This is a genomic window from Arthrobacter sp. SE2 (assembly GCF_058244265.1).
Genome location: NZ_JBZAYA010000019.1, coordinates 1 through 54276, shown reverse-complemented (window position 1 = coordinate 54276; position 54276 = coordinate 1). Strand labels below are relative to the sequence as shown.

Here is a 54276-nt window from a genome sequence, read left to right as displayed (position 1 = left end):
TCGGAGCCGGATCTCGCCGTCGTCGGCTGGCTCAAGTAGCGCCATCAGGCGCAACATCGTGGACTTGCCGGAACCCGAAGGACCCAGCACTGCTTTGACTTGTCCCTGACGGATATCGAATTCGACGCCGCGCAGGACGTGCTGGTCCTGGTAGCTCTTGTGGAGATTCCGCACGCTGAGTACGGGGTCGTTGGTGGACCAGGTTTCCGGCATGAGTTCCGGGCCGCTGTGGGTCATGACTGCACTCCTTGGCCGACTGGTTCCAGGATGGAAGGCTTCTTGGTTTTGGACCGTGACGTCCAGACGAACTTCTTTTCCACATAGCTTTGGAGAAGCGTCAGAAGGCTGACGATGATGAGGTAATACACGATTGCCGCCGCGTAGTACTCGGCGTAGCGGAAGGTGATGTTCACGCCCACCTGGGCCGTGGTGAGGAGTTCCTGCAGGGAAATAACGGAGGCAAGCGAGGAGAACTTCACGAGGCCGATGAACTCATTGCCGGTGGGAGGCAGTGCTGTACGGATGGCCTGTGGCAGGACGACCTTGAGCATGACCTTGACCGGCGACATTCCAAGCGCCCTGCCGGCAAGAGCCTGGCCCTCGTCGATACTGAGCAACGCAGAACGGATGATTTCCGCCATGAATGCCGCTTCCACGATGCCCAGGCCGATGAACGCGGCAATGAACGGGGAGAACCAATCCTGGCGGAGGACAGGGAAGAGCTGTGGCAAGGCGTTCCAGATGATGAGCAGCACCAGCAACGCCGGGATGGCCCGGAAGAACCAGGTGTAGATTCCGGCGACGCCCTGGGCGATCCGGCTGCGGGAGGTACGTCCCAGGGCAACGGCGAAGCCGATGGCCGTGGCCAGGATGAGTGAAAGCACCGCGACGGCGACGGACAGGAAAGCCCCGGACACGTAGCTCGGATTCACGAGTTGTTGGACGAAGATGTCGACGTCGAATTCCATCACCAACTCCTTTCGCGTTAGGTGGCGGAGGCCGCAGCACTGTTGCGGCCTCCGCGCGGAGGATGGCTAGGGGACGTCGACGATCGTGGAGTCGAGCTTGTTGTCCTTGGCGATCTTGCCCAGGGTGCCGCCCTGGTGGAGCTCCTTCAGCGCTTGCGCGATGGCGGGAGACAATGGATCGTTCTTGCGGGTGAATACGCCGAAGGTGGTATCGGCCGGGAAAACTCCCGGGGCCACGGTGAGCTTGCCCTCGTTCTGGGCTGCCATGTAGGCGGCCGCCACGTTGGTCTCGATCAAAGCGTCGGACTTGCCATTGAGGACAGCAAGCACGGTTTCGGCGGTCTTCGGGTATTCGGTGAGCTTGGGCTCGTCCTTGCCGGCCTTCTTACACTCATCTTTGAGTGCCGTGATGCGCGCGGCGTTGGCGGAGGCACTCTGCGCTGCGACGGAATGGCCGCACAGATCCAGCGAGGTCTTGTAATTCCCGGCGCTGCTTGGGGCGGCGAGGATCGCGGGACCGGCGTTCATCACGGCCGAAGCGTCTGCGACGTCCAGGCGGGCCTTGCTCATGTACAGGCCGCCGAAGATGGCGTCGCAGCGGCGGGTTTGGAGCCCCGGCATGAGACCGTCGAATGTGGTTACTTCGAACTTGGCATCGACGCCCCAGTGCTTGGCGAGCGCCCGGGCGGCATCGGCGTCGAACCCTGCGATGTCCCCGCTGGAACCGTTTGCGTAGTACTCCAGCGGCGCGTATTCGGGGTCGATACACAGGGTGAGCTTGCCGCTCGTGGTGAGTCCCTTAGGCGCGGTAGCCGAAGCCTGCCCCGTGGAACTGGGGGAAGCTGCGGCGGAGCAGCCGCTCAACAGCAGGGCCAACGCAGCGGCCGTCAAGGCGGGCTTCGTGAACTTGAGCATGTGCAGATCTCCAATTGAACTGTTGGGGTCGCGTGGAAACGCGAGTCGGAGTACGCCGATGTGGCGCTGATCACGATGCTAGCGAAAAAACCAGTCAAATCAAGCGAATCGGTTGTTTAATACTGATGTGACACAGTTTTTGTACGACGATCTTGTTTTTTGACTCCAAATCACTTGCCTGTCGCTTGACTCGTGAAAGTATTGAGTACGACGGCGGCGTTCGGCTCGGCGGGGCGCCGCACCTCGCTGAGCACCCGCTGCCGCGACCCCGAAGACAAGGCGGTTATTGTGAAGACCATGCATGATCTGGACGACAGGCTGATCCGCCTGCTGCAGGCCGATGGCCGCGCCTCGTTCAGCGAGCTATCGAAGCAACTGGGCGTAACGCGCTCCGCTGTGACGGCCAAGGTCAATGAGCTCACGTCCTCCGGAGAACTGCGGATTGTCGCGGCAGTCCATCCGCGCCTGCTGGGCCTGACCGCCGTCGCGCACATCTCCATCCATCTGAACGGTTCCGCACGCGCGGCCTTGGAGAAGCTGAGCCAATTGGACGGCGCCGTCTTCGCCTCCCTGACCACGGGCAAATACGGCATCATCGCCGAACTCCGCCTGCCCACGGTGGAAAGGCTCTATGAAGACGTCGAGGCCATCCGCCTTTGCGAAGGCGTGGCTGGCGTCGATGTCCTCATGTACAAAGAGGTGGTCCGCAGCCTCTTCCTCGGCAAGGAGCCACCGGACCCCCGTCTCGAACTTGACCAGGCGGATCTGCTCCTCATGAGCGAACTGCAGGTGGACGGTCGGCTCGGCTTCGAGGCCCTCGGCGAACGGATCGGGCTTTCGGCCAGCGCCGCCAGGATCCGGGTCCTTCGCCTGCTGGAAGCCCGCGTCATGCAGATCGGCCCGATCCGGAGCCGATCCGGTTCGTCGCGTTCCATGGCCTTTGGCTTCGGAATCTCGACGGCGGCGGGAACCGAGGAAGCCGTCGACTTCTTCTCGGCGACACCAGGCGTGGAGTTCATCGCCAGTTGCCTCGGCAGGCACGACCTTGTGGCCACCGTGGGCGTCAGCTCGCTGGACGAAATGTACGAGATCCTGGACAAGGTGCGCGCGATGGACTCGGTGGCAAGCGTGGAGTGCTGGCTGCACCTGAAAATCGTCCAGGAACGATACGCCAAGCCCCTCGATAAGATGCTCGCGACAAAGGCCCAATCCAACGGCCACTAGCACCCAACTTCCTGCCTCTTCGGCCCCTCGCTCACAAACAAGGCCGTTCGGCGTGACCCTCGCTCGCCTATGGGGCCAAAACAAGGAACCGTCGCGCAGATGACCTGCAGGACGTTTCGGTAATTTTCGGCCAGAAGTGAGCGAGCGTTTGGGATTTGGCCGTCATATGTGAGCGAGCATCAGGCTTTGGCGATCGCTTCTTCCAGCGCGCCAAGGACGAGCTTCACCGATGCCCTGTTGGCATTCGGACCCATCATGCCGATCCGCCAAACGGTCGACGTAAATGCACCCGCCCCGGAGCCGATTTCCATACTGAAGTTCTCCAGAAGGTAAGCGCGGACCGCAGCCGAGTCAACGCCGTCGGGCACTTTGACCGTGGTGAGGCTCGGCAATCGCGAGCCTTCCGCGGCAAACAGCTCGAGCCCCATCGCTTCAAGGCCATCCCGCAACTCGGCCCCGGCTGCACGGTGCCGCGCTTGAACAGCCGCGAGCCCCTCGGCCAAGATGCGGTCCAATCCGGCCTCGAGCCCGGCGATCATGGTCACCGGTGCCGTGTGGTGATACGTCCGGCTGCCGCTCGCCGCGCCAACATACCCACCCAGAAGGCCGATATCCAGGTACCACGAACGGGGCTCCTTGATGCGCCGCTCGAAAGCACGCTCGGACACTGTGAACGGGGACAAGCCAGGGGGCGCTCCCAAACACTTCTGCGTCCCGGCGTACCCGACGTCGATCCCCCAGTCGTCAGCCAGGAGTTCCAGCCCGCCGATGGACGTCACCGCGTCCACGATCAGGAGGGCGTCGCCTTTCCCTGCGCCAAGGGGCGCGACGTCGGACAGGACACCTGTGGAGGTTTCTGCATGGACCGCGGCAATCACTTTGGGATGCGGGTGCGCGGCGAGGACCCGCTCCGCGTCCACGGGCCGGCCCCATTCATGGTCGACGCGCACCACTGTGGCGCCGGATCGCCGGGCAACCTCACACATCCGCTCCCCGAAAAGCCCGTTGACGGCGATTACTGCCACATCGCCGTCGGACACCGTATTAACGAAGGCAGCCTCCATGCCGCCGGAACCAGTGGCACTCAACGGCAGGGTGCGGGCATTCCGGGTCCCCCACACCTTCCGGAGCCCAGCGCAGGTCCTGTCCAGGCGCTCTATGAACACCGGATCCAGATGCCCGATCACCGGGAATGCCAACGCGGCGGTCACTTCCGGATAGCAATTGCTGGGACCCGGTCCGAAGAGATACCGGGACGTCAGGACCTCTGGCATGGCGGAACTCCTTTGGCTCGTTGCTGACATTGTCCACCAGACGGCAATGGTGAGCGAGCGTTTCGGGAAAGGGCGGCAAAGGTGAGCGAGCGTCGGGGAAAATAGCCACATACGTGAGCGAGCGTCCCAGGGCAGGCAGGGCGTCGCAGGGAGGGTAGGTCGGGGCGGGAGGACCGGGGTGCGGTATTCTCTTGACACCGCGGCAGTCATTGGATTCACTATTACGTATGCTGAAATAACAGTTCCATGATGTGGAAGGCCTGGAGTGCGGAGGCACGCAGGTCCATCCGGCAGGAATCGCCGGAGTTCCGCATAGCCAACACCATGGATGCCAGCACTCGCACGAGGAATGAACAAGCATGCAGCTTGAAGTATTCAACAGCGTGGACCGTGCGGACGCCATCGACGTCCTCCGCCCATGCCTCGACATCCAGCGTTGGGTGGAGCACGTCGCAGATGCGCGCCCCTTCAGCGGCTTGGACTCCTTGCTCGACTTCGCCCGGGAAACCGCCGAGCCCTTCACCTCGGACGAAGTAGCGGCCGCGATGGCCCACCACCCGCGGATCGGCGAACGGCCCAAGGCACAGACCACCGAAGCCGCGATGTCCCGCTCCGAACAGGACGGCGTCGACCCCGGCGATGACGGCGTAGTCACCGCTTTGGCCGAAGGCAACCGTGAGTACGAGGCCAAGTTCGGCCGCGTGTTCCTCATCCGCGCGGCGGGCCGGACAGCCAACGAGATCCTCGCCTCCCTCCAAGAGCGCCTGAGCCACACCGCGGAAGAAGAAGACGTCATCGTGGCGGGCCAGTTGCGCGAAATCGCGGTGCTGCGCCTTGCCGGCGTCATCAGCGAAGCCAATGCCAGCAGCGAAGGAGTGCCAAACAAATGAGCGTTTCCCAGATAACCACCCACATCCTGGACACCGGTTCCGGGCGGCCAGCGGCCGGCGTCGCCGTCGTTCTCTCCGTGCGCGACGGCGACAACTGGAAGCATGTGGCTAGCGGCACCACCGACGCGGACGGCCGGATCAAGGATCTGGGCCCTGAGAAGGTCGACGGCGGCAGCTACCGCCTGAACTTCGCAACAGGTCCGTATTACAAGGCACAGGGCGTGGACACTTTTTTCCCGGAAGTGGACTTGAGCTTCACGGTGTCCGACGCAGGCGAGCACTACCACGTGCCGCTCCTGCTCAGCCCCTTCGCATTCTCCACGTACCGGGGCAGCTAACCCGATTGTTCCCCACCGGCGAGGGAGCCGGTGGGGAACAATCGACGGACGTGGAAGCTCCCCCTAGTCGATCGGGGTGACGTAGGCTCCCGAGATTCCGCCGTCAACCATGAAGGTCGAAGCGGTAATGAACGAGGCGTCGTCGCTCGCCAGGAAGGCGACCGCTGCGGCCAGTTCCTCAGGTTCTGCGAAGCGCCCCAAGGGCACGTGGACCAAGCGGCGCGCTGCCCGCTCCGGATCGGAAGCGAAGAGTTCCTTCAGCAACGGGGTGTTGACTGGCCCTGGGCATAGTGCGTTGATCCGCACACCCTTGCGGGCGAATTCGACGCCCAGCTCGCGGGTCATTGCCAGCACGCCGCCCTTGGAAGCGCTGTAGGAGATCTGCGAAGTTGCCGCGCCCATCACGGCCACGAAGGACGCGGTGTTGATGATCGAGCCCTTGCCCTGTTCCAACATGTACGGCAGCGCGTACTTGCAGCAGTAATAGACGCTCGTCAGGTTGACCTCCTGGACCCGGCGCCAGGCTTCAATTCCGGTGTCAAGGATCGAAGCGTCGTCCGGCGGCGAAATACCGGCGTTGTTGAAGGCGATATCCACGCTGCCGTAGTGGCTCTTTGCTGCGGCGAAGAGGTCGATGACTTCCTGCTCGTCCGTGACGTTGACCTTCACGAAGATGCCATCGACGGCGGCCGCTGCCGCTTCTCCAGCTGCCGGATCGATATCGGCGATCACCACGTTGGCACCCTCCGAGGCGAAACGCTTTGCCGTGGCCAAGCCGATCCCGCTGCCGCCGCCGGTGATGACGGCCGTGCGGTCCTTGAGGCGGTTTGAAATGAATTCGGTCATGGTGATTTCTCCTTGAATGATGGGGCTTCCAAAGTTTGGTGGGTTCAGTGCGCGATGAAAACGTTCTTTACTTCGCTGTAGGAATCGAGCGCGTCAGGACCCAGTTCGCGGCCCAGGCCCGATTGCTTGAAGCCGCCGAACGGCGTCGAATACCGGACTGAAGAGTGCGAGTTCACCGAGAGGTTTCCGGCATCCACTCCGCGGGCCACGCGCAAGGCCCGGCCGATGTCTTGGGTCCAGATGGATCCGGAGAGGCCGTACCGGGTGTCATTGGCGATCCGTACGGCGTCCGCCTCGTCGTTGAAGGGAACGACGACGACGACTGGTCCGAAGATCTCCTCACGCACCGCCGGGTCGTCAAAGGAGTCGGGGGCCAGAACTGTGGGCGGGAACCAGAATCCGGGACCTTCGGGCACCTCCCCCTGGAAAGCTATGGGCGCTCCCGAGGGCACAAAGCCCGCGACAGTTTCCCTTTGCCAGGCGGAAATCAAGGGCCCCATGACGGTACTCTCGTCCGCCGGGTCGCCGACTTTGACAGCTCGAACGGCGGGTTCCAAGAGTTCAAGGAAGGCGTCGTAGGCCGATTTTTCCACCAGAATCCGAGATCTGGCACAGCAGTCCTGGCCGGCATTGTCGAACGCACCACCGGGAGCTGCGGCGGCAGCGGCCTGAAGGTCGGCGTCGGCGAACACAATGTTCGCGCTCTTGCCACCCAACTCGAGCGTCACCCGCTTCACTTGATCAGCACAACCGGCCATGATCTGCTTGCCAACCCCGGTAGACCCGGTAAAGACGACCTTCCGCACCGCGGGGTGGGTCACGAAGCGTGCCCCCACCACGGAGCCCTTCCCCGGGATGATGGTCAGCACGCCGTCGGGCAGGCCGGCCTCGCACGCCAGCTCACCCAGCCTCATCGCCGTCAGCGGCGTAAGTTCCGCAGGCTTGAGTACCACCGTGTTGCCTGCCGCGAGCGCCGGAGCGAAGCCCCACGCCGCGATTGGCATGGGAAAGTTCCACGGCACAATAATGCCGACAACGCCCAATGGCTCGTGGAACGTCACATCGAGGCCTCCGGCAACGGGGATCTGGCGCCCGAAGTGCCGCTCAGGAGCCGCCGAGTAGTAACTAATGACGTCGCGCGCATTGCCCGCTTCCCAGCGGGCGTTGCCGACAGTATGGCCCGCATTGCGGACTTCCAGTTGTGCGAGGTTCTCCAGATCGGCGTCGACGGCGGCCGCGAACCGGCGCAAGAGCAGTGCACGGTCCGACGGCGACACCTTCCGCCAGGTCTCAAAGGCGCCAGCCGCGCGGGCAATCAGCGCGTCGGTCTCGGCCAGGGATGCCAGTTCTACAGTTTGAAGGAATTCCTCGGTGGCCGGATTGATGATGTCAAAAGTTGCGGCACTCACGCCCAGCTCTTTTCTGTCGGTTTGAATTCCGTCGATGGGTCGAAGCGCTCAGCGTAAAGTTCGCCGTCCCGGTACCTTCTGGCGGCCTCAACGAATCCTTCAAAGAGGCGCAAGTCTGAACAATTTTGTTCAGGGTGGAACTGAACGCCCAACACCCAGCTTCCTTGGGTCGACTCGACGGCCTCGACCGTGCCGTCCGCCGCATACGCCGTGACGCAGAGCCCTTCGGCAACCCGGTCCAGAATCTGGTGGTGATAGACGGGCGCCGATGCCCGCTCGCCTAGTTGTTCCGCGATGATGCTCCCCGGCCGGGTACCGAACGTCACCTCGCCGAAAACCCCCGAAGCGGGTTGGTAGTTGGCCTCGGGAAGCACGTCCGGCACGTGCTGGATGAGGTTTCCGCCCAAGGCAACGTTCAGGATTTGCGCGCCGCGGCAGATTGCGAAGAGCGGAACCCCTTTCTCCAACGCGGCCAGCGTCAAAGCGATATCGTGCTCGTCCCGCGCGGGCTGGCTGCGGGTGCTCGGGTGAGGCTCGGCGTCGTAATTTCCGGGGTCGACGTCGCTGCCTCCCACCACAATCAGGCCGTCGACAAGGTCAAGTACGGAGGTATCCGTGCCGATGGGCGGCAGGAGCAGGGGTGTGCCGCCCGCTGCCACCACGGCCTCCAAATATGTTGCCGGAAGCACGGCTGCCCGCGCGTCCCAATCCCCCCATTTCGCGTCTTGCAGATAGGTGGTCAGGGCGATCCGGGGCCGTCGGACTGGATCTGGAGCCGGCGTCTGATTCCGAGTCATCGCCCCTACAGCCTTTCAAACCCGCGGCGGAGCTCCCAGTCCGTGATAGCGGACTCAAAAGCTGCCAGTTCGACGTCGGCGTAGTTGACGTAGTGCCGCACCACTTCCTCACCGAAGACTTCCTTGGCGATCACGGAGCTGGCGAACAGATCCCGCGCTTCCCGCATCGTCGTCGGCACGGTGGGAGCGCCCGAGGTGTAGGCGTTGCCAAGGGTTGCCGGTTCGAGTTCGAGCTCGTTTTCGATTCCGTAAAGCCCGCCGGCAAGCATGGCCGACAGTGCCAAGTACGGGTTGACGTCGCCACCTGGCAGCCGGTTTTCAAGCCGCGCGCTTTGACCATGTCCCACGAGGCGCACCGAGCAGGTGCGGTTGTCGAGGCCCCAGGCCACCGCCGTCGGTGCGAAGGAGCCTTTGACGAACCGCTTGTAGGAGTTGATGTTGGGAGCGTAGAAGAGCGTGAATTCCCGCATCGTGGCAAGCACCCCGGCGATGAATTGATCGTAGGTTTTGGTGCGGGCGCCGGTGGCCTTATCCCAGAAAACCAGCTCATCGTCGAGTCCGCGAAGGGACAGGTGGATGTGGCAGGAGTTGCCCTCGCGTTCGTTGGGCTTGGCCATGAATGTAATGGATTGGCCCATGTCATGGGCGATGTCCTTGGCCGCGGTCTTGTAGACGGAATGGTTGTCCGCCGTGGTGACCACTTCGTCGTACTTGAACGCGATCTCGTGTTGGCCGAAGTTGCATTCACCTTTCGCGGATTCCACCGTCATGCCGGCTGCGTACATCTCGTTCCGGATCCGGCGAAGCAGGGGTTCCACGCGACCGGATCCCAGAAGCGAGTAGTCCACGTTGTATTGGTTGGCAGGAGTGAGGTGCTTGTAGTCCAGGTCCCATGCCTGCTCGTAGGAGTCGTTGTAGACGACAAACTCAAGCTCGGTGCCCGCAAGTGCCTTCCAACCGCGCTCGGCCGCCTTGGCCGTCTGGCGCTTGAGCATGGCACGGGGTGAAACAGAGACCGGAGTGCCGTCGGTCATGGACAGATCGCACTGGATCAGCGCACTTCCCTCGCGGTAGGGAAGGACACGGATGGTGTCCAGATCCATGTCGAAAAGCATGTCTCCATAGCCCTTTTCCCACGAGGAAATGTCATAGCCATCCACAGTGTTCATTTCGGTGTCCACGGCGAGGAGGTAGTTGCAGCCTTCGGTGCCGTGTTCCAGGACGGAATCAAGGAAGAATTGCGCGTGAAGGAGCTTGCCCTGAAGCCTGCCCTGCATGTCGGTGAAGCCAAGAATCACCGTGTCTATGGCGCCCTCACCAATCTGTGCCTTGAGTTGCTCAACGGTGAGCATACGGTCATTGCGAGGGTGAACGGTGGTATCCACGGTGTTCGAAATGTCGTTCATGGTGCTGCTCATTTCAGTAGTCCCTTGAGTAGTGCGGCAGTGGACTCGCAGTGCAATTCCATGACGCTTCGGGCCGCTGCAGGCTCGCCGTCGAGGATGGCCTGCACTATCAATCGATGTTCCTGGTTTGAATGTTCGATATTCCGCTGCAGAAAGGGGATTTCCGCCAGGAATTCGTGGATCTTTGTCTGGATGGTGGTACTGGCTTTGTTGAGTTCGGGCGATCCCGCAACAGCGGAGAACGCCAGGTGAAGGCGGGCGTCCGCTTGCCTGTATTCCACCGGTGAACCCGCGTTTTCGACCTCGGCCAACGAATCAGTCAGAAGCCGGCGCTGGTCCTCGCTCAGTCGCATTGAGGCCGCCCGCTGGCAGGCCCCCGGTTCAATCACCGAACGGAAGATGAGGATGTCGCTGATTTCCTCCTGCCGGTCCTTGTTGCCGGGACGCTCAGGCGGCCGCGCGTTGCCGACCGGTTCCACGATGGTTCCGCCGCCCCTCCCCCGGACGGTCGTGACGAAACCGGCTGCGCGCAGTGCGCTGATCGCTTCCCGCAGCGTGGCCCGGGAGACCTGCATACGCTCGGCCAAGTCGCGCTCGGGCGGGAGTCGCTCGCCGGTCTTGAAGATCCCCAACTGAATTGCCGATCCCAAGTGCTCGACGCACGACTCGAAGGCCATATGTCCACGCGCGGGGAGCAGGACCGTCTCCAGTAGGGGGGATTCAATCGGTTCAACGAGGAACATGGCGACCTTCCTGGCTGGGAGGCCGCCGGCGAAGAACCGCCGGCGGCCCATGGTTGTGCTAGTTGAGCAGCTTATCCGCGTCGATCGTCAGATGCTCCTGTTCGGCACTTGTCATGAACGTCCGGCGCCCCGTGGTGTACCAAAGCACGGTGGCGAGGAGGAAGACGACCACGACGGCGATAGGCGCGTAGTTGAAGGTGTCGATGGTGATGTCTGCGACGGGCGGAAGGACGAAGAGGATCACGATGATGGCGACCCACACAATCGCTATCCAGTTGATAATGGGACTCCATTTCCCGAGGTGCCACGGGCCCGGTACGAAGTTCTTGTTGAGCCTGCGGAGCAACACCGGGGTGATATACGCGATGTAGAGCCCAATGACGGCGACGCTCGTCACGGCAAAATAGGCGGTTGTGTTGAACAGGGCGGGTGAGGCGAGCACAATCGCGCAGCCAACGCAGAGCCCGATGGAATTTGTGGGGGTGCCGCTCCGGGCGTTGACTTTGGCCCAGATGCGGGAGCCTGGCAGTGCATTGTCGCGGGAGAAAGCGTAAGTCATGCGTGAGTTGGCGGTCACTGACGCCATGCCGCAGAAGAATTGTGCGCCCACCACGATGGCGAGCAGGAATTTCGCTACGCCGGGGTTGCCCAGCGCATCCAGGAAGATCTGTGCCGGCGGCAAACCGGTTGGAGTGGCACCAAGGGTGGTCAGACCCTCCTCCGAGCCGTTCGGGATCGCCGCGACGAGTGAGTAGAGCAGAATCCAGCCACCAATGATGGAGATGACCACGCTCATGACAATCCCCTTGGGAGCCGCGATGGCTGCGTTCTTGGTCTCTTCGGCAACGTGGGCCGAAGCATCGTAGCCGGTGTAGGTGTACTGCGACATGAGCAGGCCCATGAGGAAGACATACGGTCCGAAGGTGAAGCCTGTTTCGTTGTGCCACGCCGTCATTGTCCAGTCGAAGGACTGGTGGCTCGTGGGCATGATCCACAGCGCCGCCACGATGATCGCGACGCCCACAATGTGCCACCACGCGGAGACATTGGAAAGGAAACTGACAATCTTGACGCCGAAACTGTTGAGCAGGGCGTGGATGATCATCAGGACGACGAACAGGGCGAACGTACCGCCTGCGGTGGGCTCGACGCCGAAAGTCAGCGCCGCGAAAGCCATCATTGTTGTGGCGCAGCCAAAGTCGATTGCGGCGGTGACGGCCACCTCACCGAGGAAATTGAACCAGCCGACATACCAGGCCCAAGCCCGCTTGTTGCGTTTGGCGAGCCTGCCGGCCCAGAAGTACAGGCCACCGGCTGTCGGGTATCGCGAACAAACCTCGGCCATGGAAAGAGCCACGCACAGGACCAAGAGGCCAACGATGGGCCAACCCACGTTGATGGCAGCCGGACCGCCGGACTTGAGCGCAATGCTGAAGGAGGTGATGCAGCCAGCCAAGATCGAAATGATGGAAAACGAGACTGCGAAGTTGGAGAAGCCGGACATGCCGCGATGTAGCTCTTGCTTGTAGCCAAGCTCGGCGAGGGCCGCAGCATCTGCGTCTTGCACAGCCTGCACCTTCGCTGCCGTAGAACGATCACTCATGATTATTCTCTTTCTAAACGGAAGGGGGGAACGGGCCGACACCGCTCGCATCGATAGTGACCCACTTCACATCAATCTGTCAATGGTCTGACTTCAGACCACAAACCAACCTCCTCGAAACGGTAGGCTGGAAGGCATGGTTTCTGAGGACTCAAACGCCGACGGCACGTCACAAAGCGGCACGTCACCCAACAGCGCGGCGCACAACGCCGCGGCACATAACGGCACCCCGGAACGCCGCGGGATCACGGTCCGCCGTGCGCCGAAGTTCGTTCCCTTCATGGGCCTGGGCGGTGTGCTCGGCATCATCGTTGCCGCGTTCGTGGCCTACGGGATCCCCGGCGACGAGAGTTTCGACACCGGGGCGGTCTTCGGGTTCTTCCTCGTGTCCTTTGCCGCGGGCGGCGTGTTGCTGGGCGCCATCGCAGCTCTCGTCCTCGACAAGGTCAGTGTGCGGCGCTCCCGGCGTGCCGTCGTCGAGTCCGTGCCCGGCCCCGCAGAGGACGACGCCGAGGCATAGGATCCCGGTCACAATGTCGCGTGAGGGAAAGTACCACGCCAACATCATGCGACAATTGACCAGTGGCACGTGGCGACGGAAAACTTTCTCATGATCTTCTCCCCGACGAAAAAGGACCTCAGGACGCTTGTGGCGTCTTCGGGGTCTGGGCGCCGGGCGAAGAAGTAGCAAAACTCACCTATTACGGGCTGTATGCGTTGCAGCACCGCGGACAAGAATCGGCTGGTATTGCTACCAGTGACGGCAAGCGCATCAATGTCTACAAGGACATGGGCCTCGTGTCCCAGGTCTTCGACGAGACAACCCTGAACACCCTCACCGGGCACCTTGCCGTCGGCCACTGCCGCTACTCCACCACCGGAGCAAGCCACTGGGCCAACGCACAGCCCACCCTGGGCGCAACCGCCACCGGCACCGTTGCCCTCGCGCACAACGGCAACCTGACCAACACTGCCGAGCTCCGGGAAATGATCCTCGAGCTCAACGGCGGCCAGTTGACCGGAGAAATGAAGCAGGGCAACACCTCGGACACCGCCCTGGTCACCGCCCTCCTCGAAGGCGAAGAGGGCAAGACCCTCGAACAGACCGCACTTGAGCTGCTTCCCAAGATCCGCGGCGGCTTCTGCTTCGTATTCATGGACGAAGGCACCCTCTACGCCGCCCGCGATACCTTCGGCATCCGCCCCTTGTGCCTTGGCCGCCTTGAGCGCGGCTGGGTTGTCGCCTCGGAGCAGTCCGCCCTGGCAACCGTCGGTGCGAGCTTCATTCGTGAGATCGAGCCCGGCGAGTTCATCGCCATTGACGAGAACGGCGTCCGTTCCCAGCGTTTCGCGGAAGCGACGCCGGCGGGTTGCGTTTTCGAGTACGTCTACCTTGCGCGCCCCGACGCTTCGATTGCCGGACGCTCCGTGTACGAGTCCCGAGTGGAGATGGGCCGCCAGTTGGCCCGCGAAAACACCCAGGTAGCGGACATCGTCATCCCGGTCCCCGAATCCGGAACTCCGGCTGCGGTCGGCTACGCCGAGGAATCCGGCATCCCGTTCGCGCACGGCTTCGTCAAGAACTCCTACGTGGGACGCACGTTCATCCAGCCCTCGCAGACCCTGCGTCAGCTCGGCATCCGGCTCAAGCTCAACGCCCTCGAATCCGTGATCCGCGGCAAGCGCGTGGTGGTGGTCGATGACTCGATCGTCCGCGGCAACACCCAGCGCGCCATCGTCCGGATGCTCCGCGAGGCCGGCGCCGCAGCCGTCCACATCAAGATCTCCTCCCCGCCCGTCCAGTGGCCCTGCTTCTACGGCATCGACTTCGCGTCCCGCGCTGAACTGATCGCCAACGGTGCCACCATCGAGGAAATCTCCCAGGCCATCGGAGCGGATTCGCTGGCCTACATTTCCGAAGACGGCATGATCGGCGCCACCCAGCAGCCGCGGGAACGCCTCTGCACCGCCTGCTTCACCGGCCAGTACCCCATCGCACTTCCGGGTTCGGACAAACTGGGCAAGAACCTCCTGGAGCGCACCGACCTCGGCGGGCTGCCGACGTCGGGCATCTCCGCCGAAGCCGCGACCGCGGACTCGGACGACCCGGCCAACAAGCCCGGCGCCACGGGCTGCGATCCCGGACCCGACGCCGAGTTTGAGAACCTGCTGACCGACGCCGATAAGAAAGAGTCTGTATGACCTCCGCATCCTCCGCCGCTGAGAACACAGCCGGCATCACCTACGCGTCCGCCGGCGTCGACGTCGAAGCGGGCGACCGCGCCGTCGAACTCATGAAGGACGCCGTCAAGGCGACCCATAACAGCTCGGTGCTCGGCGGCGTCGGCGGTTTCGCCGGCCTGTACGACGTCTCGAAGCTGCTCACGTACAAGAGGCCCCTGCTGGCCACGTCCACTGACGGCGTCGGCACCAAGGTGGCCATAGCCCAGGCCATGGACATCCACGACACCATCGGCTTCGACTTGGTCGGCATGGTGGTGGACGACATCGTGGTAGTCGGTGCTGAGCCACTCTTCATGACCGACTACATCGCATGCGGCAAGGTTGTCCCCGAGCGCATCGCGGACATCGTCCGAGGCATCGCGGCCGCTTGTTCCGTGGCGGGCACTGCCCTGGTGGGCGGCGAAACCGCTGAGCACCCGGGCCTGCTGGGTGAGAACGAGTACGACGTCGCGGGTGCAGCTACCGGTGTTGTCGAAGCCGACGCACTGCTCGGCCCGGACCGGGTCCGCGCCGGCGACGTCGTGATCGGCATGGCCTCCTCGGGCCTGCACTCCAACGGCTACTCCCTGGTTCGCCGCGTGATCAACCACGCCGGCTGGGCCCTGGACCGCCAGGTCTCCGAACTCGGCCGCACCCTGGGCGAAGAACTGCTCGAGCCCACCCGCGTCTACGCCGCCGACTGCCTGGACCTCGCCCGCGCGTTCCCGGTCAGCGGCCTGGGAACTGCGCCCGGCGCCGTGCACGGCTTCAGCCATGTCACGGGCGGCGGCCTCGCGGCCAACCTGGCCCGCGTCCTGCCTCAGGGCCTCGTGGCCACGGTTGACCGCGCCACGTGGGAACTGCCGGCCATCTTCAAGCTGGTTTCCGAGCTCGGCAATGTTCCCCTTGCCGACCTTGAGCGCACGCTCAACCTCGGCGTCGGCATGGTGGCGATCGTGTCCCCCGAAATCGCAGACGCCGCCGTGGCCCGCCTCAACGAACGCGGCTTGCCGTCGTGGGTCATGGGTACCGTGGCTGCGGACTCGGACTCGATCATCAAGAGCGGCCCGGACTACGTCCAGGGCGCCAAGGGCGTCGACGGCGGCGCAGTGCGCCTTGTGAACGCCTACGCCTAAGGGTTCCTCACGCAAAAAGTGCCCACCCAATTGCCGATCCGGCAGTTGGGTGGGCACTCTTGGTTAAGGCCTAGTTGCTTTCGGCGGCCATGACGCTGAAGGCTGCTCCGGCGGGATCGCCGAGGACTGCCATGCGGCCGACGCCAGGGACGTCGAAGGCAGGCGCGAAGACCTGGGCGCCGAGCTCGACGGCCTTCGCCACGGATTCGTTCACGTCCGCGACATTGAAGTAGGTCATCCAGAACGGCGGCATTCCCTCGACGGGCTGCTTCATGGCGCCGCCTACGGACTTCCCGTCCACCACGAACTGGGTGTATTCCTGCAGATCGCCGGCCGCAGCCGTCTCGCTGGAGCATCCCGTCACGGATTCGTAGAACGCCACGGCCTTGGGAACGTCGTTTGTCTGCAGTTCGCTCCAGACCACCGTGCCCGGTTCATTGACCAACCCGGCGCCGTGGTGGCTTCCGGCCTCCCAGAAACCAATCTGCGCACCCGTCGGATCGGCGGCGAAGAACATCCGGCCGCTCCCGTTGGGGACGCTGTCCGGCGGGAAGACGATGTTGCCGCCGGCCGCCGTCGCGCGCTCGGCAGCCTCGTCGACCGAATCGACGGCGAGGTAATTGGCCCAGAAGGACGGCGCACCAGCCGCAGCCATGTCCGGCATCTGCTGCATCATGCCCGCAACGTAGCGGTCCTGCAGCTTGGCCATGTAGTACGTCATGCCGTTACCGGCGTCCATCGCGTCCAGTTCCCAGCCGAACAGATCACCGTAGAAGGCCTTGGAAGCCTCGATGTCCGACGACGACAGGTCCACCCAACACGGAGTTCCCTGCTTGTAGCTATCAACCTGCGGCATTGCTATCCCTTCGTTGAGTAGCCGGCTTTCGCCAGCGGATACCACGTTCAAAGTAGTACGGGGGTCCGACACTGACAACAGCCAGCGCGGACGGACCCCCTGAAGAGCGGCGTTGGAACCCTTATGCGTGAACAGCCCGGCCCGTGAAAGCGACCAGGCGCTCAAGGCTGGATGCCGTCTCGGCGACTTCCTGAGCCGGGGCGAAGCTGCCGCTCGCACGGACCTGCTCGCTGATGGTGTTCTGCGCGAGGACCTCGACGTAGTCGGTGAGCTCATCCGCAACCGACACTTCGAGGCCAAGGGCCTTGGAGAAGTCCCAAGCGTGGACGAGGAACTCGAGGTTGAGGATCGAGGCGACCATCGTGGCCGGCAATTCGGCGAAGCCCATGTCGATGGTGCCTTCGAGGCCGCGGCGGTAGAAAGCCTCCAGCGTGGGCTGGGCGAGGTCGGCGATGCGCACCTCAGGCGACTTTCCGGCGTCGTCGGCTACTTCGGCGCCAAGGGCCTTGGCGATGTTGGCAATTGAGCCAGCAAGGTGTTCAAGCAACTGGGACACGTTGAAATCGGCGCACGGAGTCTGGGTCTGCGCGTCGGCCTCGGTCACGTGCGCCAGCACGCGCTGCACGATGGCGAGCGTGGCGTCCGCAGAGGTGAGCTCGTTGAGATCGGCGGGGGCAGCGGCCCATTCGTCGGCACCTGCGTCACCCGTGGAGGCCTCGGCGAGGAGACGGTCGAGGTAGTGGTTCCAGCCCTCGGAGTGGGCTGCGACGGCTTCCGGCGTCGGAAGGCCTTCGTGCACGAAGCGCACCGTGGTCCCGCCGTCGGCTGGCTCAAGGGTGATGGCTACGGTGGAGACGTTGTCTGCCGGGGCCTCCGGCTGCTCCCAGGCCCACGTGAAGACGATGCGCTTGCCCGGTTCGATTTGGGTGAACGTTCCGGCTGCGTGGTGGCCTGGAGTGACGGTCCAGCGGTACTCGCCGCCTACCTTCAGGTCGACGCGCGCGGCTACGGTCTGCCAGCGGCGGAGGCGTGCGGGCTGCGTGATGAGTTCGAACGCCTGGTCGACGTTGAGGGGAAGAAGAACGGTCTTGTCGTAAATCATGGTGATTCCTCTGTTGTTTGAAGGCGGTCGGTGGTGAAGTTTTGTGCGTCAGCGAGGAGCATGTCCAGCTCAGCGGTCCAGAACTGCTCAAAAAGCATCCGGAGTTCTCTCATGCCGGCGTTGTCCAAGCGGTAGAAGCGGTTGCGTCCTTCTTTGCGGGCAGCAACGAGGCCTACCTGCTCCAGCACCAACAAGTGCTGCGAGATGGCGGATCTGCTCACCGTGAATTCGCCAGCCAGCTCCGTCACGGTGCGCTCGCCCGCCGCAAGCAGGTGCAACAGACGCCGCCTGTTCGGCTCCGCGGCAACTTCCAGTGGGTCGAGCATGATTAATACGTTAGCCGGCACTAACGCATTCTGTCAATCACTTCCGAGAGCGCACTATCAACGACTACAGAACCGCGGACAAAAACGCCCTGGTCCGTTCATGCCGGGGGTTGCCAATGACCTCTTCGGCGGGACCTTCCTCAATGATCCGGCCACCGTGCATGAACACCACTCGATCCGCCACGTCGCGGGCGAAGCCCATTTCATGCGTCACAACAATCATGGTCATTCCTGTCCGGGCCAGGTCCTTCATCACCCTGAGGACTTCGCCCACGAGCTCCGGGTCCAGCGCCGACGTCGGCTCGTCAAACAGCATCAGCTTCGGCTGCATACACAGCGCCCGGGCGATCGCCACCCGCTGTTGCTGCCCGCCCGACAGGTGCCGCGGATACGCATCCGCCTTCTCCGAAAGGCCCACCTTCTCCAGCAAATCCAATGCCCGACGGCGGACATCCGCCTTGCGCTGCTTGAGCACCCTGAGCGGGGCTTCCATCAGGTTCTCCAGCACAGTCATGTGTGGGAAAAGGTTGAAGTGCTGGAAGACCATCCCGATATCGGTGCGGTCGGCGCAGATTTCGTTGTGGGACTGTTCGTGGAGCTTGTCCCCCTTGATCCGGTAGCCCACGGCCCTGTCTCCAACCCACAGCAGGCCGCCGTCGATCTTCTCGAGGTGGTTCACGCACCGCAGGAAGGTGCTTTTCCCCGAGCCGGAGGCGCCGATCAGGCAGACCACTTCGCCGCTTTGGACGTGGAGATCGATTCCCTTGAGGACCTCGTTGTCGCCGAAACTCTTGCGCACTCCTTCCGCGCGCACCAGCGGAAGCGCCTCCGGCGCCTTCCGGCTTTCCTTCGTGTCGATGGTCATGACTGCTTGCCCTTTCCTGCGCCCTGCGCGGAGTGAACCCTGAAGAATTTCCGCAACCGCTCGGCGGCGGTCGGCGGGACGGAACGGGACGTTCCCCGCGCGAAGTGCCACTCCAGGTACCCCTGGCCTACCGTGAACACCGTGGTGACGATGATGTACCAGATGCTGGCCACCAAGAGCAGAGGGACCACCTGCAGGTTCTTCGAGTAGATGATCTGGGCGGAGTACAGGAGCTCGGGGACAGCCAGGACGCTGACCAACGAGGTCATCTTGAGCATGCCGATGAACTCGTTGCCCGTGGGAGGAATGATGACGCGCATGGCTTGCGGCAGGATCACCCTGGTGAGGGTCTGGATGCGGGACATGCCGAGCGCACCCGCGGCTTCGCCTTGGCCTTGGTCGATGGACTGGATGCCTGCCCGGACGATCTCCGACATGTACGCGGCCTCATTGAGGCCCAGGCCAAGGATCGCTGCGGCGAGCGGTGTGATGATCTGGTTGGCGTCGAGGCTGACCCACGGGATACCGAAGGTGATCTCCGGATACAGCGCCGACAAGTTGAACCAGAACAACAGCTGGACCAGGACCGGCGTGCCACGGAAGATCGTCACGTAGGCGCTTGCCGAGGCCTTCACCACGGGGTTTGCCGAAAGCTGCATGACCGCAAGCACCACGCCAAGCCCCACCCCGGCAGCCATGCAGACAACCGTCAGGAACAGGGTGATGCCGATCCCGTTGACGATGGCGACGTCGCGGAAATACAGGGCCACCTTGTCCCAGCCGAAACGGGGATTGCTCACCGCGGAAACAAGCAACAAGATCACGACGGCGGCTACCGCAGTACCAGCCACCCATCGCCAGGGGTGCCTCGCTGAGACCACGGTGAACTGTCCGCTGTCCCTTGTTCCAATGTTAGGGGCGGTGATCACCCCGCTCATTTCGCACCACTCGCGTCCACAGCATCAGCGCCGATGGTCACCGAGTCCGGGATTCCGTACTTCGCGTTGATCGCTTTGTACGTGTCGCCCGCGATCAGCGCCCGGACGGCAGCGACGATCGACTTGGTCAGTGGCGAACCCTTGGGCAGGGCGATACCTACCGGCGTCGGCTCGAAGTCCTGGTTGCTTGCGAGCTCGAAAGCACCGCCTGAAAGCTTGCTTGCGTAGCCCATGCCGACAAGACCCGAGAGGACGCTGTCCACACGGCCGGAGATAAGGGCCAGGTTGGCTTCGTTCTGGGAGGGAAACAACTGGATGTCGATGGGCGCCTTGCCTGCGTCGACGCACTGCTTTGAAAACGCCGGAAGGGTCTCGATCCCCTGCGTGGTTCCCTTCTCGCCACCCACCTTGGTGCCGCACAGCGTCATCGCGTTGAGGGACAATTTCTTGGGGTTGCCCGCCTTGACGGCAAGGCCAGAGCCGCTGCTTTGGTAGGAGGCGAAATCGGCATTCATCTTGCGCTCGGCCGTGACGTTGAAACCCGAGATGCCGACGTCGTATTTGTTGGAGCTCACGCCAGGGAGGATGGTGTCGAAGGTCGCGGGGACCATCTTGACTTCGAGCCCCAGTGTCTCGCCGACGGCTTTCGCGAAGTCCGCGTCCCAGCCGACAACCGTCTTGCTGTCAGCAGCATAGAACTCATACGGCGCGAAGGTGGGGTCGGTGCCAACCACCAGCGTCCCTTTGGCCTTGACGTCCGGGGGCAGGAGATTCGCGGCGGACTGGTTGAAACGCGCCGCCGGAATCGCGGCGTCTTTGCCGGGAATGGAGGTGGCCGCGGCTTCCTTGCCGGCGTCGAGTGACGCAGTGGTGCAGCCGCTGAGCCCGACGGCAGCGGCCAGCAGCAGGGCGCCTGTGGAGATGTCTCTAGGACGGTTCATGATTGCCTTTCAGATAGCTTGTTCCGTGGTCAACGGCGATGTTGACCACGGTGGTACCGACATTGACGAGGGCGGGATGTCGAACGATTGCGACCATCCCGTCCATGGGTGCAAAGAAGTCTTTTGGAGGCCGCTCGAGTTCTTCCACGGAGTGGACCCGAGCCACGAGGTCTCCGGCCGTGACCTTCTGGCCAAGTTCGACCACCGGCTCGAGGATGCCCGCCATCGTGGAATGGACCGGGGACTGGGCAGTGAGTTCGATCCACTGGATCGGGGCTCTGGCGGTGACCGGCCCGGCGTCCTTAAGCACGCCCCAGTGACCAAGCAGCGAACGAAGTCCGGTCCTGGCCCTGTTAAGGATCGGCAGGGATACGGTTCCCCTGCCACCAAGTTCGGTCGAGATCATCGGTACGCCCGCCCGATCGGCAGCGCCGCTGATGGAACCCGACTTCAGCATGGGCTTCACCACCACGGAGTACGGGGCATTGAACGCGGCCACCGCCGCCGCCTTCTCAGCCCACAGCTCCGGTGTCGGTCCTTGGTAGACGAACGCGGACGGAACATACTCCGAGGCGATTCCCCCAGAGTGGATGTCCATCACAAAGTCCGCCATCGGGATGAGTTCCCCGGCCACAATAGAGGCGATCTGCAGGGCTGGTCCGCCGTCGGCGCGGCCCGGGAGTGCCCGGTTCAGATTGACCCGGTCCACGCTGGAAACGCGTCTTCCTTTGCGGACGGCAGCGATGTTGAGGGCAGGCAGGATAATCAGTCTCCCTGTCACCTCATCCGGGTTCAAAGTGCGGATGAGTTCCTGGAGCAGGATCTGGCCTTCATATTCGTCACCATGCGTGCCCGCGATCAAAAGAACCGTGGGGCCGTCTCCACCACTCAGGACCGCGATCGGCGAGGGGATGACAGCGGCGTCATTTTCGTTGTCCGAATGTTCGATCTCCAGGTAACCCAACTGCTTGCCGACGGCGGCGAAATCGATCCCGGGTATGCGTGGAATGTGCAGGCTCATAGGGCATCTTTCCTCGGGGTTGGTAGAATTGGATTCACTGTATACAGTGAATCCTGTGATGTAAAGCACGTAGGATTGAACGAGTTTTGATACCAAAAAGGGGATGGGGCGAATGGCCACGCAAGCTGCCAAGGGGATGAGGCCGCTGAGCGAGCACGTCTACGACAGAATCAGCAATGAGATCGTCAACGGAGTGGTCGAGCCTGGCGCTCCCCTGGTCCAGGAACAACTGGCCGAAGAATACGGCGTTTCCCGGACGCCGGTCCGCGACGCACTGAACCGCTTGGTGCACGAAGGACTCGCCACTTTGGTCCCGGGCTCCGGGTATTTTGCGACGACGCTGACCCGATCAGCCGTCGAGGAAGTCTATGAGGTACGCAAGGCCCTTGAGATCATGGCCATCAGGCAATGCGGGGCCAAGTACACCAACCTTCAGCTTGCCCGGCTCGAGCTGCTCATCGCCGAGGGTGCCGCAAGCGCCGACCCGGAGGAATTGTTTACCGCCACGCGGGCGTTCCATTTGGGCCTGGCGGCGCCTACGCCCAACGGATTCCTGCTGAAAACCCTCGAATCCGTCTGGGACAACCCGGTTCAACGGCTCATCAGCCGCTCGTATCCTTTGGACGACGCCAAGCTTGAGCGCGTGGCGGACGCCCACCGGAAGATCCTTGCTGCAGCCCGCGCCAATGACCTCGAAACACTGATCCCTTTGCTGGATCTGTGCCACGAGAAGGACTGACCGGCAAAAAGAACGAAAAAGGCCCGTAGCGCACGCCAATCTTGGCGCGCCCTACGGGCTCTGTGTTTCAGGAGGCATCTGGGGATGCCAAATCACTTCGTGTACGACGGCGGTACGCAACTCGATGCCGAAAGGCACCTGATTGTTGCTACAGCTATCCGATACGGCGGGTGTCTACCTCGTCGTCATCGTCTTCCAAGTCCTGTGCGTACTTGTCCTCGTAAGCCGAGTAATCCGGCTCCGGCGGATCATCCGCGAATCGGCTCGTCGCACGACTTGATGGCCCAGTCAGCTCGCGCTGAAGGGCCGAATAGTCAGTGTTCGGGGAGTAGTACTTGATGTCCCGAGCCTGCTTGGTAGCTTTTGCCTTTTGACGGCCGCGCCCCATGGCGTGACCCCCTTTTGTACTTGGACCGGAGGTGGTCACCTTGGCGATCGGTGAGGCCCCGGAATGTTTGGTCAATTTGTCGTATGTCTAGATTACATGCTTTCTGGAGCAACTGCGTGCCACGACCTTCGCGAAAGCGGCGTCACAGTTCCACCTGGCAGTATCTCCATTCATTGGCATGAAAAACTTGGGTAGAGTCGCCCTAATATCGGGCCGCACGCATGAAAGGCAGCAAACTCAGACATGGGCCAGGACAACACGATCCCGGGCAACAACGGTACAGGCGACAACGAGTCGCCGGTAGACCCTGGTTCAGGGACCGGGTATCCGGGGACTTCGGGCAGCTACCCGGATACTGGCATGCCTGGCCAATCCGAGCCCGGGGACGGCTTTCCCTCCGAAAAAGGGTCGTCCCTGCGGACTGCCCTGGACGCCATAACGCGGTATCGGCTCATCATTGGCGGCATTGTGCTGGCTGTATTGATCCTCATCGGAGTAGTGATCTGGATCCTCGTTGGGGCCTTGGCCAACCGCCCGGCGGCCGCGCCCGTCCCCGCACCGGCCACGTCCACTAGCCGCGGCCCCCTCCCGGCTGATGTCGAGGCAAAGGACTACCAGCTGGGCGATTGCTTCGCCGATTTCGACTCCAACGCCACCAAGTCCAAAGTGGTGGACTGCACCACCGACCATTCTGCCCAGCTGGGCGCCATCTTCCGGTACAAGGCTGACGACACCTTCCCCGGTGCCACTGCCTTGCGTGACAAAGGCCGCGAAATCTGCCGTGATCTGATGCTCAACGAGGCCTCCACGAAGTACGCGCTCCTGCAGCAGAACGTGTACCCGAGTGCCACCAGCTGGGACAACGGCGACCGCCGCGTGGACTGCTTCATCGTGGTGAACTCGGGAAACACGCTCAAGGAATCCGTGCTGCAGAAGTAGTTACTCCTTCCGCCTCACCGTCAGGCCGCTACCCGCCGGAGCTCCGCCGTCGGGACCCGTCAAAGCTTCCAGCCCCTCGATGGTGAGTTCGTCGACGTCGGCCGCCGTATCCACGAGCACCGTGTCGCCGTCTGCGACCTCTCCGGCGAGGATCTCCTTGGCCAAGCGGTCGCCGATCTCGCGTTGAACCAGCCGTCGCAACGGACGGGCGCCGTAGGCGGGATCGTAACCGGACATCGCGAGCCAGGCCCGGGCGCCGTCACTGACTTCAAGGGTGAGCCGGCGGTCGTGCAGCCGCTTGGTCAGTTCGTCCACGTGCAGCTCGACGATCCTGGCGAGCTCGTCCACACTGAGCGGATCGAACAGGACAATCTCGTCGAGCCGGTTGAGGAACTCCGGCTTGAAGGACGCGTTGACCACGGCCATGACCGCATTTCGCTTGGCCGTGGCGTCCAGGGTCGGATCCACAAGGAACTGGCTACCGTGGTTTGACGTCAACACCAGGATGGTGTTCCGGAAGTCCACGGTGCGGCCCTGCCCGTCGGTGAGGCGACCGTCGTCGAGCACTTGCAGGAGGATGTCGAACACCTCCGGGTGGGCCTTCTCCACCTCGTCTAGCAGGATCACGGAGTACGGGCGACGGCGGACCGCTTCAGTGAGCTGCCCGCCTTCCTCATAGCCCACGTATCCGGGAGGGGCGCCGACCAGCCGGGCCACGGAGTGCTTTTCCCCGTACTCGGACATGTCGATCCGCACCATCGCGCGTTCGTCGTCGAACAGGAAGTCAGCGAGCGCCTTGGCGAGCTCGGTTTTCCCGACGCCGGTGGGGCCCAGGAACAGGAACGAACCCGTGGGGCGGTTGGGGTCACTGATGCCCGCACGGGCGCGGCGGACCGCATCGGAAACGGCGGCCACGGCCTTGGACTGGCCGATCAGCCGCTTTCCGATCTCCTCCTCCATGTGCAGCAGCTTCTGGGATTCTCCCTGCAGCATGCGGCCAGCGGGGATCCCGGTCCAGGCCGAAATGACCTCGGCGATATCGTCCGCCGTGACTTCGTCCGCGACCATCAGGGCGGGCTTCGCTTCACCGCGCGCTTCCCGGGCGGACTCTTCCTCGGCTGCTGCGCTGAGCTCGCGCTCCAGAGCGGGCAGTTCGCCGTAGAGAATGCGCGAGGCAGCTTCAAGGTCGCCTTCGCGTTGGTACTTTTCGGCGGCCGAACGCAATTCATCGATTTTCGCCTTGAGGTCGCCAACGCGGTTGAGCCCGGCCTTCTCGGATTCCCAACGGGCGTTCAATGCCGCGAGGGCTTCCTTCTTGTCGGCCTTGTCCGCGCGCAGCGCAGCGAGGCGTTCGATGGAGGCCGCGTCGGTCTCGCGGGCGAGGGCCAATTCCTCCATGGTCAGACGGTCCACGGCACGGCGAAGCTGGTCGATTTCCTCAGGAGCCGAGTCGATTTCCATGCGCAGCCGGGACGCGGCCTCGTCCACAAGGTCGATCGCCTTGTCCGGCAACTGACGGCCCGAGATGTAGCGGTTGGAGAGCGTGGCGGCGGCCACGAGGGCGGAGTCCGCGATCGCTACCTTGTGGTGGGCCTCGTAGCGTTCCTTGAGGCCGCGGAGAATCCCGATGGTGTCCTCCACGCTTGGCTCGCCCACGTAGACCTGCTGGAAGCGGCGTTCCAGGGCAGGGTCCTTCTCCACATTCTCGCGGTACTCGTCCAGGGTGGTGGCGCCGATGAGGCGCAGCTCGCCGCGGGCCAGCATGGGCTTGAGCATGTTGCCCGCGTCCATGGCGCTTTCACCGGTGGCACCGGCGCCCACCACCGTGTGGATTTCGTCGATGAACGTGACAATCTGCCCGTTGGAGTTCTTGATCTCCTCCAGCACGGCCTTGAGCCGTTCCTCGAATTCGCCGCGGTACTTCGCGCCGGCCACCATGGACGCGAGGTCCAGCGCGATCAGGGTCTTGCCCCGTAGGCTTTCCGGGACGTCGCCGGCCACCATGCGCTGGGCGAGCCCTTCGACGACGGCGGTCTTGCCGACGCCGGGTTCACCGATCAGCACCGGATTGTTCTTGGTGCGCCTGCTCAGGACCTGGACGACCCGCCGGATTTCGCTGTCCCGCCCGATCACGGGATCCAACTTGCCGGACCGCGCGACGGCGGTGAGGTCCATGCCGTACTTCTCGAGGGCCTGGAAGGTGTTTTCGGGGTCTTGCGAGGTGACTTTCCGGTCGCCACGGACACCCGGCAGGGCGGCGAGGAGCGCTTCGTGGGAGGCGCCGGCGTCGCGCAGTAGCTTCCCAACGGCATCGCTTCCGGCCGAGAGCCCCAAGAGGAGGTGCTCAGTGGACACGAAGGAGTCTCCGAGTTTCTCGGCCTCGTTCTGGGCGGCCTGGATGGCCTGCATGGAGGGACGGGAAAGTTGCGCTTGCTGCACCGAACTGCCCGACGACGACGGTAGGGCCTTGATAGCCGAGCTCGCCTGCACGCTCACGGCATCCGGGTCCGCTCCTGTGGCGCGCAAAAGCGCCACGGCGACACCCTCGCGCTGGTCCATGAGCGCCTTGAGCAAGTGGGCCGGTTCCAGCTGCGGATTTCCGGCGGTGGAGGCGTTCATGGCCGCCGCGGAAAGAGCCTCCTGGCTCTTGGTGGTGAATTTGACGTCCATGGAAGAGCTCCTCTCGGGAGTAGACTGTTTCTCAAAGTTGAGTCTACTATGCTCAACTTTGGCAGATCATCCCTCCTGCTCCATGTTTGCCGACGGCGAAACTGCTGTCTATAGCCCTGCCCGCTTATGTGCACCCGCCGTCGGGATCGTGGGTCCGGGCCGTGGGCTGCGTGCCGGAACGCAGCGGGCGGCCCGCACCCACGATCCCGGTAAAGCGCCGTACGATATGCACATGGCACCCTTCACAGTCACTCGCAATGCGCTGATCCCCGCCGCGCCCGCCGACATCTTCCCCTTCGTCAACAACTTCCACGAGTGGACCAAATGGTCTCCGTGGGAAGCCGTTGACCCCAAGCTGAGCCGCAGCTACTCGGGCAACGAATCCGGCGTCGGAGCCAAGTATGCCTGGAACGGCAACAACAAGGCCGGCACCGGAACCATGGAAATCGTCGGCTCGGAAGAGCCTGGCAAGATCGACATCCGCCTCGAATTCACCAAGCCGATGAAGGCCGTCAACCCCACGGGGTTCACGTTCGTGCCCGAAGGGGACGGCACCCGCGTCACCTGGACAATGACCGGCGAGAACAAGGGCCTCGGCAAAATCTTCGCTTTGTTCATGAACATGGAGAAGATGGTGGGCGGCGACTTCGAGAAAGGCCTGACCGCACTCTCAGCGGTAGCCACGCGGAAAAACCCGTAGTTTCTCGGCGCAGGCCATGGCCGTCTACGTTGATCCGCCGTTGTGGCCCGCGCACGGGACCGTGTTTTCCCACCTCGTCTCGGACACATCGCTCGAGGAGCTGCATGCCTTCGCCGAGGCTGCGGGGATTCCCGAGCGCGCCTTCGACGGCGATCACTACGACGTCCCGGAACGCCGCTACCAGGACCTCCTTTCCGCAGGTGCCATCCCCGTGGAGGCCCGGATTTTGGTGCGCAAACTGATCGCGAGTGGCTTGCGGATCCCCGCCCGCCAACGGAGCAAGGCCCTCACCGTGCCCTTGCTGGAGCGCTGGAATTCGACACTTCCGGGACACGAGGAGCTGGGTTTCGAATTGCTCGAACGCTGGGGCGAGGACCATCGGAAGTACCACAGCCGCACGCATTTGCTGGCGGTCCTGGAAGCCTTGGATCTCCTCACCGAACCCGGGCCGCCCGCGCGCTCAGTAACTTTGGCCGCTTGGTTCCACGATGCCGTCTACGAGGGAATCGCCGGCCAGGACGAAGAGCAGTCGGCCAGGCTGGCCGAGGACCGACTAGCCATTGCGGGACTTCCCGGGCAGGTGATCGACGACGTTGCCCGGCTTGTCAGGCTGACCTCCACCCACAGCCCCGAACCGGGAGACCATCTCGGCGCCCTCCTATGCGACGCCGATCTGTCCGTCCTCGGCGCAGAACCCAAGGCTTACGCCCGCTACCTGGCTGCTGTCCGCGAGGACTACGCGCACGTCGGCGATGCAGACTTCGCGGCAGGCCGCGCCGCCGTCGTCCGCCAACTGCTCGCCTTGGATCCGCTCTTCCACAGCGAACGCGCGAAAAGCCTGTGGCTCGATGCCGCACACCGCAACCTGGAGGCCGAACTGTCATGACCATGGCGGGGACGGTGCACCGGCAGCTTCCGTTCACGGTGAGGTTTGAATGGGGGCTCGACGGCGCCCATGCGGTCGCGTCCGGAGCGGACCTCGCCGTGGTGGTTGACGTCCTCTCCTTCACCACATGCGTCAGTGTCGCCGTCGATCGGGGCGCCATGGTGTTCCCCTATCCGTGGAAGGACGCCGGGGCTGAGGATTTCGCCGCCCACCACGATGCCCAACTGGCGGGTCCGCGAGGTGGAGGCGGCCTGAGCCTCTCGCCGTCGAGCCTGCGGGACGCCCGGACGTTGAGCCGCGTCGTGCTGCCTTCACCCAACGGCTCGTCGATCGCGTACGAGCTCGCCCGGGAAATCCCCCTTATCGCAGCCGTGTCACTGCGAAACGCAGCGGCCACCGCGGATTGGGTGGCATCCGAACTCCCTCTGGATGCGGTGGTGGCGGTGATCGCGGCCGGCGAGCTTTGGCCCGGCGGTTCGCTCCGGCCCGCCGTGGAGGATCAGATCGGGGCCGGCGCCTTCATTGCCGGGCTCGCTGCCGCAGGGCGAGGCGGCTTCACACCGGAAGACGGCAGGGAAGGTTTCGCGCCGGAGGCTGATGCCGCGATGGCCGTGTTCAACGCCGCCGAACCCCGGCTCCATGACGTTCTGCGGGGCTGCTCCAGCGGCCGTGAGTTGATCGGCGCAGGGTACGCGGACGACGTCGAGATCGCCGCCGAACTTGACGCCGGGACCGCTGTGGCCCTGTTGAGGGACGGCGCGTTCCAGCGGCCCTGAGTGCGCTTCGGTGCGGTTTCCATAGGGGCTTGCGCTTCCACTACTTAGCGGTACTATGTACCAGTAGCTAGTAACACTGAGTAGTGAAAGGAGGTGTCCGATGGGCAGGCAAATGACGGAGATGCTCAAAGGGACCCTGGAGGGCATCGTTCTCGCCCTCCTGACCGGGAATCCCGCGTACGGGTACGAAATCACGACGCTGCTCCGGGGGCAGGGCTTCACCGAGATCGCCGAGGGCACCGTGTATGCGCTGCTCGTCAGGATCGAGCAAAAGGGCCTTGTCGACGTCGAGAAGCGGCCGTCCGAGAAGGGCCCGCCGCGCAAGGTCTATTCGCTCAACGAGCAGGGCGAGAAGGAACTGGACGAATTCTGGAATACGTGGAGTTTCCTGTCCGAGCGACTGGAACAGCTCCGAAAGGGAGGAAAGTGAACATGGCCACAGGGTGGATCGAGCAGCTCACGGGATCGCTCGAACAGAAGAAGCAATACCGCCAAAACAAGGCACGCGTGGAGCAGCTTCCCGCGGACTATCGCACGGCGGCGACCGCGCTGGAACGGTACCTGATGTACTTCGGGGCCATCACCAAGGGCGACGTGCTGCTGCAGATGCTTGGCGATCTCACCGATCTGTTCGAGCAGAGCGCCGCGGATGGAACGCCGATCCGCTCGATCGTCGGTGACGATCCGGTGGAATTCGCCGAAACGTTCATGCGCAACTACACGGTAGGTCAGTGGATCAACAAGGAGCGCGAACGCCTGGTCAAGGCAATCGACGCCGCTGCCGGAGACGATGGGAAGGAGAGGTAATCATGACCAGTGCATCCACCACCCGCGAACCCGCGATCCGCGTGCAGGGCATGGAAAAGTCCTACAAGGAATTGCACGTACTGCGCGGTGTGGACTTCGATGTGGCGCCGGGCACCATCTTCGCCCTTCTCGGCTCCAACGGCGCAGGAAAGACCACGATGGTGAAAATCCTGTCCACACTGCTGAGTCCGGACGCCGGCACGGCCATCGTCAATGGATTCGACGTCGTGAGCCAAGCACTGCGGGTTCGGGAATCCATCAGCCTCACCGGACAATTCGCAGCAGTCGATGAAATCCTCTCCGGTCGGGAAAACCTGGTGCTTGTTGCCAAGTTGCGGCACCTGAAGGACCCCGGCCAAGCGGCGGATGATCTTCTGGCGCGCTTCAACCTCTCCGAGGCAGCATCCCGAAAAGTGTCCGCGTATTCAGGAGGCATGCGCCGTCGCCTTGACATCGCCATGAGCCTGATCGGGCAGCCCGAGGTGATCTTCCTCGATGAGCCGACCACCGGGCTCGACCCCGAAGCACGCATCGAGGTGTGGCAGGTAATCCAGGAGCTCGCGAATCAGGGCACCACCGTTCTGCTCACCACACAGTATCTCGACGAGGCCGAACAACTCGCGGACCGGATCGCCATCCTTCATCAAGGGCGCATCATCGCGAACGGGACTCTCGCCGAGCTCAAGCAACTACTCCCACCGGCGAAGGTCGAATACGTCGAAAAGCAGCCCACCCTGGAGGATATCTTCCTCGCACTTGTGGGGAACGAGGGCAAGGTCGCGTCAAGTAAGGACCAGTCATGAGCACACACTTCTTCGGAGACACGGCCGTCCTGCTGGGCCGCTCCATGCGTCACATCTTCCGCAGCGCGGACACCATCATCACCACCGCGATCACGCCGATCGCCCTCATGCTGCTGTTCGTCTACGTGTTCGGCGGCGCCATCAAGACAGACACCGGGAACTACGTCAACTACCTGCTGCCGGGGATCATGCTGATCGCGATTGCATCGGGAATCGCGTACACCGCCGTTCGCTTGTTCACCGACATGAAGAGCGGCATTTTCGAGCGGTTCCACTCCATGCCGGTCGCACGATCGTCCGTGCTGTGGGCGCATGTGCTGACTTCCCTGGTTGCCAACGGGCTTTCCCTCGTGATCATCGTGCTGGTGGCCCTCCTGATGGGATTCCGAACATCGGCAAGCCTGCTGGCATGGTTCGCGATCGTTGGAATCCTGGCGCTGTTCACCCTCGCACTCACGTGGCTCGCAATCATCGCGGGCCTGACAGCGAAGTCTGTAGACGGCGCTGGCGGGTTCTCCTACCCGCTCATCTTCCTGCCGTTCATCAGTTCGGCTTTCGTCCCCACCGCCACCATGCCGGGTCCCGTGCGCGCCTTCGCAGAGAACCAGCCGGTCACGTCGATCGTCAACACGATCCAGGATCTGTTTGAACAACGGCCGATCGGAAGCGACATTTGGGTCGCCCTCGCATGGTGCATCGGCATCCTCGTTCTTGCGTACTTCTTCGCCGCGGCCGCCTATCGGCGCAGGATCAGCTAAGGGCCAAAGGCGCCATCTCGTATCATAGACGTGTGACCTCCTACCTCCAGCGCAATGGTGCCGCACTGCCCCAAGCCCGTCCCGTCGTCGAGCACGTCCTGGCGGTGCGCGGCACGGGAGGCTACCGGCAGTACCGCATCCCCGCGCTGGCCGTTTCCACGGCGGGAACAGTGCTCGCCGCCTATGACGGCCGGCCGAACCTGGACGACCTGCCCAATCCGATAGATCTCCTGCTCCGGCGCAGCACGGACAATGGCCGCAGCTGGGAGGAACAGAGGGTGGTTCGCAGCGGCTCGGGACTCAATGGCTACGGCGATCCGAGCCTTCTGGTGGACGCCGTGACCGGGCGGATTTTCATGTTCCACGCCTCAGGGACGCATGCCGGTTTCTTCGAGGCGGTAGCCGGGCTGGAACCGGATGACGACGTGCAGCACTGCGACGTCAGCTTTTCCGACGACGACGGCGTCACCTGGCGGCATCGGCGGCTCACCGATCAGCTCAAGCCGGGCAGTGTTGTGGGCGCTCGCGACTGCGGCATCACGGGGATCTTCGCCGCTGCCGGGCAGGGAATCCAGATGCACGCCGGTCCGTTCGCCGGACGCCTAGTGCAGCAATTCGTCGTGCTCGTGGACGGCGAGATCATGGCGGCTTCCGCGTACAGCGACGACCATGGCGAGAAGTGGACGCTTGGTTCGCTCATCGGAAAGGGACCAGACGGGGTCGGGCCCAACGAGAACAAGGTTGCGTGCCTCGACGACGGCCGCCTCCTCCTGCACTCGCGCGCCACTCCCCGGCGCCAGGCAGCAATCTCCAATGACGGCGGCGAGACGTGGAGCCAGCTGGAACCAGTGGAAGACCTCCCCGACCCGAGCGACAACGGCTCCCTCGTCCGCTTCGACGGCCTGCCGAGTGTGGCATCCCTGGGCACCCCGGCCACCAATAGCTGGCTGCTCACGAGCAACAACCAGGACACCTCCCTTCGGCGCAACACGGTCCTCAGCCTGTCCACGGACAACGGTGCCAGCTGGCCCGCCAAGTTGGTCCTGTGCGAGGGCAGCTCGGCCTACTCGACGGCGGCGCGGCTCCCCGATGGCAACATCGGCGTGTTGTACGAACGGCAGGGATACCGCGAGATCGTCTTCGTTTCCGTCCCGGCGGAGCAGTTGACGGAGCAGCTTTTGGGTTCGACCGGATCGGGTGCGCCTGAAACCCAGCCCGACGGCCTCGAGTTTCACATGGAACTGCGCTCCATCACTCCCGGCCGACCCGCCGCCTGGCAGAACGCCGGCGAATTCCATGTCATCTCCCCGGACAACGACGGTGAATGGGACGTGCAGACCTGGAAGGAAGTGGGCCAAGGCTACTCCGCTGAGCAGGCGCAGGTCCTCGGCACCCGGGAGGCTCAGGACCTCAACTACGGGCCCGTCATTCCTGGCTACAAAGCCGGGGACATCCTCGCCTTTACCGGACGCGCCCGCAACCCGGGCACCCGGCCGGCCACCGGCGTCGTACTCCTGGGACCGCACGCCAATCCGGAGGACTTCCCGCCCGCGGATCTGGCACCGGGAGGGGAAGCCCTGTACTTCACGCCGGTGTACACCGTCACCGAGGAGGATCTGGCGCGGAACTCGCTTGAGCTGACTTTTGCGGTGGCGTACGACGGCGGCGCGCGGGTCGCGGAGCGCAGCTTCAGTTTCGATCTGCGCACGGGAGCCGTGGCGGCTGGTTAGTCCCGCGCGAGGGTGGGCTAGAAAATTTGGCGGATGTTGGTCTTCGCGAGGTCGATGAGCTGGTCGCCTCGGCCGGAGAGGACCGTCCGGATCGCGTAGAGCGTGAAGCCCTTGACCTGTTCGGCGCTGATTGCCGGCGGAATGGACAGTTCCTGCCGTGCCGTGCGGACGTCGATGAGGGCCGGACCGTCGTTGGCGAAGGCTTCAGCCAGTCCCGCTTTCAGCCCGGAGGAGTTGTCCACCCGGATACCGCGGATGCCCAGCGATTCTGCTAGTTTGGCGAAGTCCGGATTCTCGAGCTCCGTGCCGAAATTGACGAATCCCGCGGCCTTCATTTCGAGCTCCACGAAGTTCAGCGAGGAGTTGTTGAAGACGACCACTTTGACGGGCAGCTTGTTCTGCACCAAGGTGATCAGCTCGCCGAGCAGCATGGTCAGGCCGCCGTCGCCGGCCAAGGCCACCACTTGGCGCCCCGGGTACGCGGCCGCCGCACCGATTCCGTGCGACAATGCATTGGCCATGGTTCCGTGGTTGAACGAGCCGAGCAGCCGGCGTCGGCCGTTCATGCCCAGGTACCGGGCCGCCCACACGGTGGGGGACCCGACGTCGCACGTGAAAACCGCATCCGGGGCCGCCAACTCATCCACGAGCCTGCCCACGAACTGCGGATGGATGGGCTGCCCGTCCTTGGCCGGGGAGGCCAGGTCATCGAGTTTGGCGCGCGACTTGGCGTAGTGCTTGAGCGAAGTACTCAAGTGTGTTCGCTTCGCCTTGCGCTCGATCAGGGGCAGGAGCGAGGTCGCAGTGTCCTTGACCGTGCCCACAAGGCCAAGATCGATCCGGGCCCGCCGGCCGAGTTGCTCGCCCCTGACATCCACCTGGATGATCTTGGCGTTGTCCGGGTAGAACTGCTGGTACGGAAAATCGGTGCCCAGCATGAGCAGGGTCTCGCAGCTCTCCATCGCCCGAAAGCCTGAACTGAACCCCAAAAGGCCCGTCATGCCGACGTCGAACGGGTTGTCGTATTCGATGTGCTCCTTGCCGCGCATCGCGTGGACGATCGGCGCGCCCAGTGCGTCCGCCAGGGCCATGACCTCGGGGTGCGCGCCGGCGGTGCCCGCGCCGGCCAGGATAGTGACTTTGCCGGCCGCATTGAGAATGTCCGCTGCCTCGGCGAGCTCCTGCGGGTTGGGCCGGATCTCCGGACGTGCGGCCCGGATCACCGCTGTCCGGTTGCTTTGAGCCTCCGCGAGGGCGACATCTCCGGGAATCACGACGACAGCGACACCGCGCTTCTCGATCGCCGTCCGCATGGCGATTTCCAAGACCCTTGGCATCTGCGAAGGATGGGCAACGTGCTCGACGTACACGCTGCACTCCCGGAACAACTCCTGGGGGTGGGTCTCCTGGAAGTACTGGCTCCCGATCTCTTCGCTGGGAATGTGGGCGGCGATGGCCAGCACGGGAACCCTGGACTTGTTGGCATCGTAGAGCCCGTTGATCAGGTGCAGGTTGCCGGGGCCGCAGGATCCGGCGCACACCGCCAATTCATCCGTGAGGCCCGCCTCGGCTGCGGCTGCCAACGCCGCTGCTTCCTCGTGGCGGACATGCACCCAGCGGATGCTCTCTTCCTCCCTCAGCGCGTCCGTGAATCCGTTCAGCGAATCCCCGGGGATTCCGTAGACGCGCTGGACGTTGTTGGCTTTGAGGGTGGCGACGATGTTCTTGGCAACAGTGTTCCTGGCGGCGGACATGGACTGTTCCTTTCGAGGGGAGGCAGTGCAGACACCGCCTACGCTACTCCGGAACAGTCCATGGCGCCTGACGCCAGGCGCGGGACGGTTAGTGGTAGGTGCTGACGAACGGTCGGTTGCTGGGTACGATCTGCTTGCCCAGCGGCATGAGCGATACCGGAATGAGCTTCAGGTTGGCGATGGCCAGCGGGATCCCGACGATGGTGATGGCCATGGCGAAGGCGGTGACCACGTGGCCGATCGCGATCCAAATGCCCGCAACCAGCAACCAGATGACATTGCCGATGAGGGGGAAGACTCCCCCGCCTCCGGGCTTGTCCACCACCATGCGACCAAACGGCCACAGAGTGTACGAGGCAATCCGGAACGACGCGATGCCCCACGGGATGGTGACGATCAACAAGCAGCAGACAATTCCGGCCATGAAGTAACCCAAGGCCAGGACGAAGCCGCCGAAGACGAGCCAGATGATGTTGAGCAGCGTTTTCATGTTTCCCATTGTCTCCTGCTGGACGCGGACTGAGCCTAGGGGTTGGCCCTGAAATCCCCCTGATTTATCGTTTCCCGGCGTCCAGGACCGCTGACAAATCGAACTTCACGGGTTCCTCAAGCTGCTCATAGGTGCACGACTCCGGATCCCTGTCCGGCCGCCACCGCACGAACTGCGTGGTGTGCCTGAACCGCTCCCCTTCCATATGGTCGTAAGCCACTTCCACAACGAGTTGAGGCCGCAGGGGCGTGAACGACAGGTCCTTCCCCGCGCTCCAGCGGCTGCCTTCGGCGTTGCGGGGTGTCCGGCTGCCTTCCTCCTGCTCGGCCCATGCCCAGGGATGCCCATCGAACCCAGTCACGAGGGGTTGGAGTTCGTCGAAGAGCTCCTTGCGTCTGTGCATCGAGAAGGATCCCACCACGCCCACGTTGGATAGCCGGCCGCCGTCGTCATAAAGCCCCAACAATAGTGAACCAATAAGGTCGTCACCGGTCTTATGAACCCGGTAGCCGGCCACAACGCAGTCGGCGGTCCTCTGGTGTTTCACCTTGAACATCACGCGCTTGTCCGGTTGGTAGGTACCATCCAGCGGCTTGGCGAGCAGGCCGTCCAGGCCTGCGCCCTCGAACTGGTTGAACCATTGCTCTGCCGTTCCCTTGTCCCGGGTTGCCGCGGTGAGGTGGATGGGAGCGGCGGCGCCTGCAAGTGCTTGTTCAAGCGCTGCCCGCCGTTCGGCGAAGGGTCGTCCCGTGAGGTCCTCATCGCCAAGGGCGAGCAGGTCGAAGGCCACGAATTTCGCCGGCGTCTCCTCGGACAACAGCTTGACCCTGCTGGCTGCCGGATGGATGCGTTGCTGGAGGGCTTCAAAGTCCAAGCGGTCACCGGACCTGCCCACCAGGATGATCTCGCCGTCGAGGACGCAGCGTTCCGGCAGGTTTGCCTTCAACGCCTCGATGAGCTCCGGGAAGTACCGGTTCATGGGCTTCTCGTTGCGGCTACCGATTTCGACGTCGTCACCGTCACGAAAAACGACGGAGCGGAAACCATCCCATTTAGGCTCGTAGCTCATGGCGCCGTCCGGGATGGCGCCAACCGCCTTGGCAAGCATGGGTGCGACAGGGGGCATGACTGGCAGCTGCATGAAGCCATTCTTGCCGCGGCAGCGGGACCGCGCTACCTGTTCATTCGCTTAAGTGGATAAAGGACTACTTGCAGTTGGCGCTCAGCCAAGTGGTAACGGGAGCCATCGCCTTTTCGAACTTGCCGCTTGAGTAGACGGTCTGGTCTTTCAAGCCGGCGATTGCAGTGTCCTTGAGGTTGGTGAAATCAGCCTTGAGCGCGTCCGGGACGCGATCGGCCGTGGCGGCAAGCTCGGTCTTGTATTGCTCCAGCTCGGCGGTCTTTCCCTGCGCCGCAGACATTGGCAGCAACGAAGCGCCCGTAGCTTCCTTTGAGATGGTCGAGCACATTTCGGCTGCCGAAGCGAAGCCACCGTATGGCCCCGATGAAGGAGTTGGGCTTGCGCTTACGGTTGCGGAGTCGCCCGCAGAAGAGGACGACGGCGTGCCCGCCGCAGCGGAGCCCCCTCCCTGCGTGGAGCAACCGGACAGCGCCAACGCAGCGAAGAGCGCGACTGTCAGGTATCGGAAAGGGCCGTTAAGAGGTTTGGAAAGGATTTTCAAAGGTCGCATTCTGCTTGATCGTCTGTCTCCGGAACCGTTCGGCCTCCAGAGCAATGGCATTCTGTCCCCGCCGTGGAGTCTAGCCCGGATGGGCCCTGGCCTTCCAAGTTGACTTCCGGCCCCTTTTAGACCGCTTCCCTATTCCCGCACCAGCAAGGTGTCCAATTTGGTGAACGAGGTGCCCCATCCCTCGCGGGTCATGTCCACCCATTCGTAGGAGTCGAAGGGACCCTGTGTGAGATGAAGCCGCGTACGGCCGTCCTCCAGTACCTCGAACTCAAGGCGCATTTCCAGCAAAAGTGTGATCCCGGCGTCGGGCTCTGCTTTCTGGGTGGCGACGAGAGCTGCCAGACTCCGCCCACCCGGGGGTCGACGACTATCCGGTCGCGCGGCGAATCCACGCCCACCGGCCCGAACCATGCCGCGAGCTGGTCGTGATCCACGAAGGCTTGGAAGACGAGCTCGCGTGGGGCATCGAAATCGCGGGTCATGGTGAGGATGTGCTGTTCCGTGTTCATTGCTTGACTCCTGGATCCTTCGAATCGTGCTGAATCTTGCGTAGGTGGGCGTCGAGGCGGATAAAACTGGCATCCCAGAAGCGCCTGTATTTGTCCATCCATTCGGTGGCTTCGCGCAGTGGTTCCGCTTCCAATTTTGAAGAGCGCCATTGCGCATTCCGGCTCCGGCTGATGAGCCCTGCGTTTTCCAGGACCTTGAGATGCCGGGAGACGGCGGGCAGGCTGATGTCGAACGGTTCGGCAAGCTCGTTCACTGTGGCCTCACCCTCCGAAAGCCGGGCCAGAATGGCCCTTCGGGTGGGGTCGGCCAGTGCCGAGAAGATGAGACTGAGCCGGTCTGTGGACATCGCCAACGCCTTCGTATTTAACGCATCGGCTAATTAGCCGATGCGTTAAATATGCGACGCCGGACGGCGTCTGTCAAGGGTCTCTTCAGCGACGCTCGCTCACTTTTGAGGGCAAAACCGCGAACCCTCGCTCACATCATCCGAGCGTGCGTTTGGGGGAAGGGCGTTATAGGTGAGCGAGCGTTCCGCCAAAAGGCGATAAAGGTGAGCGAGCGTTTGGCGAAAGGACGTTAAAGGTGAGCGAGCGTCCCGGGCGTCAGGCTTTTGCGGCGTGGACGAAGGCGCGCACGAGGTCGAGGTCCTTCACCCCACGCGAGGACTCCACGCCGCTGGACACGTCGACACCCCAGGTCTCGGCTTCGAGCGCAGCGGCTCCGACGTTGGACGGGGTCAAACCGCCAGCCAACAACCAGTGTCGCGCACCCAGGCCCAGTTTCCGGACCGAGGAATAGTCCCACGCCTCACCCGAACCCGGGACGGCGGCGTCGATCAGGAGAAGCTCCTCGCCCCACGCCTCGAACTCGTCCGGAGCGGCACCCATGGTGACGGCCCGGATGAGCTGCATGCCGGCGTCGTGCACGGTCTTAACGTCTTCCGGCGAGCGGCTTCCGTGCAGCTGGACCCATTCGAGACCGGCCTCGCGGGCGGTTGCGACGGCGTCGGCGGCCGTCTGGTGGCGAAACACTCCGACGGCGGCGACACCTTCCGGTACATGGGTCAACAAGTCTCGGGCACGGTCGGGCGATACCTCACGCGGACTCTTCGTCAGGACGAAACCCACGGCGTCTGCGCCGGACTCGACGGCGGCCTGCACGGATTCAGGCGTGCTCAAGCCACACACTTTGACGAACATTCCGCGCCTCCAACCGTTTCCCTCCCTACGACGTTAGCAAGGGCCTGCGGGATTGTTGAACCGTGCCAAGATTGCACCGATGTTACGCGAGCGTTCAGCAGGCCGACGGCGGGCTCGGGCTAGGCTGGAGAGCATGGAGATCATCCGCTTTGCCGAGCTCAAGCCCGAACCATGGCGCAACGGAGGCGGGGTGACCCGCGAACTCGCCAGCCACCCGAAAGCGGCGTCGGCGCAAGATGGAGCGTGGGACTGGCGGGTCAGCATCGCCGACGTTGGGTCGGCCGGCGAATTCTCGACGTTCCCTGGCATGGAGCGAGTCATTACGGTGATCGACGGCGAATTGCTGCTGCTCACGGTGGACGGCGAAGAGCACCCTCTGGAAAAGTACCGGCCTTTCCGGTTTTCGGGCGAGGCGGCCTCTGCCAGCGCACTCCCGACCGGCGACATCCGGGACCTCAACGTGATCGCCCGGGCCGGCGAATTCAAGGGCTACACGTCCATCATCGAGCTCTCCAAGAAGCGCGCACACCCCGTGTTCGAAGGCCAGTTGGCAGTCCTTTTGGAGGGCAAGGCTTCTGTTAGTCCGGGCGCGGAGCCCACGGAAACGGCACCCGCGGACGGCTCGGGCAGCTCGGATGGGGAGGCTGCCGCGCCGACCGCCGAGCCCATCGAACTCGCCCGCTACGACGCGGTAGTGGGTTCCGACACCCGCAGCCCGGAAATCCTGGGCCGTGGATTCCTCGCCGTCATCTCGATCGACCGCGTGGAGCATGCGCACTCCTAGGTCCTAGCACTGGACATAACAGCAATATGCCCACTCGCTGAGCCCACCAATGGACATGTCCCTCGTGGTGTCCGCAATATGCCCACTCGCTCACCCGAAGACTGGACATGTCCCTCGGTAGACCTAGCGACCGCGCATGTCCCTTGGTGAGGCTCGCCACCAAGGCTGGCCACCCGGCGTCGGGATTTGCTAGCCTCGAAGGTAAGGCCAGCACAGGGGGCCTCCGGACGACGGCTCAGTACCCGGCACGCGACAAGACTGGCCAAAGGATCTGTCATGTCGTGGTTAATCCTCATTCTGTCCGGCGCGCTTGAGGCCGTCTGGGCCGCAGCCCTCCACCGTTCCAACGGCTTCCGCAAACCGGCCCCCTCCGCCGTCTTCCTCGTCAGCGTCACCGCGAGCACCGCGGGGCTGGCCTTCGCGATGCAATCCATTCCCACCGGGACCGCGTATGCGGTGTGGGTGGGAGTCGGCGTCGTCCTCACGGCGGCTTACGCGATGATCACCAAAGTCGAGCGCCCGACGGCGGCCCGGCTGCTCCTGCTCGCCGGGATCGGCGTCTGCGTGGTCGGTTTAAAGGTGGTGGCGTAGCCTTGAACGCTAAGTTTGCATGGGCCGTTCTGCTGGCCTCCGCCGTGCTCGAAGCTGTGTGGGCGACGGCCCTTGGACTTTCCGACGGCTTCAGCCAAGCCCTCCCCACCGTGGTCTTTGCCGTCACTGCGACCCTCAGCATGATCGGCCTCGGAGTCGCCGTGAAGCGGATTCCCCTGGGCACGGCCTACGCCGTCTGGGTCGGGATCGGCGCTGCGCTGACGGTCGGCTGGGCGATGGCCACCGGCGTCGAACCAGCCAGTCCACTCAAATTGCTGTTCATTGCGGGAATCGTGGGTTGCGCGGCCGGGTTGAAGGCCCTTCCGACGGAGAAGCGTGAAGAAATAACCGAGCCTGCCCAGCGATAAACGCGGAATACTCGCCCGTCCCTCGGAGTTGCCAGCAATGAAACGAACACTCGGCGAAGGAGAAGCACCATGAGCCCGGAAACCACGAATGTACAACTCGGTGATGGCCTGACCGTGAGCCCCCTCGGCTTCGGCGGGATGGCATTGACGCCCGTTTACGGCGAGGTGGATCCCGCAGAATCCCTCAAGACGCTGCATCACGCCGTGGATGCCGGCATCAGCTTCATTGACACCGCGGATATTTACGGCGCAGGCGAGAACGAGGAACTGATCGCGAAGCTGCTGAAGGATCGCCGCGACGAGGTCCAGTTGGCCACCAAGTTCGGAATCGTCGGCAACCCGCGCGAGGGCTACACCGATGTCCGGGGAGATACCGCGTACGTGGCCCAGGCGGCGGAAGCAAGCCTCCGCCGCCTGGGCACCGACGTTATCGACCTCTACTACATGCACCGCCGCGACCTCCGCGTTCCGATTGTGGAAACCGTGGAGGCCATGGCAGAGCTTGTCCGGGCAGGCAAAGTCCGGCACCTTGGGCTGTCTGAAGTGACAGCCGAGGAGCTGAGAGAAGCAAACGCCGTGCACCCGATCGCCGCCGTGCAGAGCGAGTGGTCCATCTGGAGCCGGGACGTTGAACGCAACGTCGTCCCGACTTCGGCAGAGCTGGGAGTGGGCTTTGTACCGTATTCTCCGCTTGGCCGGGGTTTCCTCACCGGAACCGTCAGCGCCGATCAACTCGGCGAGAACGATTTCCGGCGCCGCATTCCCCGTTTTGCGGACGGCGCACTCGACGCCAACCAAGCGGTTGTTGCCGCGGTCCGTGCCGTCGCCGCCGAGCTGTCCGAAAGCACCGGCCGGGATGCGACTCCCGCCCAGGTGGCTTTGGCCTGGCTTTTCGCCCAGGGCCGCCGCCTCCAGCTCAGCGTGGTCCCCATCCCCGGTACGCGCAAAGCGCACCGGATCGATGAGAACCTGGGCGCCTTGTCGCTCGAGTTGAGTGCCGCCCAACTGGACGTGCTCGACGACGCCGCGGACGCCGTCGTTGGCTCACGGTCCGCGGATCCCACCTGGGTTTCGCAGGGCCGCGAATAGGCGGTAAGCCGCAGGCGGCTTCCGTAGAGTGGACGAATGGACTCACTCATTCATTCACTGCGTGACATCACCATCCGGCGAATCTCGGTCAGCGAGATGAACAACAACGTGTACCTGCTCACCGCCAAGGCAAGCGGCGCGCAGCTCTTGATCGACGCCGCGGACGACCTTCCGGCCATCCAACAGATGATCGAAGACGCGGCCGCTGACACCACCGCCACGCCGAAACTGGCCCTGATCGCCACGACGCACCAGCACTGGGACCACGTCCGTGCGCTTCCCGGGTTGGTGGAAGCTACGGGCGCGAAGACCTCGGCCGGAGTAGACGACGCCGACGCGCTGCCCGTTCCGGTGGACGTGCAGCTGCGCCATGGCGATGTGGGAAACTTCGACGGTTTCGACATCATCGCGGTGCACTTGCGCGGCCACACTCCGGGTTCGATCGCCTACGTGTACCTGGACCCGGAAGGGCCCGCGCACATTTTCAGCGGCGACTCGTTGTTCCCCGGCGGTGTTGGCAACACGCAGAACGATGCCGCCCGCTTCACTTCGCTGTTGAACGACGTGAGCGAACGGCTGTTCGAGGCCTACCCGGACGACACCATGGTGCATCCGGGCCACGGAGACCCGACCACACTCGGTGCAGAGCGTCCATACCTTGCGGAATGGCGCGAGCGCGGTTGGTAATCCCTGGGGACATGCTCATTCTTCGTGCCTAGGAGTGGACATATCAGGAATATGTCCACTCCTTGTGGCCCACGGTGAGCATGTCCAGCGGAGAACCTAGACCACAAGTGGCCTAGCGGCTGCGGCGTTCGTTCGACGCCGGAGCCGAGGCACGGCGCGGGCCGCCGCGGGCCGGACGGCCGGAAGCCGAGTTGCCTGAGCCGGAGCCGTAGGAGCCACCGGAGTTGCCACCCGTATTCGAGGACCATACGGACTTGTTGCCGCTGGTACGCGTGGAAGTAGCGGATTCCGTGCGCGGAGCCGACGCCGAGCGGTTGCCGGCGGCAGCACGCTGACCGGTTGCCGGACGACCGCTGCGACCACCCTGGCCCTGTGCACCAGGAACGTCGTTGCGATGACCGGAAGCAGCGTTGCCGCGTCCACGTGAGCTGCGGGCGACGTCGTCATTCGCTGCTGCGCGGCGATCGGCGCGGTTGATGTCGGTGCGCACGGGCTCGGAGGCGACCTTGCCACGGCCACCGCGACCACCACGGCCACCCGCAGTGGGTGCAGCCTGGGTGGAACGGCGGTTGCGCTTGCGCTGGGCGTTGGCACCGGTGGAGGTACCGCCGCCCGCCTGCTGGGTCTTCGCTGCGAGCAGTGCCGCACGGGTGCGGGGATCAACCTTGTCGGCAACCTGGCCCACGAGCTCGGCAATCAACGGGGAGTTGGCCGTGACGCGCTCGAACGAGACGTCGACGCCGGCAGCCTTCATGAGCTTCTTGACGTCGGACTGCTGCTCGGGGAGCGTCAGCGTGACCACGGTGCCGTCTGAACCTGCACGGGCCGTACGGCCGGAGCGGTGCAGGTAAGCCTTGTGCTCCGTGGGCGGGTCGACGTGGATGACGAGTTCGACGTCGTCGACGTGCACGCCGCGGGCTGCGACGTCGGTGGCCACCAGGACCCGGACCTCGCCGCTGGCAAACTCGGCGAGGTTACGGTCACGGGCATTCTGCGACAGGTTGCCGTGGAGATCGACAGCGGGGATGCCGCAATCGGTCAGGGTCTTGGCCAGCTTGCGTGCGTGGTGCTTGGTCCGCATGAAGAGGAGTCGGCGGCCGGCACCGGAGGCCAGCTCCACGATCAGCTGCTTCTTGACGGTCTGGTCGTTGACCACCAGGACGTGGTGTTCCATGGTGGTGACGGCGGCCTGGGGGTCGTCCACCGAGTGGGTCAGCGGGTTGGACAGGTAACGGTTGACCAATTTGTCAACACCGTTGTCCAACGTCGCGGAGAAGAGCAGGCGCTGACCCTGGGTAGGAGTCATGTCCATGAGCTTCTTGACCACCGGGAGGAAGCCGAGGTCGGCCATGTGGTCGGCCTCATCCAGGACGGTGATCTCGACGGCTTCGAGAGTCAGGATGCGCTGGCGGATGAGGTCCTCCAGGCGGCCCGGGCAGGCGATGACAATGTCGACGCCGGCGCGCAGCGCCTTTTCCTGGCGGGCCTGGGAGATGCCGCCATAGATGACCGTGGTGTTCAGGCCCATGGCCTTGGCCAGCGGCTCGATGGTGGCGTTGATCTGGGTGGCCAGCTCGCGGGTCGGTGCGAGGACCAGACCCATCGGGCGGCCGGGCTTGCGGAAGTGCTTGGCTTCGCGCTCGGCGAGACGTGCCACAAGCGGGATAGCGAAAGCGATGGTCTTACCGGAGCCCGTGCGGCCACGGCCCAGGACGTCGCGGCCTGCGAGCGTATCCGGGAGGGTCTTGACCTGGATGGGGAAAGCTTCTTCGATGCCATCTGCAGCGAGGGACTCGGCGATGGCCTTGGGTGTGCCAAGGGCAGCAAAAGTAGTCATGTGTTTCAAGGGTCTTTCTGGCGGTGTCCAACGGACATCGTCCCCCGACGCCGGTTGGGCCAAGGGTTCGCCGAGGAAAAAGTCAGTGATCAACCGGTAGGCAATAAGCCGTGGCCGGGACCAGAGAAAACGCGTTCATCGACGCAGGATGTGCCTCTCACATGAAAAAAGCCCACTTCCCAAGTCTGGAACAAAGCCAAATTCGGGGACTAAGCGGGCATCACTGCACATCAAGTAAACCCATTCTAGCATCTGCGGGCCGCCGGCCTTTCCACAGGGCACCTTCACGCGGGCGGTGTCCCCAACTAACTCGCAGTTGTTGTCGTTTTGACGGCTCATAATGACAACAACTGCGAGTTAGTTTGGTGGGCGGCCGTTGCCTCGCGGGGGCACGTCAGGGCACGCTTGAGCCATGACGCACCAGCACGACGGCGGAGCCCACCTTCACAACGAACCTGACCACGACGCCGGAGCCCACCTTCACAACGAACCCGACCACGACGCCGACCCGGCGCAGTTTTGGGACGAGGTGTACCTGGAAAAGGCGAAGCGGTGGAGCGGCAATCCCAATCCGCAGCTGATCGCAGAAGCCAAGGGCCTGGCTCCCGGCACCGCACTGGATCTCGGCTGCGGGGAGGGCGCGGACGCCATCTGGCTCGCCCAGCACGGCTGGACGGTGACCGCGGTGGATGTTTCCGCCGTCGCGCTTGAACGGGCAGAAGTCCATGCCGCCGACGTCGGACTGCAGGACCGGATCGCTTGGCTGCAGCGGAACTTCGGCCCGTGGCACCCTGGAGAGGGATTCGACCTCGTGTCTTCCCAATTCCTTCATGCTCCGCTTGTTCCGTGGCGCGATTCGCTCGCCTCGGCCGCGGCCGCCGTGGCTCCCGGCGGCGCTTTGCTCGTGGTCGGGCATCACCCGGATGGCTTGACTCCGTGGAGCGGGCACACGGATATGAAGGACAAGTTCTTCACTCCCGAGGACTTGGTCGAGGCGCTCACGCGCGGCCCGGGCTCGTGGAGGATCAATGTTGCCGATTCCCGGGAACGCGCCGTGACGAGTCCTGAGGGCCAACACGCCACCACCATCGACAGCGTGCTCCGGGCTACCCGGGGTCGCTGAGGGTGCCCGCGGCGCAAGCACCCCACTGGAGCCGTCAGTGCGAAATGACAGTGAGCCTGGAGAAGAAGGCCTCGGTACCGATGTCGACGAACAGGCCAAGGCTGCCGCCAAACGGTGCCGCAAGGGTCTCGGTGACTGTAAGCGTTTCCTCGTCGTTGACGTACGCAACCACCTTGGTGCCATCGATGTCGAGTTTCAGGCTCATCCATTCGTCGGGCCCGATGTCCGCGCCGGCTTCGTAGCGTCCGTCCGGGTATTGTTCGCGCAGGTTCTCGAAGTTCCAGCCAGGGTAGGCGAAGTACTGCGCTGCCCGCTGGTCTCGGGGGCTGGACGGGTTCGTCTTGCGCCCGTTGAGGGGACGCAGGTAAACGGCCTCGAAGCTGACGATGGGGTCGGCGATCCGGTAGGCGACGCCGGCAAACGCGCGGGCGTCGGCGGGACCCTTGCCGTTGAGGCGGCTGAGGATGTCCACCTCGATGATGCCGTCCGTGAAGTCCGCCGGGATGGCCACGAAGGTAGGCATGTCGATGTAGTCAACGCCGGGCGTCCCGGTCAACGTCACGGCATCTGTCAGTTCGACACGCAGCGCAGTGCGGCCGGCGATTTCAACCGGGGCGGCCGTGACCGAGTGAAGCGTTGCCCGTTCCGGAAGTTCGGCGAGGCTAAATGAGGCAATAACGGGGGAGGAATTCATCAAGGTCTCCTTGCTAGTTGATAGTCGCAGAAACACGAAGGTGGTCGCGAAGGACGTTAAGGCGGCCGGTCAGCTCGGGCAGTTCGTTCTCGCTGAACCTTCCCGACAACAGGGAACCCAATTGATCCTCGAGGGCCACGCATCCTTGGTCATGCATTTCGTCCCCCTGCTCCGTCAGTGCGACGAGGGAAGAACGGCGGTCGCTGGGATGGGCAACCCTGCGCGCCAGGCCGTCGCGCTCCAGGCGGTCCACGAGCTTGCTCGCAGCCCCGATCGTGATGGCCAAATCGTTGGCCACCTCCTGCACACGGCAGGCACCGGCATGGACGCGGACCACGCGGAGTGCGTCCAGGCGGGCCAGGCTGATCCCGTGCTCTGCCAGCAGCCGGGCGTCAACGGTGTTCCACAGCTCGGTCTCATAGCCAACCAAGGCATCGAGGAAAGTGGTGTAGCGGCACATGGCGCCTCCTTTCATTCCCAGGAACTATATTCCTAGGAATAAACAATATTCAAGCCCTTCGTGAAAAGGGTCGAGGTCAGGCCCGCACGTCGTCCGCTTCGGCGGCGCGGTGCCGCTCGGCGTCGTCCGCACGTTCAGCACCCGAAGGCCGCCGGGCCGCAACCCGCGGCGCAATGATGAGTCCGACGACGGCGATCACCGACGTCAGCGCGAACACCCCCGCGAAGGAGCCCGCCGTCGTCGTCAGCGCGCCGAAGACGAGACCCGTCACGGCGAGCGAGAGAGCTCCGCCAAGGGAATCGGAGATGGACATTGCCGAACTGTTGAAGCCTTGGTCCTCCGGTTTGGATAGGGCCAGGGTCATAACACTCAGCCGCGGGTACATCAGGCCCATCCCGGCGCCCGCGAACAGCCAGCCCGCAATCGCCACCGCGGCGGGCCACGAAAACACCGTGGTCACGAGGACAATTACCACCGAACCGAGCACGAGCGCCGACCCGATCCTGACCGCTGCGGCATTGCCAAGCCGGGAACCCATCCGACCCTGCACGGCGGAGGCCGCCGCCCAGGCAATCGCCGATCCCGTCAACGCAAGTCCGGCGAATGCCGGGGTGAACGAGTACCGCTCCGTGAGGAGGTACGGCACGTAAACCTCGGTACCGAAGAACGCGGCAGAAGCGACTCCGCGCATGAGGATGACGCTCGGCAGTCCGCGGTGCGCGCCGAGCGTGCCGCGCGGAACCAGCGGCCGCACTGCCAGCATTGCGACGACTAGCGCGACGGCGGCAATCACCCAACCCACGCCAGGCACCTGGCCGGAGAGGTTCAGGCCGAGAACCGAAAGGGCTGCGAGCGCTGCCCATCCCATGCGGCCGAAGGCCCAGGGAACGTCGGCGCCTTCGGGCTTTGCCCCGCCAACGGCCGCCTTCGAGGAGCCCGCCTCCCGCGGAGCCGCCTTCCGCGCGTCCGGCGTGGAACTCACGCCCCGCATGGCGGGGAGGATCATTGCCAAGGCCGGAACCACCAGGCCGACGACGCCGAGAAACACCCAGTGCCAGCTGCTCACCTGAGCAACCACGCCGGCGGCGAAGGGACCGATCATCGACGGAACGACCCAGGCCGCCGAGAACGCGGCAAAGACTTGGGCATGTAATCTCGCGGGGTACACCCGGGCGATCACCACATACAGCGCCACGGTCATTGCGCCGCCGCCGAGGCCTTGGACCAGCCTGCCGGCCACGAGAATCGGCATGGAATCCGCAGTACCGGCGATGAGCAGCCCCGCCGCGAACAGCGCCACGGAGGCGTACAGCGGGGCGGAGGGACCACGCCTGTCCGCCCAGTTCCCTGCGGCCACCATCCCGATCACGCCAGTGGCGAGCGGCCCGGCAAACGCCAAAGCATAGAGTCCGGCACCGTCGAGCTCGCGGCTCACCAGCGGCATGATGGTGGTGACGGCCATGGACTCGAAAGCTGCAAGGAAGACCAACGCGCAGGCACCCGCTGTCGCCAGGAGATAGGGGCGTTGCAGTATGCCTGCTGTTACGTCGTGGCTTGTCATCATCCCAGCCTAGAAGGCCAAACGAGTTTGGGGCCACCCACAAAATCCATTCAAGTGATTAACATTCACCTGAAATTAACTCTGGGCAAACACTGAACTAAATAGCCAACTATCGGTTGTTCCCGTAATCATTCCGTGATGCACTGCTTGGCGTGAACTTCACAAGACGCAACTTCCTGTCAGTTGCCGGATCTGCCACGGCCGCGACGCTTGTCAGCGGCGCCTCCGCGGGGACCGCGCCTGCTGCGACGACCGCCCTCCCCCAACCCGGTTCCTCGGGCATCGACCACATCATTGTGGTGATGATGGAAAACCGCTCGTTCGACCACTTCCTTGGGTGGATGCCTGGCGCGGACGGAAAGCTGGCCGGGCTGACGTTCGTTGATCGCTACGGGATCCCCCACACAACGCACCACCTGACGGACTACCAGGGCTGCGGGCATCCCGACCCCGATCATTCCTATGAGGGCGGCCGGATCCAGTTCAACAACGGCAAGAACGATGGTTGGCTGCGGGCAGGCGAGAATGATGAATTCGCCATCGGATACTACGATTCGAGCGACCTCGACTTTTGGCGCCAAGCGGGTCCCGACTGGACCGTCTGCGACCGTTACTTCGCAGCCACCTTGGCCGAAACGTATCCAAACCGCTTCTATCAGCACTCGGCGGCCACCGACAGGCTCCATAACTCGACCGTCACCAGCACCATGCCCACGATTTGGGACCGCCTGGCAGCAGCCGGGGTGCAGGGAAAGTACTACTACGGCGACATTCCCTTCACCGCCCTATGGGGAACCAAGTACCTCGGAATCTCCAGGCCCTACGCTGAGTTCCTCAGCGATTGCAGTTCCGGCAAACTCCCCTCGGTTTCCTTTGTGGATCCCCGCTTCACGGACGAGTCCAGCGGAACCTCCGGCGATGACCACCCGCATGCGGACATCCGCTCCGGTGAGCTTTTCCTGGCGGAGGTCTACAACGCCGTGACCAAGAGCCCCAACTGGGCGAACACGATGCTCGTGGTCAACTACGACGAGTGGGGCGGGTTCTACGACCACGTGCCACCGGAAACAGCAGCGGACAGCAATCCAGACACTGCCCGGCGCGGCTTCCGCGTACCGTCCATGGTCATTTCTCCGCGCGCCCGAAGGCAATACGTGGCTCACAATACCTACGACCACACCTCAATCTTGAAGGCCATCGAGTGGCGCTGGGGGCTTCAACCCCTGACCCCGCGGGACAACGCCGCCCGCAACATCGCCGAGGTGCTCGATTTCCAAGCAGCGCCCAACCTGACCGCTCCGACGTACCTCGTGCCGCCTTATGCCGCCGGACCGGCATGCTCCCCGGTCGGTCCCCCCGCGGAGGAAGAGTGGGCCGGATTGAAACAGAAAGCACTTGCGGACGGATGGATCCTGCCATGACCTTCAAAACCTTCGCCATTTCCAGGATGCGGCTCGGATTAGCTGCCCTGCTGATCGTCCTGCTCGGCGCCTCCTTCATCGCCTTCGGATTGCAGCAGACGGAAGCACAAGCGAGCGAACCCCAGACCATCCAGAGCACCGGATATCTCCCGGGAGCCAAGCACGTGTTCGTGATCAACCTTGAAAACAAGGGGTACGACACCACGTGGGGACCCGGTTCGGCGGCACCGTACCTTTCCACCACGCTGCGCAACCAAGGCGTCCTGTTGAACCAATACTTCGGCACGGCACACAACTCGCAACCGAACTACGTCGCCCAGCTCTCCGGCCAAGGCCCCAATCCGCAGATGCAGGCAGATTGCCAGACATACTCTCCGTTCGTGAAGACCGGCACGGCAGCTCCTGGCCAGGCCGTTGGAGATGGCTGCGTCTTCCCCGCCGATGTGCCTACGGTGGCCGGCCAATTGACGGCAGCCGGGAAGACCTGGAAGGGCTACATGGAGGACATGGGCACGTCGTGCCGCCACCCGGCCCTCGGCGCCCCCGACGACACCCAGAAAGCCAAGGTCGGGGACCAGTACGCCGCCCGCCACAATCCCTTTGTCTATTTCGCGGAGATCACTGGATCACCGGACTGTGCCAAGAACGACGTGGACCTCGGAGCCCTCAAGACCGATCTTGCTTCGGTCTCCACCACGCCCAATCTATCGATGATCACGCCGAACCTCTGCCACGACGGGCACGACTCCCCTTGCGTGGACGGACAGCCCGGCGGCCTGACCAGCGCGGATGCTTGGCTGAAGCAGTACGTTCCGCTGATCACTTCGTCTCCCGCATTCCGCCAAGACGGTGTCCTGGTGATCACCTTCGACGAATCCGACAGCCCCCAATCGGATGCCTCCGCCTGCTGCGGCGAAGGCCCAGGACCCAACTCCCCGCTTCCCGGGATCGTCGGACAGGGCGGCGGCCGGGTCGGCGCTTTGGTCATCTCGCCGTTCACCAAGGGCGGCACCTGGTCCACCACGCCCTATAACCACTACAGCCTGCTGGCCAGCATCGAAGACACCTTCGGCCTTCCGTACCTCGGCTACGCAGGCACCCCTGGTCTGAACCGCTTCGGACTCGACGTCTACAACGCCGGCCTCTAGGCCGGGCTCGCGGCGGCGGTCGGCACAGCGGCGGCGGTCGGTACGACGGCGCCCGTCGCCGTCGAGTCCGGGTTCAGCATCCAGCCGACCCGCTTGGCCGTGCTCAGCATCACGACGCTTTCGACGAGTTCGATCCCGGGAATGCGTTGCTGGATGGCAAGTTCCATCTCCAGTACCTCGGCCAGCGAGCGCAGCCACATGATGATCACAAAGTTGGTGCTGCCCGTGGTGGAGGCCGTGAACCTGACGTTCCTGACGGACCGCAGTTCGGCGGCCGCGGCTTCATGCTGGCCTGCTGCAACATTCGCGAACCATTGGCACGTCATGGGATAGCCGGAGAATTGCTGGGCGATTTCGCAGCGGAAAGACAGCATCCGGCTCGCGAGCACCCGGCCGAGCTGCCGCTGCACCGTGGCAGGGTGTCGTCCCAGGGCGCGTGCGATCTCCGCGGCGGAGGCCCTTCCATCCCGCGCGAGGAAAGGAAAGAGTGCCATATGGCTCTCCGGCAGCGGGGTGACCTGTGCGTAAGGGGCGGACGGATTGAGCGCTTCCGGCCCGGCGAGGGCGCGCAGCGCTTGCTGCTCCGCCCGGCTCAGGACGTTGAGCCGCCAAGCATAGCCGCTCGTGTGGATCCGGGTGCAGAGCGAGGTCCGGTACTTGGTGAGCCCCCGGATTTCCTTGAGCTGGGGCAATAGCCGGCTGCTGAACTCGCCCAGGTCCTGAGTGATCACGGTGAGCATGAGGTCCCGGTTGCTGGCCGCCTCCTCAACCGTGATGATCTCCGGAATTGCTGCGAGTGCGGCCGTGACCTCGGGCCTGAGGTGCATTTCGCAGTCCACATCCAACAGGGCAAGGCAGGCATGCTTGGGGTCGCCCATGAGGTGCGCCGTGGTCCAGGCGGCTCCGGACTCGCGCAGGCGGTCCCATCGGGAGGCCAACGTGGTGGCGTGGACGTCCAGGACCTCGGCGGCGTCGGACCAACTGATCCGCGGCGAGATCTGGAGGGCATTGATCAGCCGAAGGTCCTCTTCACTGAGTTCCATCAGCGATCCTCTCCTGGGTGATGCATGATTCCTGTTAATTCTGGCATATTCCTGAATTTTTTCAGTGCTTTTGAAGATTGTGAGGCTAGTCACTTCACAATGGCTATGGATACCTACCAAACGTTCAGGAAACAGGAGAACAGATGTCGATCGCCTCAGACGCCAAAGAGATGCAGCGAGAAATCGCCCGGTTCCGTCACGAGCTCCACCAGGAACCGGAAATCGGCCTGGATCTCCCGCGCACCCAGGAAAAGGTGCTCAAGGCGCTCGACGGACTCCCGTACGAAATCACCCTTGGCGAGAGCACGACGTCGGTCACTGCCGTCTTGCGCGGCAGCGCGCCTCACGCTTCGGCCCGGAAGCCGGCTGTGTTGCTCCGCGCCGACATGGACGGACTTCCCGTCCAGGAGCGCACCGGCGTCGAGTTCTCCTCGAAGATCGACGGCGCGATGCACGCCTGTGGCCACGACCTCCACACGTCCATGCTCACCGGGGCCGCAACCCTGCTGGCCGAGCGACGCGATCAGCTAGCGGGCGACGTCGTGCTGATGTTCCAGCCTGGCGAAGAAGGCTTCGACGGCGCGGGCCACATGATCCGCGAAGGCGTGTTGGACGCCGCAGGCCGCCGTGTTGACGCCGCCTACGGCATGCATGTCTTCTCCTCCCTGGAACCGTATGGCCAGTTCTGCACCAAGCCTGGAGTGATGATGAGCGCCTCTGACGGGCTTTTCGTCACCATCTTGGGTGCCGGTGGGCACGGTTCGGCGCCCCATTCGGCCAAGGATCCCGTCACGGCAGCGGCAGAAATGGTGACTGCGCTGCAGGTCATGATCACGCGGCAGTTCAACATGTTCGATCCCGTAGTCCTGACCGTGGGCGTGCTGCGGGCCGGCACCAAGCGCAACATCATCCCCGAATCTGCCCGATTCGAAGCCACCATCCGCACTTTCTCGGAAGCCTCCCGCGAGCGGATGATGACCGCCATCCCGCAGCTCCTCAAGGGCATCGCCTCCGCACACGGTCTGGAGGTGGACGTCGACTACCGCGGCGAATACCCCATGACCGTCACTGACGAGGACGAGACCCACACCGCCGAGAACGTCATCTCCGGCATGTTCGGCGATTCGCGGCTCTCCCGCTGGGCCACGCCAATCAGTGGCTCGGAGGATTTCTCCCGGGTCCTGGCCGAAGTTCCGGGAACCTTCGTGGGCCTCAGCGCCGTGCCGCGGGGCGTGGACCACACCACCTCAGCGTTCAACCACTCCCCGTACGCCACGTTCGACGACGGCGTCCTCTCCGATGGTGCGGCGCTCTACGCAGAGCTCGCGGTCTCCCGCATCGCCACCCTCGCCGCCGGCAACTAACCATCAACCCAGCCTTGGAGCAAGATATGACCGCCACCGTTGGCACTTCAGCCACAGTCCAGGTTCACAAGTCCCACCTGCGGACCCTCATCGGCACCGGCATCGGCAACGCCGTCGAATGGTACGACTGGGCCATCTACGCCACATTCTCGCCTTTCATCGCCAGCGCGCTTTTCAGCAGTGCCGACCCCACCTCCGCGGTTCTCTCCACTCTGGCGATCTTCGCCGTCGGATTCGTGGCCCGGCCGTTCGGCGGCTTCGTCTTCGGTTGGATCGGCGACAGGATCGGCCGCAAGACGTCCATGACGTTCGCCGTCGGCCTCGCGGCTGTCGGCAGCCTGCTGATCGGTATCGCTCCGACATTCCAAGCGGTCGGAGCCTTGGCTTCCGTCATGCTCCTGGTCGCCCGCCTCATCCAGGGCCTCGCCCACGGTGGCGAGCTGCCGTCGTCGCAAACGTACCTGTCCGAAATGGCACCCAAGGAAAAGCGCGGCTTCTGGGCAACGCTCATCTACACCTCCGGCACCGCCGGAATCCTGGCCGGAACCCTGCTGGGCGCCATCCTGACCGGTGTGCTGAGCAAGGCCGACATGAACGCCTGGGGCTGGCGCGTCCCGTTCCTGGTGGGCGGCGCCCTGGGCGTCTACGCCTTGGTCATGCGGGCCAAGATGAAGGAGACCGAGGCATTCGAAGCCGAGGTGCCCAAGGAAAAGCGCGAGCCCATGTGGCCGCAGATCGTCAAGTACCGCAAGCAGGCCCTGCAGGTTATCGGGCTGACCGTTGGCCTCACTGTTGTCTACTACATCTGGGGCGTCGTGGCGCCGAGCTACGCGGCCAGCACACTCAAGATGGACCGTGGAGCAGCCCTGTGGGCCGGCGTCATCGGCAACATCGCTTTCATTGCGTCGCTCCCGTTCTGGGGCAAGCTATCCGACCGCATCGGCCGCAAGCCCGTACTGATCGTGAGTTCCGCCGGTGCGGCGTTGCTGCACTTCCCCATGACGTGGCTCCTGAAGGATTCCCCGTGGCAGCTGGCCGTTTCGATGTCTGTGATGTTGTTCTTCATTGCCGGCAGCGCCTCGATTGTCCCTGCCGTGTACGCCGAGCTGTTCCCGACCAAGATCCGCACCGTGGGCGTCGGCGTCCCGTATTCCATCTGCGTTGCGGTCTTCGGCGGGACGGCTCCGTACCTGCAGACCTGGCTCGGCAGCATCGGCCAGGCCAACATGTTCAACGTCTACGCCGTGATCCTGCTGGCCATCGGAATCGCGTTCGCCTTCATGATCCCGGAAACCAAGGGCAAGGACCTGACGCACTAGGACTAGGCTCCCCGCTTGAACCCAACTGACTCGCATTTGTTGTCGTTTTGAGCCCGCATAACGACAACAACTGCGAGCTAGTGGTGTGTTTCAGTTTTGCTTGATGGTTTCGAGGGCAACGCGGCC

The 54276-nt window shown here is 63.7% G+C and carries 57 protein-coding genes, 1 pseudogene and 1 riboswitch (1 of these 59 only partly in view); of the genes and pseudogenes, 26 read left to right on the top strand and 32 right to left on the bottom strand.

The features are described 5' to 3' along the window. The 3 genes from AC4CS3_RS20155 to AC4CS3_RS20145 form a co-directional block, all read right to left on the bottom strand. A protein-coding gene (locus tag AC4CS3_RS20155; RefSeq protein WP_490784923.1) for an amino acid ABC transporter ATP-binding protein crosses the window boundary here: on the bottom strand, nucleotides 1-237 show its 5' portion. The gene continues 570 nt to the left of window position 1, outside the view; 237 of the gene's 807 nt are visible here — the first part of the coding sequence; its start codon is at nucleotides 235-237; its stop codon lies beyond the left edge, outside the window. Further along, the gene (locus tag AC4CS3_RS20150) at nucleotides 234-968 is read right to left on the bottom strand and encodes an amino acid ABC transporter permease (RefSeq protein ID WP_490784922.1); all 735 of its coding nucleotides are present in this window, start codon (nucleotides 966-968) and stop codon (nucleotides 234-236) included. The genes AC4CS3_RS20155 and AC4CS3_RS20150 overlap by 4 nt, the downstream gene beginning before the upstream one ends. Before the next feature lie 66 nt (nucleotides 969-1034). Beyond that, nucleotides 1035-1883: a transporter substrate-binding domain-containing protein gene (locus AC4CS3_RS20145; protein ID WP_490784921.1), complete on the bottom strand. Its 849-nt coding sequence runs from the start codon at nucleotides 1881-1883 to the stop codon at nucleotides 1035-1037. Nucleotides 1884-2075: 192 nt separating this feature from the next. Between AC4CS3_RS20145 and AC4CS3_RS20140 the strand changes: the two genes are divergently transcribed. Further along, complete coding sequence (locus AC4CS3_RS20140) at nucleotides 2076-3107, top strand: Lrp/AsnC family transcriptional regulator (RefSeq protein ID WP_490784920.1); 1032 nt, start codon at nucleotides 2076-2078, stop codon at nucleotides 3105-3107. A gap of 179 nt (nucleotides 3108-3286) precedes the next feature. Here the strand turns inward: AC4CS3_RS20140 and AC4CS3_RS20135 are convergent, their stop codons facing one another. Further along, nucleotides 3287-4381: a pyridoxal-phosphate-dependent aminotransferase family protein gene (locus tag AC4CS3_RS20135; RefSeq protein ID WP_490784919.1), complete on the bottom strand. Its 1095-nt coding sequence runs from the start codon at nucleotides 4379-4381 to the stop codon at nucleotides 3287-3289. A gap of 359 nt (nucleotides 4382-4740) precedes the next feature. Between AC4CS3_RS20135 and uraD the strand changes: the two genes are divergently transcribed. Next, on the top strand, nucleotides 4741-5271 hold the full coding sequence (gene uraD / locus AC4CS3_RS20130) for a 2-oxo-4-hydroxy-4-carboxy-5-ureidoimidazoline decarboxylase (protein ID WP_490784918.1): 531 nt from the start codon (nucleotides 4741-4743) through the stop codon (nucleotides 5269-5271). Then, nucleotides 5268-5609 carry a hydroxyisourate hydrolase gene (gene uraH / locus AC4CS3_RS20125; RefSeq protein WP_241710130.1) on the top strand — a complete coding sequence of 114 codons (342 nt, stop codon included), beginning with the start codon at nucleotides 5268-5270 and terminating at the stop codon, nucleotides 5607-5609. Before uraD ends, uraH begins: the two co-directional genes overlap by 4 nt. A 63-nt stretch (nucleotides 5610-5672) precedes the next feature. Here uraH and AC4CS3_RS20120 read toward each other — a convergent pair whose 3' ends face one another. From AC4CS3_RS20120 to AC4CS3_RS20095, 6 genes are read right to left on the bottom strand one after another with little or no spacing between them, the layout of a single operon-like run. Then, nucleotides 5673-6455 carry a 3-oxoacyl-ACP reductase gene (locus AC4CS3_RS20120; protein ID WP_234754369.1) on the bottom strand — a complete coding sequence of 261 codons (783 nt, stop codon included), beginning with the start codon at nucleotides 6453-6455 and terminating at the stop codon, nucleotides 5673-5675. A gap of 44 nt (nucleotides 6456-6499) precedes the next feature. After that, nucleotides 6500-7864: an aldehyde dehydrogenase family protein gene (locus AC4CS3_RS20115; protein ID WP_490784917.1), complete on the bottom strand. Its 1365-nt coding sequence runs from the start codon at nucleotides 7862-7864 to the stop codon at nucleotides 6500-6502. Then, a complete protein-coding gene (locus AC4CS3_RS20110; RefSeq protein WP_490784916.1) occupies nucleotides 7861-8661 on the bottom strand; it encodes a gamma-glutamyl-gamma-aminobutyrate hydrolase family protein in 801 nt (266 codons plus the stop codon). The genes AC4CS3_RS20115 and AC4CS3_RS20110 overlap by 4 nt, the downstream gene beginning before the upstream one ends. 5 nt (nucleotides 8662-8666) lie before the next feature. Further along, nucleotides 8667-10079, bottom strand: a complete 1413-nt coding sequence (locus AC4CS3_RS20105; protein WP_490784915.1) for a glutamine synthetase family protein — start codon at nucleotides 10077-10079, stop codon at nucleotides 8667-8669. Continuing rightward, on the bottom strand, nucleotides 10076-10810 hold the full coding sequence (locus tag AC4CS3_RS20100) for a FadR/GntR family transcriptional regulator (protein ID WP_490784914.1): 735 nt from the start codon (nucleotides 10808-10810) through the stop codon (nucleotides 10076-10078). The genes AC4CS3_RS20105 and AC4CS3_RS20100 overlap by 4 nt, the downstream gene beginning before the upstream one ends. Before the next feature lie 58 nt (nucleotides 10811-10868). Next, on the bottom strand, nucleotides 10869-12413 hold the full coding sequence (locus AC4CS3_RS20095) for an amino acid permease (RefSeq protein WP_490784913.1): 1545 nt from the start codon (nucleotides 12411-12413) through the stop codon (nucleotides 10869-10871). Between the two features lie 136 nt (nucleotides 12414-12549). Here AC4CS3_RS20095 and AC4CS3_RS20090 point away from each other — a divergent pair, with 136 nt between their 5' ends. The 3 genes from AC4CS3_RS20090 (at nucleotide 12550) to purM (ending at nucleotide 15772) form a co-directional block, all read left to right on the top strand. After that, on the top strand, nucleotides 12550-12933 hold the full coding sequence (locus AC4CS3_RS20090; protein WP_490784912.1) for a hypothetical protein: 384 nt from the start codon (nucleotides 12550-12552) through the stop codon (nucleotides 12931-12933). Nucleotides 12934-12995: 62 nt separating this feature from the next. Then, nucleotides 12996-14615 (top strand): amidophosphoribosyltransferase, encoded by a 1620-nt coding sequence (gene purF / locus AC4CS3_RS20085; protein ID WP_078107476.1) that lies wholly within the window; start codon nucleotides 12996-12998, stop codon nucleotides 14613-14615. Next, nucleotides 14612-15772 carry a phosphoribosylformylglycinamidine cyclo-ligase gene (gene purM / locus AC4CS3_RS20080; protein ID WP_490784911.1) on the top strand — a complete coding sequence of 387 codons (1161 nt, stop codon included), beginning with the start codon at nucleotides 14612-14614 and terminating at the stop codon, nucleotides 15770-15772. Before purF ends, purM begins: the two co-directional genes overlap by 4 nt. A gap of 70 nt (nucleotides 15773-15842) precedes the next feature. On the opposite strand, the gene AC4CS3_RS20075 is transcribed toward purM, so the two are convergent. The 7 genes from AC4CS3_RS20075 to AC4CS3_RS20045 all read right to left on the bottom strand — a co-directional run bounded on the left by AC4CS3_RS20075 (nucleotide 15843) and on the right by AC4CS3_RS20045 (nucleotide 21821). Continuing rightward, nucleotides 15843-16628 carry a VOC family protein gene (locus AC4CS3_RS20075; RefSeq protein WP_490784910.1) on the bottom strand — a complete coding sequence of 262 codons (786 nt, stop codon included), beginning with the start codon at nucleotides 16626-16628 and terminating at the stop codon, nucleotides 15843-15845. A gap of 121 nt (nucleotides 16629-16749) precedes the next feature. Then, nucleotides 16750-17730 carry a TIGR03086 family metal-binding protein gene (locus AC4CS3_RS20070; protein ID WP_490784909.1) on the bottom strand — a complete coding sequence of 327 codons (981 nt, stop codon included), beginning with the start codon at nucleotides 17728-17730 and terminating at the stop codon, nucleotides 16750-16752. After that, nucleotides 17727-18056 (bottom strand): ArsR/SmtB family transcription factor, encoded by a 330-nt coding sequence (locus AC4CS3_RS20065; RefSeq protein ID WP_490784908.1) that lies wholly within the window; start codon nucleotides 18054-18056, stop codon nucleotides 17727-17729. The genes AC4CS3_RS20070 and AC4CS3_RS20065 overlap by 4 nt, the downstream gene beginning before the upstream one ends. 64 nt (nucleotides 18057-18120) lie before the next feature. Beyond that, nucleotides 18121-18921, bottom strand: a complete 801-nt coding sequence (locus tag AC4CS3_RS20060; RefSeq protein ID WP_441414061.1) for an amino acid ABC transporter ATP-binding protein — start codon at nucleotides 18919-18921, stop codon at nucleotides 18121-18123. Continuing rightward, complete coding sequence (locus tag AC4CS3_RS20055) at nucleotides 18918-19859, bottom strand: amino acid ABC transporter permease (protein ID WP_490784907.1); 942 nt, start codon at nucleotides 19857-19859, stop codon at nucleotides 18918-18920. Before AC4CS3_RS20055 ends, AC4CS3_RS20060 begins: the two co-directional genes overlap by 4 nt. Next, nucleotides 19856-20800, bottom strand: a complete 945-nt coding sequence (locus AC4CS3_RS20050) for an ABC transporter substrate-binding protein (protein ID WP_490784906.1) — start codon at nucleotides 20798-20800, stop codon at nucleotides 19856-19858. Before AC4CS3_RS20050 ends, AC4CS3_RS20055 begins: the two co-directional genes overlap by 4 nt. Further along, nucleotides 20787-21821: a M14 family metallopeptidase gene (locus AC4CS3_RS20045; protein WP_490784905.1), complete on the bottom strand. Its 1035-nt coding sequence runs from the start codon at nucleotides 21819-21821 to the stop codon at nucleotides 20787-20789. Before AC4CS3_RS20045 ends, AC4CS3_RS20050 begins: the two co-directional genes overlap by 14 nt. 112 nt (nucleotides 21822-21933) lie before the next feature. On the opposite strand from AC4CS3_RS20045, the gene AC4CS3_RS20040 reads away from it, so the two are divergent. Beyond that, nucleotides 21934-22560 carry a GntR family transcriptional regulator gene (locus AC4CS3_RS20040; protein ID WP_490784904.1) on the top strand — a complete coding sequence of 209 codons (627 nt, stop codon included), beginning with the start codon at nucleotides 21934-21936 and terminating at the stop codon, nucleotides 22558-22560. Nucleotides 22561-22714: 154 nt separating this feature from the next. On the opposite strand, the gene AC4CS3_RS20035 is transcribed toward AC4CS3_RS20040, so the two are convergent. After that, complete coding sequence (locus AC4CS3_RS20035) at nucleotides 22715-22948, bottom strand: DUF3073 domain-containing protein (protein WP_028265518.1); 234 nt, start codon at nucleotides 22946-22948, stop codon at nucleotides 22715-22717. A 243-nt stretch (nucleotides 22949-23191) separates the two neighbouring features. Here AC4CS3_RS20035 and AC4CS3_RS20030 point away from each other — a divergent pair, with 243 nt between their 5' ends. Beyond that, nucleotides 23192-23887, top strand: a complete 696-nt coding sequence (locus tag AC4CS3_RS20030; protein ID WP_490784903.1) for a septum formation family protein — start codon at nucleotides 23192-23194, stop codon at nucleotides 23885-23887. On the opposite strand, the gene clpB is transcribed toward AC4CS3_RS20030, so the two are convergent. Further along, complete coding sequence (gene clpB / locus AC4CS3_RS20025; protein WP_490784902.1) at nucleotides 23888-26557, bottom strand: ATP-dependent chaperone ClpB; 2670 nt, start codon at nucleotides 26555-26557, stop codon at nucleotides 23888-23890. It abuts the gene before it with no gap. A 232-nt stretch (nucleotides 26558-26789) separates the two neighbouring features. On the opposite strand from clpB, the gene AC4CS3_RS20020 reads away from it, so the two are divergent. The 8 genes from AC4CS3_RS20020 (at nucleotide 26790) to AC4CS3_RS19985 (ending at nucleotide 33017) form a co-directional block, all read left to right on the top strand. Continuing rightward, on the top strand, nucleotides 26790-27257 hold the full coding sequence (locus AC4CS3_RS20020) for an SRPBCC family protein (RefSeq protein WP_490784901.1): 468 nt from the start codon (nucleotides 26790-26792) through the stop codon (nucleotides 27255-27257). Nucleotides 27258-27273: 16 nt separating this feature from the next. Beyond that, nucleotides 27274-28143 (top strand): DUF4031 domain-containing protein, encoded by an 870-nt coding sequence (locus AC4CS3_RS20015; protein WP_490784900.1) that lies wholly within the window; start codon nucleotides 27274-27276, stop codon nucleotides 28141-28143. After that, a complete protein-coding gene (locus AC4CS3_RS20010; protein WP_490784899.1) occupies nucleotides 28140-28919 on the top strand; it encodes a 2-phosphosulfolactate phosphatase in 780 nt (259 codons plus the stop codon). Before AC4CS3_RS20015 ends, AC4CS3_RS20010 begins: the two co-directional genes overlap by 4 nt. Nucleotides 28920-29019: 100 nt before the next feature. Beyond that, nucleotides 29020-29349 carry a PadR family transcriptional regulator gene (locus AC4CS3_RS20005; protein ID WP_059389920.1) on the top strand — a complete coding sequence of 110 codons (330 nt, stop codon included), beginning with the start codon at nucleotides 29020-29022 and terminating at the stop codon, nucleotides 29347-29349. A gap of 2 nt (nucleotides 29350-29351) precedes the next feature. After that, on the top strand, nucleotides 29352-29726 hold the full coding sequence (locus AC4CS3_RS20000) for a DUF1048 domain-containing protein (protein ID WP_490784898.1): 375 nt from the start codon (nucleotides 29352-29354) through the stop codon (nucleotides 29724-29726). A gap of 2 nt (nucleotides 29727-29728) precedes the next feature. Then, nucleotides 29729-30529: an ABC transporter ATP-binding protein gene (locus AC4CS3_RS19995; protein ID WP_490784897.1), complete on the top strand. Its 801-nt coding sequence runs from the start codon at nucleotides 29729-29731 to the stop codon at nucleotides 30527-30529. Continuing rightward, nucleotides 30526-31287, top strand: coding sequence for an ABC transporter permease (locus AC4CS3_RS19990; RefSeq protein ID WP_490784896.1), 762 nt, complete (start codon nucleotides 30526-30528; stop codon nucleotides 31285-31287). The genes AC4CS3_RS19995 and AC4CS3_RS19990 overlap by 4 nt, the downstream gene beginning before the upstream one ends. A 32-nt stretch (nucleotides 31288-31319) precedes the next feature. Next, nucleotides 31320-33017, top strand: coding sequence for a sialidase family protein (locus AC4CS3_RS19985; protein ID WP_490784895.1), 1698 nt, complete (start codon nucleotides 31320-31322; stop codon nucleotides 33015-33017). Between the two features lie 17 nt (nucleotides 33018-33034). On the opposite strand, the gene poxB is transcribed toward AC4CS3_RS19985, so the two are convergent. From poxB to AC4CS3_RS19945, 8 genes and pseudogenes are all read right to left on the bottom strand, one after another. Further along, the gene (gene poxB / locus AC4CS3_RS19980) at nucleotides 33035-34771 is read right to left on the bottom strand and encodes a ubiquinone-dependent pyruvate dehydrogenase (RefSeq protein WP_490784894.1); all 1737 of its coding nucleotides are present in this window, start codon (nucleotides 34769-34771) and stop codon (nucleotides 33035-33037) included. 88 nt (nucleotides 34772-34859) lie between these two features. Further along, entirely contained in the window at nucleotides 34860-35261 is a 402-nt protein-coding gene (locus AC4CS3_RS19975) for a YccF domain-containing protein (protein WP_236813133.1), read from the bottom strand. A gap of 64 nt (nucleotides 35262-35325) precedes the next feature. Then, nucleotides 35326-36402, bottom strand: a complete 1077-nt coding sequence (locus AC4CS3_RS19970) for an ATP-dependent DNA ligase (protein ID WP_490784893.1) — start codon at nucleotides 36400-36402, stop codon at nucleotides 35326-35328. Nucleotides 36403-36466: 64 nt separating this feature from the next. Then, on the bottom strand, nucleotides 36467-36952 hold the full coding sequence (locus tag AC4CS3_RS19965; protein ID WP_490784892.1) for a hypothetical protein: 486 nt from the start codon (nucleotides 36950-36952) through the stop codon (nucleotides 36467-36469). Nucleotides 36953-37081: 129 nt separating this feature from the next. After that, the gene (locus tag AC4CS3_RS19960; protein ID WP_490784941.1) at nucleotides 37082-37231 is read right to left on the bottom strand and encodes an SRPBCC domain-containing protein; all 150 of its coding nucleotides are present in this window, start codon (nucleotides 37229-37231) and stop codon (nucleotides 37082-37084) included. Between the two features lie 95 nt (nucleotides 37232-37326). Then, nucleotides 37327-37434, bottom strand: a pseudogene (locus tag AC4CS3_RS19955) (SRPBCC family protein); the annotation flags it as partial. Between the two features lie 23 nt (nucleotides 37435-37457). Further along, the gene (locus AC4CS3_RS19950) at nucleotides 37458-37808 is read right to left on the bottom strand and encodes an ArsR/SmtB family transcription factor (RefSeq protein WP_345448411.1); all 351 of its coding nucleotides are present in this window, start codon (nucleotides 37806-37808) and stop codon (nucleotides 37458-37460) included. A 256-nt stretch (nucleotides 37809-38064) separates the two neighbouring features. Then, on the bottom strand, nucleotides 38065-38661 hold the full coding sequence (locus AC4CS3_RS19945; protein ID WP_490784891.1) for a phosphoribosylanthranilate isomerase: 597 nt from the start codon (nucleotides 38659-38661) through the stop codon (nucleotides 38065-38067). A gap of 133 nt (nucleotides 38662-38794) precedes the next feature. On the opposite strand from AC4CS3_RS19945, the gene AC4CS3_RS19940 reads away from it, so the two are divergent. From AC4CS3_RS19940 to AC4CS3_RS19920, 5 genes are all read left to right on the top strand, one after another. Further along, nucleotides 38795-39445, top strand: a complete 651-nt coding sequence (locus AC4CS3_RS19940) for a HutD/Ves family protein (RefSeq protein ID WP_490784890.1) — start codon at nucleotides 38795-38797, stop codon at nucleotides 39443-39445. A gap of 201 nt (nucleotides 39446-39646) precedes the next feature. Then, nucleotides 39647-39711, top strand: a riboswitch (guanidine-III (ykkC-III) riboswitch). Between the two features lie 10 nt (nucleotides 39712-39721). Then, a complete protein-coding gene (locus AC4CS3_RS19935; RefSeq protein ID WP_490784889.1) occupies nucleotides 39722-40036 on the top strand; it encodes a DMT family transporter in 315 nt (104 codons plus the stop codon). A gap of 2 nt (nucleotides 40037-40038) precedes the next feature. Then, entirely contained in the window at nucleotides 40039-40404 is a 366-nt protein-coding gene (locus AC4CS3_RS19930) for a DMT family transporter (protein ID WP_490784888.1), read from the top strand. A 69-nt stretch (nucleotides 40405-40473) separates the two neighbouring features. Next, nucleotides 40474-41493 carry an aldo/keto reductase gene (locus AC4CS3_RS19925; protein ID WP_490784887.1) on the top strand — a complete coding sequence of 340 codons (1020 nt, stop codon included), beginning with the start codon at nucleotides 40474-40476 and terminating at the stop codon, nucleotides 41491-41493. Nucleotides 41494-41529: 36 nt separating this feature from the next. Further along, entirely contained in the window at nucleotides 41530-42180 is a 651-nt protein-coding gene (locus tag AC4CS3_RS19920) for an MBL fold metallo-hydrolase (protein ID WP_490784886.1), read from the top strand. Nucleotides 42181-42292: 112 nt separating this feature from the next. Here the strand turns inward: AC4CS3_RS19920 and AC4CS3_RS19915 are convergent, their stop codons facing one another. Beyond that, on the bottom strand, nucleotides 42293-44017 hold the full coding sequence (locus tag AC4CS3_RS19915) for a DEAD/DEAH box helicase (protein WP_490784885.1): 1725 nt from the start codon (nucleotides 44015-44017) through the stop codon (nucleotides 42293-42295). A 412-nt stretch (nucleotides 44018-44429) separates the two neighbouring features. Here AC4CS3_RS19915 and AC4CS3_RS19910 point away from each other — a divergent pair, with 412 nt between their 5' ends. Beyond that, complete coding sequence (locus AC4CS3_RS19910; protein WP_490784884.1) at nucleotides 44430-45140, top strand: SAM-dependent methyltransferase; 711 nt, start codon at nucleotides 44430-44432, stop codon at nucleotides 45138-45140. 34 nt (nucleotides 45141-45174) lie between these two features. On the opposite strand, the gene AC4CS3_RS19905 is transcribed toward AC4CS3_RS19910, so the two are convergent. The 3 genes from AC4CS3_RS19905 to AC4CS3_RS19895 form a co-directional block, all read right to left on the bottom strand. Beyond that, nucleotides 45175-45834, bottom strand: a complete 660-nt coding sequence (locus AC4CS3_RS19905) for a hypothetical protein (protein WP_490784883.1) — start codon at nucleotides 45832-45834, stop codon at nucleotides 45175-45177. Between the two features lie 13 nt (nucleotides 45835-45847). Then, nucleotides 45848-46294, bottom strand: a complete 447-nt coding sequence (locus AC4CS3_RS19900) for a MarR family winged helix-turn-helix transcriptional regulator (protein WP_490784882.1) — start codon at nucleotides 46292-46294, stop codon at nucleotides 45848-45850. Between the two features lie 76 nt (nucleotides 46295-46370). Then, a complete protein-coding gene (locus AC4CS3_RS19895; protein WP_490784881.1) occupies nucleotides 46371-47855 on the bottom strand; it encodes an MFS transporter in 1485 nt (494 codons plus the stop codon). A gap of 152 nt (nucleotides 47856-48007) precedes the next feature. Here AC4CS3_RS19895 and AC4CS3_RS19890 point away from each other — a divergent pair, with 152 nt between their 5' ends. Together AC4CS3_RS19890 and AC4CS3_RS19885 are read left to right on the top strand one after the other, a co-directional pair. Continuing rightward, the gene (locus AC4CS3_RS19890; protein WP_490784880.1) at nucleotides 48008-49276 is read left to right on the top strand and encodes an alkaline phosphatase family protein; all 1269 of its coding nucleotides are present in this window, start codon (nucleotides 48008-48010) and stop codon (nucleotides 49274-49276) included. Then, nucleotides 49273-50424, top strand: a complete 1152-nt coding sequence (locus AC4CS3_RS19885) for an alkaline phosphatase family protein (protein ID WP_490784879.1) — start codon at nucleotides 49273-49275, stop codon at nucleotides 50422-50424. Before AC4CS3_RS19890 ends, AC4CS3_RS19885 begins: the two co-directional genes overlap by 4 nt. Here the strand turns inward: AC4CS3_RS19885 and AC4CS3_RS19880 are convergent. Then, nucleotides 50421-51467, bottom strand: a complete 1047-nt coding sequence (locus AC4CS3_RS19880) for an Lrp/AsnC family transcriptional regulator (RefSeq protein ID WP_490784878.1) — start codon at nucleotides 51465-51467, stop codon at nucleotides 50421-50423. The two genes, AC4CS3_RS19885 and AC4CS3_RS19880, sit on opposite strands and share 4 nt — an antisense overlap. Before the next feature lie 143 nt (nucleotides 51468-51610). On the opposite strand from AC4CS3_RS19880, the gene AC4CS3_RS19875 reads away from it, so the two are divergent. Further along, a complete protein-coding gene (locus AC4CS3_RS19875; RefSeq protein ID WP_490784877.1) occupies nucleotides 51611-52831 on the top strand; it encodes a M20 metallopeptidase family protein in 1221 nt (406 codons plus the stop codon). Nucleotides 52832-52857: 26 nt separating this feature from the next. Next, on the top strand, nucleotides 52858-54150 hold the full coding sequence (locus tag AC4CS3_RS19870) for an MFS transporter (RefSeq protein ID WP_490784876.1): 1293 nt from the start codon (nucleotides 52858-52860) through the stop codon (nucleotides 54148-54150). The last annotated feature ends 126 nt before the right edge of the window (nucleotides 54151-54276 follow it).

What these genes read in the sequence shown, in the direction of transcription:
- AC4CS3_RS19905 (WP_490784883.1), bottom strand. Translation starts at nt 45,834, where the DNA reads ATGAATTCCTCCCCCGTTATTGCCTCATTTAGCCTCGCCGAACTTCCG.
- AC4CS3_RS20010 (WP_490784899.1), top strand. Translation starts at nt 28,140, where the DNA reads ATGACCATGGCGGGGACGGTGCACCGGCAGCTTCCGTTCACGGTGAGG.
- AC4CS3_RS20000 (WP_490784898.1), top strand. Translation starts at nt 29,352, where the DNA reads ATGGCCACAGGGTGGATCGAGCAGCTCACGGGATCGCTCGAACAGAAG.
- AC4CS3_RS20065 (WP_490784908.1), bottom strand. Translation starts at nt 18,056, where the DNA reads ATGCTCGACCCACTGGAAGTTGCCGCGGAGCCGAACAGGCGGCGTCTG.
- AC4CS3_RS19880 (WP_490784878.1), bottom strand. Translation starts at nt 51,467, where the DNA reads ATGGAACTCAGTGAAGAGGACCTTCGGCTGATCAATGCCCTCCAGATC.
- AC4CS3_RS20135 (WP_490784919.1), bottom strand. Translation starts at nt 4,381, where the DNA reads ATGCCAGAGGTCCTGACGTCCCGGTATCTCTTCGGACCGGGTCCCAGC.
- uraH (WP_241710130.1), top strand. Translation starts at nt 5,268, where the DNA reads ATGAGCGTTTCCCAGATAACCACCCACATCCTGGACACCGGTTCCGGG.
- AC4CS3_RS20040 (WP_490784904.1), top strand. Translation starts at nt 21,934, where the DNA reads ATGGCCACGCAAGCTGCCAAGGGGATGAGGCCGCTGAGCGAGCACGTC.
- AC4CS3_RS19960 (WP_490784941.1), bottom strand. Translation starts at nt 37,231, where the DNA reads ATGCGCCTTGAGTTCGAGGTACTGGAGGACGGCCGTACGCGGCTTCAT.
- AC4CS3_RS20020 (WP_490784901.1), top strand. Translation starts at nt 26,790, where the DNA reads ATGGCACCCTTCACAGTCACTCGCAATGCGCTGATCCCCGCCGCGCCC.
- AC4CS3_RS20105 (WP_490784915.1), bottom strand. Translation starts at nt 10,079, where the DNA reads ATGAGCAGCACCATGAACGACATTTCGAACACCGTGGATACCACCGTT.
- AC4CS3_RS19900 (WP_490784882.1), bottom strand. Translation starts at nt 46,294, where the DNA reads ATGTGCCGCTACACCACTTTCCTCGATGCCTTGGTTGGCTATGAGACC.
- AC4CS3_RS19875 (WP_490784877.1), top strand. Translation starts at nt 51,611, where the DNA reads ATGTCGATCGCCTCAGACGCCAAAGAGATGCAGCGAGAAATCGCCCGG.
- AC4CS3_RS19895 (WP_490784881.1), bottom strand. Translation starts at nt 47,855, where the DNA reads ATGACAAGCCACGACGTAACAGCAGGCATACTGCAACGCCCCTATCTC.
- AC4CS3_RS20005 (WP_059389920.1), top strand. Translation starts at nt 29,020, where the DNA reads ATGGGCAGGCAAATGACGGAGATGCTCAAAGGGACCCTGGAGGGCATC.
- AC4CS3_RS20030 (WP_490784903.1), top strand. Translation starts at nt 23,192, where the DNA reads ATGGGCCAGGACAACACGATCCCGGGCAACAACGGTACAGGCGACAAC.
- AC4CS3_RS19910 (WP_490784884.1), top strand. Translation starts at nt 44,430, where the DNA reads ATGACGCACCAGCACGACGGCGGAGCCCACCTTCACAACGAACCTGAC.
- AC4CS3_RS20090 (WP_490784912.1), top strand. Translation starts at nt 12,550, where the DNA reads ATGGTTTCTGAGGACTCAAACGCCGACGGCACGTCACAAAGCGGCACG.
- AC4CS3_RS19915 (WP_490784885.1), bottom strand. Translation starts at nt 44,017, where the DNA reads ATGACTACTTTTGCTGCCCTTGGCACACCCAAGGCCATCGCCGAGTCC.
- AC4CS3_RS19940 (WP_490784890.1), top strand. Translation starts at nt 38,795, where the DNA reads ATGGAGATCATCCGCTTTGCCGAGCTCAAGCCCGAACCATGGCGCAAC.
- AC4CS3_RS20060 (WP_441414061.1), bottom strand. Translation starts at nt 18,921, where the DNA reads ATGACCATCGACACGAAGGAAAGCCGGAAGGCGCCGGAGGCGCTTCCG.
- AC4CS3_RS20050 (WP_490784906.1), bottom strand. Translation starts at nt 20,800, where the DNA reads ATGAACCGTCCTAGAGACATCTCCACAGGCGCCCTGCTGCTGGCCGCT.
- AC4CS3_RS20100 (WP_490784914.1), bottom strand. Translation starts at nt 10,810, where the DNA reads ATGTTCCTCGTTGAACCGATTGAATCCCCCCTACTGGAGACGGTCCTG.
- AC4CS3_RS19935 (WP_490784889.1), top strand. Translation starts at nt 39,722, where the DNA reads ATGTCGTGGTTAATCCTCATTCTGTCCGGCGCGCTTGAGGCCGTCTGG.
- AC4CS3_RS20070 (WP_490784909.1), bottom strand. Translation starts at nt 17,730, where the DNA reads ATGATTTACGACAAGACCGTTCTTCTTCCCCTCAACGTCGACCAGGCG.
- AC4CS3_RS19885 (WP_490784879.1), top strand. Translation starts at nt 49,273, where the DNA reads ATGACCTTCAAAACCTTCGCCATTTCCAGGATGCGGCTCGGATTAGCT.
- poxB (WP_490784894.1), bottom strand. Translation starts at nt 34,771, where the DNA reads ATGTCCGCCGCCAGGAACACTGTTGCCAAGAACATCGTCGCCACCCTC.
- AC4CS3_RS19945 (WP_490784891.1), bottom strand. Translation starts at nt 38,661, where the DNA reads ATGTTCGTCAAAGTGTGTGGCTTGAGCACGCCTGAATCCGTGCAGGCC.
- uraD (WP_490784918.1), top strand. Translation starts at nt 4,741, where the DNA reads ATGCAGCTTGAAGTATTCAACAGCGTGGACCGTGCGGACGCCATCGAC.
- AC4CS3_RS19920 (WP_490784886.1), top strand. Translation starts at nt 41,530, where the DNA reads ATGGACTCACTCATTCATTCACTGCGTGACATCACCATCCGGCGAATC.
- AC4CS3_RS19950 (WP_345448411.1), bottom strand. Translation starts at nt 37,808, where the DNA reads ATGTCCACAGACCGGCTCAGTCTCATCTTCTCGGCACTGGCCGACCCC.
- AC4CS3_RS19925 (WP_490784887.1), top strand. Translation starts at nt 40,474, where the DNA reads ATGAGCCCGGAAACCACGAATGTACAACTCGGTGATGGCCTGACCGTG.
- AC4CS3_RS19970 (WP_490784893.1), bottom strand. Translation starts at nt 36,402, where the DNA reads ATGCAGCTGCCAGTCATGCCCCCTGTCGCACCCATGCTTGCCAAGGCG.
- AC4CS3_RS19870 (WP_490784876.1), top strand. Translation starts at nt 52,858, where the DNA reads ATGACCGCCACCGTTGGCACTTCAGCCACAGTCCAGGTTCACAAGTCC.
- AC4CS3_RS20045 (WP_490784905.1), bottom strand. Translation starts at nt 21,821, where the DNA reads ATGAGCCTGCACATTCCACGCATACCCGGGATCGATTTCGCCGCCGTC.
- AC4CS3_RS19990 (WP_490784896.1), top strand. Translation starts at nt 30,526, where the DNA reads ATGAGCACACACTTCTTCGGAGACACGGCCGTCCTGCTGGGCCGCTCC.
- AC4CS3_RS20110 (WP_490784916.1), bottom strand. Translation starts at nt 8,661, where the DNA reads ATGACTCGGAATCAGACGCCGGCTCCAGATCCAGTCCGACGGCCCCGG.
- clpB (WP_490784902.1), bottom strand. Translation starts at nt 26,557, where the DNA reads ATGGACGTCAAATTCACCACCAAGAGCCAGGAGGCTCTTTCCGCGGCG.
- purM (WP_490784911.1), top strand. Translation starts at nt 14,612, where the DNA reads ATGACCTCCGCATCCTCCGCCGCTGAGAACACAGCCGGCATCACCTAC.
- AC4CS3_RS20150 (WP_490784922.1), bottom strand. Translation starts at nt 968, where the DNA reads ATGGAATTCGACGTCGACATCTTCGTCCAACAACTCGTGAATCCGAGC.
- AC4CS3_RS19995 (WP_490784897.1), top strand. Translation starts at nt 29,729, where the DNA reads ATGACCAGTGCATCCACCACCCGCGAACCCGCGATCCGCGTGCAGGGC.
- AC4CS3_RS20055 (WP_490784907.1), bottom strand. Translation starts at nt 19,859, where the DNA reads ATGAGCGGGGTGATCACCGCCCCTAACATTGGAACAAGGGACAGCGGA.
- AC4CS3_RS20035 (WP_028265518.1), bottom strand. Translation starts at nt 22,948, where the DNA reads ATGGGGCGCGGCCGTCAAAAGGCAAAAGCTACCAAGCAGGCTCGGGAC.
- AC4CS3_RS20015 (WP_490784900.1), top strand. Translation starts at nt 27,274, where the DNA reads ATGGCCGTCTACGTTGATCCGCCGTTGTGGCCCGCGCACGGGACCGTG.
- AC4CS3_RS20095 (WP_490784913.1), bottom strand. Translation starts at nt 12,413, where the DNA reads ATGAGTGATCGTTCTACGGCAGCGAAGGTGCAGGCTGTGCAAGACGCA.
- AC4CS3_RS20075 (WP_490784910.1), bottom strand. Translation starts at nt 16,628, where the DNA reads ATGCCGCAGGTTGATAGCTACAAGCAGGGAACTCCGTGTTGGGTGGAC.
- AC4CS3_RS19975 (WP_236813133.1), bottom strand. Translation starts at nt 35,261, where the DNA reads ATGAAAACGCTGCTCAACATCATCTGGCTCGTCTTCGGCGGCTTCGTC.
- AC4CS3_RS19965 (WP_490784892.1), bottom strand. Translation starts at nt 36,952, where the DNA reads ATGCGACCTTTGAAAATCCTTTCCAAACCTCTTAACGGCCCTTTCCGA.
- AC4CS3_RS20145 (WP_490784921.1), bottom strand. Translation starts at nt 1,883, where the DNA reads ATGCTCAAGTTCACGAAGCCCGCCTTGACGGCCGCTGCGTTGGCCCTG.
- AC4CS3_RS20120 (WP_234754369.1), bottom strand. Translation starts at nt 6,455, where the DNA reads ATGACCGAATTCATTTCAAACCGCCTCAAGGACCGCACGGCCGTCATC.